The following is a 56,676-nucleotide window of genomic DNA, read 5'->3' as shown; positions in this document are numbered from 1 at the left end:
ACGCCCGACCTGTGACGCGGGCCAAGTGCGCATTCGCGTGGCCGCTGCGGGGCTGAACCGCGCCGACCTGCTGCAGATGAAAGGGTTGTACCCGCCACCACCAGGTGCCAGCCCATACATGGGGCTGGAGTGTTCCGGGGTGGTTGAAGAGGTGGGGGCTGGTGCCGCCTGGCGCGTGGGTGACCGCGTTTGCGCCCTGCTGGCCAGCGGCGCCATGGCCGAGGAAGTGGTGGTCGATGCCCGTCACGTATTGGCGGTACCCGAAGGCCTTGGCCTGCATGAGGCGGCAGCGTTGCCGGAGGTGTATGCCACCGCCTGGCTGAACATCTTCCAGCTCGGTGCAGTGAAGGCTGGCGAGAAGGTGCTGGTGCACGCCGGCGCCAGTGGCGTTGGCTCGGCCGCCATCCAGCTGTGCAAGGCGTTCGGCAGCCCGGTATGGGTCAGCGTCGGTTCGCAGGACCGCCTGGCCTACTGCCAGGCGCTGGGCGCTGCGGGGGGTGTGGTACGTAACGAGAACCTGGACGCGCTGGAAGGTTTCGGCCCGTTCGATGTGATTCTCGACCCGGTCGGCGCCAGCTACGGTGAGCTGAACCTCAAGCTGCTGGCCCGTGACGGGCGCTGGGTGATCATCGGGCTGATGGGCGGACGCAAGTTCGAGCTGGACCTGGCCCAAGTGCTGGGCAAGCGTCTGGAAATTACCGGTTCCACCCTGCGCAACCGTGATGACGGCTTCAAGGCCGAGCTGCTGCGCGAACTGCAGCAGCAAGTATGGCCGCTGTTCGCCGAGGGGCGGTTGTCGCCGCAGCTGGTCGATACCTACCCGGTGGAGTTTGCCCAGGCGGCGTATGCCGAGCTGGAGACCAACCAGGTGTCGGGCAAGCTGGTGATGGTGATCGACCCTAGCCTGGTGTAAGCAGGCCTGGCCCCTTCGCGGGTAAACCCGCTCCTACATCGGGATCGCCATAATTTGCACACTGTGCGATGTAGGAGCGGGTTTACCCGCGAAGGGGCCGGCACAGCCCATAAAAACCTTCAGCTCCAGCTCAGAATCGGCCACCCATTGATCTCGGCATGCTCGCGCAACACCGCATCCGGGTTCACCACATGCGGGTGATCCACTCTCAACAACAACGGCAAGTCATTCCTCGAATCGGAATAGAAACTCGCGCCCTCCAGGTTCTCCTGCTCCTGATCCAGCCATTCCAGCAACCGCGTGATCTTGCCCTCACGATAGGTCAGCACCCCGTGGGTCTTGCCGGTGTACACCCCGTTCACTGCCTCCAGCTCAATGGCCAGGTATTCATCCACGCCCAGTCTCGCGGCAATCGGCCCGACCAGGTGCGTCCCCGAAGCGGAAATGATCAGGATGCGATCCCCACGCTTGCGGTGCTCGGCAATGCAGCGGCAGGCGTCACCGTAGATGATCGGTTCGATCACTTCTTCGACCCACGGTGCCACCAGGTGCTCGACTTCTTCCAGGGTACGCCCGGCAATCGGCTCCAGGCTGAAGGCCATGTAGTCCTCCATCTGCAGGTGGCCCCTGCCATAGGCTTCCATCAGTTCATGGTCGCGGCGCAGGAAATCCTTGCCGTCGACCCAGCCCAGCCGGGCCATCTGCTCGCTCCACAGTGATGCGCAGTCGCCGTGGATCAGGGTTTCATCCAGATCGAAAATTGCCAGTGCCATTGTGTTGAGTCTCCTTAAGCCACTTCCCGCAGCGCAGTGGGGTCGATCGACACGCTTACCCGTTTTCCGTCCGCATGCAAGTCGGCCGGCGAGCGGTTGAGCACATCGACCACCAGCTCCACGTCGCGCACCCGCACCCGGTAGCGGATCACGTTGCCCAGCAGGCTGTGGCTGCGCACCTCGGCGTCCAGCTCGCCGTGCACGCCTAGGGTGATCGACTCTGGGCGGATCGCCAGGCGGCTGGCCACCGGGCGCTGCAGCAGGCGGCTGGCGCTGTCGGCGTCGAGCAGGTTGTAATTGCCGATGAAACCGGCGGCAAACAGGTCCACGGGGGCGGTGTAGAGGGTTTCGGCATCGCCACTCTGGACAATGCGCCCCTGGTTCATCAGGAAGATGCGGTCGGACATGGTCAGCGCTTCCTCCTGATCGTGAGTGACGAATATGGTGGTCAGCCCCAGTTCGCGCTGGATGGCGCGAATCTGCTCGCGCAGGTGCTTGCGGATACGCGCATCCAGCGCCGACAACGGTTCGTCGAGCAGCAGCAGGCGCGGGCGGGTGACCAGTGAGCGTGCCAGGGCCACGCGCTGGCACTGGCCACCGGAAAGCTGGTGCGGGTAGCGCCCGGCGAACGTGCCCAGCTCCACCAACTCCAGCACCTCGCGTACCCGCAGCTGGCTTTCATCGGCCTTGACCTTCTGCATGCGCAGGCCGAAGGCGACATTCTGCTCCACGGTCATGTTAGGGAACAGCGCGTAGCTCTGGAACACCATGCCGATGCCACGCTTTTGCGGGCTTAGCGGCACGATGTCGTGGCCGTCGAGCAGTATCTGCCCGCTGTCCACCGAGGTTAGCCCGGCAATGCAGCGCAGCAGGGTGGACTTGCCGCAGCCGGACGGGCCGAGCAGGGTGACGAATTCGCCGCGTTCGATGTGGCAGTCGATGCGCTCGAACACCGGGCTGCCGGCGTAGCTTTTCTGCAGTTTCTGTACGCTGACGAAGCTCATGTCAGGTCTTGTCCTTGTTCAGGCGGTTGGCGACCCAGGTCAGTACCAGCACGAAGGCGAAGTAGGAGATGACCAGCGCGCTGTTGAAGTGGCCGCTGCTGTTGCGCATGTTGTTCAGGTACACCTGCAGGGTCTCGTAGCGGGTACCGACCAGCAGGTTGGCAAACACGAATTCGCCGAACAGGAACGAGAACGACAGCAGCACTGCCACCATCAGGCCCTGGCGCAGGTTCGGCAGCACCACCAGCAGTGCGGCCTGCCAGGTGCTGGCGCCGAGCAACTGCGCGGCGTCCATCAGGTCGCGCAGGTTGATGGCCTGCAGGTTGTTGGTGATGGCCCGGTACATGAACGGCAGGGCGATGGTGAAGTAGCAGCCGATCAGGATCCACGGTGTGCCGACCATGGCCATCGGCCCGCTGCCATACAGCTGCAGCAGCCCCACCGACGACACCACCGGCGGGACCGCGAATGGCAGCAGGATGAGGATGTTCATCAGCGCGTCGAGCCGCGGGAAGTGGTAATGCACCACGAACAGCAGTGGCAAGATCAGCACCACCGACAGCAGCAGTGCGCCTACGCACACCAGCAGCGACTGGCCGAACGCGGCAAGGAAACGCGGCTCGCTCCACAGCGCCGCATACCACTTCAGGGTCAGGCCACTGGGCAGCAGGCTTGCCGACCAGCTGGTGGCCAGCGAGTAGAGCAGGGTGCCGGCCAGGGGCAGCAGCAGGATCAGGAACAGCAGGTAGACCACGAGGCGGTGGTACCAGCCGCCTGAGCGGATGTCAGCGCGCATGGTAGCTCCTTTTCAGCAGCCATTGATGCACCACCGTGACCAGCGTCATCAGCCCCACCAGCACCATCGCCAGGGCGCTGGCCAGGTTCGGATCGAGGCTGATGTCGCCCGCCACCAGGCCGGCGATGCGGATCGGCAGTACGTTGAAGTTGCCGGTGGTCAGTGCGTACACGGTGGCGTAGGCGCCCAGGGCGTTGGCCAGCAGGATGACGAAGGTGCCCAGCAGTGCCGGGGCCAGCACCGGCAGGCCGATGTGTCGCCAGTACTGCCAGTGGTTGGCGCCCAGCAGCGCGGCTGACTCGCGCCAGTCTTCGCGCAGGGCGTCGAAGGCGGGGTACAGCAGCAATACGCCCAGCGGGATCTGGAAGTAGGTGTACACCAGGATCAACCCGCTTTTGGAATAGATACTGAAGTCTTCCAGCAGGCCGACCTGCTTCAGCAGCAGCGTCAGCGCGCCGTTGAAGCCAAGCAGGATGATGAAGGCAAAGGCCAGCGGTACGCCGGCAAAGTTGCTGGTCATGTTGGCGAAGGCGCTGACGAAGTCGCGCAGCTTCGAGTCCACCTGGCGCAGCGAGTAGGCGCCGAGGGTAGCGATGACGATGCCGAACACGCTCGACCAGAAGCTGATTTCCAGGCTGCGTTGCAACGCCTGCAGGTAGAACTTGGAGGCGAACACCTTGCTGAAGTTGTCGATGCCCCAGCCGGCCTCCGATTGCAGGCTGTTGATCGCCACCCAGGCCAGCGGGGCGACCTGGAAAATGACGAAAAACACGGCGAACGGCAGCAGGCAGAGCAGGGCCAGGTAGCGGCCACGCATGCCGCCATTCACTTCAGCAACTCCCGGCAAACCGTCTTGTCGTGCGCGGCGCCCAGCAGCTCGCAGATGGTGCCGCACAGTTCGGTTTGCAGCGGTTTGGCGGCCGGGTCCAGGCTGAAGGCGTCGCCGAAGACGAACAGCGGCACTTCACGTTCTTCAGCCAGCAGGCCGTTGTGCGAGCGGTCGTTGTTCATGCCGTGGTCGGCGGTGACCAATACCTGATAGCCCTCTTCGAGCCAGCCAGGCAGGTAGTCGGCCAGCAGGATGTCGACGCTGCGCGCAGCGTTGCGATACTGGCTGCTGTCCAGGCCGTGGCGGTGACCCACGTCGTCAACGCTCATCGGGTGCACCAGCAGGAAGTTGGGGGCGTGACGGCGGCGCAGGTACTCGCCATCGGCCAGAAGGTGCGAATCGGGGTAGCGGTCGTCCCAGTAGAACAGCCCGTGCTGGATCGGCAGCTTCGGCGCGTGGGTGTGGCGGTCACGCTGCGGGTCGAAGGGCGAGCGGTTGTACAGCTCGCTCATCCAGTGATAAGCCGCCGCTGCGGTGCCCAGGTTGGCCTCGCGGGCGTAGTGAAACACGCTGCGTTGGTTGGACAAGCGGTTGATGTTGTTGTGCACGATGCCGCTGTCGATCGGTGGCACGCCGGTGAGGATGCATTCATACAGCGGCCGCGACAGCGATGGCAGCTCGCATTCCACGCGGTACAGCGCGGCGCGATCTGCTTCGACGTAGGCGTGCAGGTGGCCCATCGCATGGTGGGCGACCTGGTAGTTGAGGCCGTCAAGCAGGACCAGGATGACGTTGTGTTGCATGTTTTCTCCAGTCATGAACCGCGTTGGCACCTTCGCGGGTAAACCCGCTCCTACAGGTATCGCGTATCCCTGTGTAGGAGCGGGTTTACCCGCGAAAGGGCCGGATCAGGCGCTACAAAGCCCAGCCCCTTACTCCATCTCGATGATCACCTGCTCCTGCCACATCTGCGGCAGTTTCTTCGAGGTGGCTTCCCAGGCTTCGGCATTCTTGATCGGCTGGGCGGCACCGTACTGCTCGTTAGGCAGCAGCTTGGCCTGCACATCTGCCGGCAGCTTCAGGTGCTCGGCCCGGATCGGCCGCGCATGGCCCTTGGCCAGGTTGATCTGCCCGGCGTCGCTGAAGATGTATTCACGGGTCAGCTTGGCCGCGTTGGGGTGCTTGGCGTACTTGTTGATGACCGTGGTATAGCCGGAAATCACCGAGCCGTCCGAGGGGATCAGCACTTCAAAACGTTTTGGGTCGATCTGTTCACGGTAGCTCAGGCCGTTGAAGTCCCACACCACGCCAACTTCCACCTCGCCCTTCTCCAGTGTCTGGATGGTCGGGTTGGCCAGCGACAGGCGCTTCTGCTGCGCCAGCTTGGTGAACAGCTGCAGGCCCGGCGCCACGTTGGTTTCGTCACCCTTGTAGGCGATGGCCGCAGCCAGCACACCGTTGGCGGCCTGGGCGGCGGTGCCGACGTCACCGATGGCGACCTTGTATTTGCCTTTTTCCAGGTCATGCCAGGTTTTCGGCCGTTCCTCTTCCTTGACCAGGTCCTTGTTGATGATGAAAGCGATGGTGCCGGTATAGGCCAGCGCCCAGTGGCCGTCCTTGTCCTTGGCCCATTCCGGCACCTGGTCCCAGGTGCTTGGCTTGTAAGGCTGGCTGACGCCCTTGGTCACCGCGATCGGGCCGAAGGCGGCACCCACGTCACCGATGTCGGCGCTGGCGTTGTCCTTCTCGGCTTCGAACTTGGCCAGTTCCTGGGCCGAGCTCATGTCGGTGTCGCTGTGCTTGAGGCCGTACTTGCTGGCCAGGTCTTCCCAGGTGCCTTTCCAGTTGGCCCAGGCGTCGGGCATGCCCACGCTGTTGACAGTGCCTTCCTTGCGGGCGGCGTCTTCCAGGGCCTTGAGGTCAGTGCCGGCGGCCATGGCCGTGGTGCACAACGCGATGGCCGAACCAAGCAGTGACGCCATGAAGAACTTTTTCATCCGAAGCTCCTTTGGGTGGGTGCCTTTGCGATCGTTGTTCTGGGTAAAGCCGTTGCAAGCCTTTGACTGGCACCTTTGGTCTAGGTCAGCAAACCTTGAGCCAAGGTAGGCCGCTTGCGTGACAGTTTGATGTAGGGAGGGGGCCGGCAAGGGCCCTGAAGCTACAGCGTAGACCAGGTAATCGCCCCGGTTCTGCTGGCTTGGCGCGTTTCTGGCAGTGCCTGGCCCAAGCTTTGTCACAGGATGTTCATCAGCCCTGCCTAGGCTTGCACTATTCTCAACCTGCCCTGTGATGGGGCTGGACTAGTCCAGATAGGTAACCTTTCGATGCAGTCGACGCCCCCGCGTGCGGTAACAGCCATCTGCCATGCCCTGCAGGAGCAGATCGAGCATGGCCTGCTGGCGCCGGGCGGCAAGCTGCCGGCCGAGCGGCGGCTCAGCGAGGTGTTCGACACCACGCGCATTACCCTGCGTGAGGCGTTGGTGCAGCTGGAGGCCCAAGGCTTGATTTACCGCGAAGAGCGCCGAGGCTGGTTCGTTGCGCCGCAGCGCTTGACCTACGACCTCATCGAGCGCAGCCATTTCCATGCCATGGTGCGCGATCAGGGGCGGGTGGCCAGTACCGAACTGCTGTCGGCGAGGCTGCAGCCGGCTTCGGCGGCCATCTGTGCACGCTTGCAGCTGCCGGCGTTGTCCAGCGTGGTGCGCGTCTGCCGGTTACGGCGGATTGACGGGCGGGCGGTGCTGTATGCCGAGCATTACCTGAACCCCCGGTACTTTCCAGGCATTCTCGAACACGACCTGGCGCAGTCACTGACCGAGATTTATGGGCGGGTGTATGGCATCGAGTACGGGCAGGTGTGCTTCGAGATCCTGCCGACAGCGTTGCCGGTGGAGGCGGCAAGCGCTTTGAAAGTGTCGGCGGGCAGCCCGGGGTTGCACATTACCCGGGTCAACAGCGACCAGCATGGGCACTTGATCGACTGTGACCTCGAGTATTGGCGGCATGATGCGATCCGCATTCGGGCCCAGGCTGGATGAGGTGTTGCCTTCTTCGCGGGTAAACCCGCTCCTACGAGCGGGCCTCTGTCATCCCACCCCCACCGGCTGTCACCACCTGCACCGACAACCGCGGCGTCGCCAGGTCCAGCCCGGCTTCATCCAGCTGCCGCTTCAAGGCCAGGTTGAACGCCCGCGACACCTCCCACTGCTTGATCGGTGCGGTCTTGAACCGCGCCCGCAAGATCGCCGACCCTGACTCAAAGCTCTCCACCCCCTGTAGCTCCAGCGGCGACCAGATATTGCGGCGCATCAGTGGGTCATTGCGCAGCTTCTGCCCCACTTCGCGAACCAGCGTGATCGCCTGGTCGATGTTCATGCTGTGCGGGATTGCCACGCGGAAGATCGCGTAGCCGAACTCCCGCGAGTAGTTCTTGATGCTCTTGATTTCGCTGAACGGGATGGTATGCACAATGCCGTCGATGTCGCGCAGGCGCACGGTACGAATGGTCAACCCTTCCACCGTGCCCAGGTGGCCGCCGACATCCACGTAGTCGTCGATGGCCAGCGAATCTTCGATGATGATGAACAGGCCGGTGATCAGGTCGGCCACCAGCGACTGCGCGCCAAAACCGATGGCCAGGCCGATCACACCGGCACCGGCCAGCAGCGGGGTGACGTTCATGCCCATGTTGGCCAGGGCGACGATGACCGCGATGATGAAGATGACCACGAACATCACGTTGCGGATCAACGGCATCATGGTTTGCGCACGGGCGTTGGCCAGCCCCCGGCGCGAGCGCACCAGGGCATGGTGTACGGCGGTGTCGGCAAGGATCCACACCAGCCAGGCCACGATCAGTGTGCCGGCCAGGCCCAGCAGGCGCAGGCTGATGTCATGGCCGTCGCCCTCGGCGAAGCTGATCATCGACACGCCCCACACGCGCAAGCCCAACTCGATGAACACCAGCCAGATGAACAGGTGCACCAGCAGGTAGCCGAAGTTGCGCAGGCGTTCGGTGTACACCGCCTGGCGCTTGCCGGCCCGCTTGGGGTTGGCGGCATGGCGGCGCACCAGGCCGTTGAGCACCATGCACACCACCACCAGCACCGTGCACATCAGCGACTGCCGCAGGGCGGTGCTGGTGTCGCCGGCGGAGACGAAGGTGGCGAACAGCGAAATGGCCACCAGGATCAGCGCCGGAATGAACCAGAAGCTGCCGAGGATCTCGATGGTATCGCTGAGGGTGCGTCGGGTCAGGCGCCGCGACAGTGGCTGGTTGCGGATCAGGTGGGCGATCGGCCGGCGGAAGCGCAGGATGAACAGCCCGGTGCACAGTGCCGCAATCACATTGGCCAGGGTAGCCAGGGCGTGGGCCAGGTGGGTACCGAGGGCAACCAGCATGCGTGGATCGCTCATCGCCTCGCCAAACGCGGCGAAGCTGCCGATCAGCCACAACGGGCGAAACGCCTGGCGCCGCAGGATGTGCAGGGCGCGGTGGCGGTGTGGGCCGTCCAGCAAGGAAAAGGCGATGACGCAAATGGCCGAAAAGCAGGTGCCGACCACCAGTGCGTAGGCCAGCACCATGGCCAGGGATTTGCCCAGCGATGGCGGCAGCACGAAACTCAGGTACACCGTGAACACCAGCGCTACCAGCCAGGGGCCGAGCTTGCGCAAGGCAAAGCGCACCAGGTCCCAGGTACGCGGGTGCTGTGGCAGTTCTTCGCTCAGGCCAAAGCGCAGGCGTACCCGATGGCCGACCCAGTTGAAGGCGTAGGCCAGCACACTCCACACGACAATCACTGCAGCAAAACCGAACAGGATTGGCGGCCACTGGTGCACGGGCACCACCAGCTCGGTCAGTTCGGCCTGGGCTTGTTCGATTTCCGCGGCCCAGCGGTGGAATGGACTGGCATCGCCGCTGAACTGTTTTTCAAAGTCATGCAGGGCACCGCCGATCAGGCCGAGCACGCCCTGTTCAACGCTGGGTTGCGATTGCCGGGTGGCGTCGCGCAGTTTTTTCAGGTCGGCCAGCAGCTTGGCCCGTTGCTGGTCGTTTTCGAGGTTCTTGATCACCTCGTCCAGCGACTTGCCCAGCGGCTCGGTGGCTTCTGGCTGCGCGGGCGCGCTGCCGCCCAGCAGGCCAGGCAAGCCCGCCGCTTGTACCGGGGCGATGAACAGCAAAAGCAACAGGAACAGGTAACGCAGGAGGGCAGGCACTGGCAAATCTACCTCAGGTCAAACGATTGACCGAGTGTAGAGGTTTATGTCGGCAGTTTCTCGAGGATCTTCCAGCAGGTGAGGCCGAAAATACCCAAGGTGCCGACCCACATCATCAGTACACCGATGTTGCGTTCGCGCATGCTGAAGCCGATGGTCAGCAGCATCAGGAACAGGAACACCGGGACGAACAGTGACAGGAACGGGGACATGGACAGCAATCCTTTTGCAGTGGGGCCATGTAACAAGCATAGCGCTTGGCAAGCGAGGCGTGATTGACCTTGAGCATGTGTAAGCAGGCTCGGCCTATTCGCGTCGAACCGCCGCGAATAGGCCGGGCCTGCTTACATCACGGCAGTTCGCGGCTACGGTAGAACGCGGTCAGTACCTTCACCAGGTGCGCCAGGTCATGGCTGCCGCACAGCTCGCGAATGGAGTGCATGGCAAAGGTCGGCAAACCGATATCCACCGTGCGCACACCCAGGTGGCTGGCGGTGATCGGCCCGATGGTCGAGCCACAGCCCATGTCGCTGCGCACCACAAAGCTCTGCACCGGTACTTCCTCGGCCATGCACAAGTGGCGGAAGAACCCGGCCGTCTCGCTGTTGGTGGCGTAGCGCTGGTTGTTGTTCACTTTGATCACGGGCCCGGCGTTGAGCTTCGGCCCGTGGTTGCCGTCATGCTTGTCGGCGTAGTTGGGGTGCACGCCGTGGGCGTTGTCGGCCGATACCATCAGCGAACGCTGGAGGGTGCGCACATAGGTGTCGCCATCGGGCAGCAGGCGCTGCAGGGTCTGCTCCAGCATCGGGCCATCGGCACCGCAGGCCGAGCAACTGCCGACTTCTTCGTGGTCGTTGCACACCAGCACACAGGTTTCGTCGCTGTCGGCGGCCAGCAGGGCCTGCAAACCGGCGTAGCACGACAGCAGGTTGTCCAGGCGGGCGCCAGCGATGAAGTCGCCATTCAGACCTATCAGCGCGGCGTCTTGCGTGTCATAGAAGCTCAGCTCGTAGTCCAGCACCACGTCGGCGATCAGCTCGTGCTCGCGGGCCAGTTGCTCGGTGAGCAGGGCGCGGAAGTCGATGCGTTCGTCACCGGCCACTTGGGCGAGGATGGGGGGCAGTTCGTTCTGCGGGTTGATCGCCCAGCCTTCGTTGGCGGTGCGGTTCAGGTGGATCGCCAGGTTGGGGATGATCGCGATTGGCAGCTTGAAGTCGATCAGCTGGCTTTCGACCTTGCCGTCACGGCGGTAGGTGACGCGGCCGGCCAGCGACAGATCGCGGTCGAACCAGGGGGCCAGCAACGCGCCGCCATACACTTCCACGCCCAGTTGCAGAAAGCCCTGGCGCTGCAGTTCGGGCTGAGGCTTGACCCGCAAGCACGGGCTGTCAGTGTGGGCGCCGACCATGCGGATGCCATTGAGCAGCGGCGACTGCTTGCCCAGTTTGATGGCGATGATTGAAGAATCGTTGCGGGTGACGTAGTAGCGGCCGCCAGTCTCGGGGTCCCAACTGTCGCGCTCGTCCAGGCGCTTGTAGCCGGCCGCCTCAAGGCGCTGGACCAGGCTGGCGGTGGCATGGAAGGGCGTGGGGGAGGCCTTGAGAAATTCGATGAGGCCGGTATTCAGTGCGTCGCGCATAGCTCACTCCAGACAGCAGTGGCGCGAGTTTAACGCAGAATGTCGACAATTTGTGTCTGCATCTTCGCGGCTAGCGCTGCTACCACAGGTATTACACAGCCCCTGAGCGCAGCGCGGTCCTTGTGGGGGCGGCTTCAGCCGCGAAGAGGCCGGTACAGGCCCTGCGAAATCAGAACGGTGCCGGGCACTCGAACTTCAACCGCTGCCCGGACACCGGGTGGGTAAAGCTCAGCATCGAGGCATGCAGGCACAGCCGCTCATGGGCCGCCAGGGCTTGCGGGTTGGCGTACAGCCGATCACCCAGCAGCGGGTGCCCGATCGACAGCATGTGCACCCGCAGCTGGTGCGAACGCCCGGTAATCGGCGTCAGCTCCACCCGACAGTAATCGCCGCAGCGTTCGACGATACGCCAGAAGGTCAGGGCGTGCTTGCCCTGCTCGTGGTCCACCACATGCCGTGGTTTGGTCGGTGGGTCGTAGCGCAGTGGCAGGTCGATGCTGCCGCTGTCCAGCGCCGGCTGGCCCCAGCACAGCGCGGTGTAGGCTTTTTCGGTTTCACGGTCGTGAAACTGGCGCGACAGCTCGCGGTGGCTGTCGGCATCGCGGGCCAGCAGGATGATGCCGGAGGTTTCCCAGTCCAGACGGTGCACGATCAGCGCATCGGGGTAGCCGTTTTCCTGCAGGCGGGTGATCAGGCAGTCCTTGTTGTCCTCGGCACGGCCAGGTACCGACAGCAGCAGGGTCGGTTTGTTGATCACCAGGATGGCGGCGTCTTCGAAGAGGATCTGGACATTCGACAGCGGCATTACAGGTCTCACGAAAATAGCAGTAAACGCTGGGGCCGCTTTGCGGCCCTTCGCGGGCAAGCCCGCTCCTACAAAGGCTATGCATTCCCCTGTAGGAGCGGGCTTGCCCGCGAAGGGCTGCAAGGCAGCCCCAAATTGTCGACTACGCGGATCAGCGATCCGGCAGGGTGATGTTCAGCTCCAGAATCGAGCAGCTGCCCTGGTTTTCCAGCTCGATATGCACATCATCGTTGCCGATGTTCACATATTTGCGGATCACTTCCAGCAGTTCTTTCTGCAGCGCGGGCAGGTAGTCCGGTTCGCTGCGTTGGCCGCGCTCGTGCGCCACGATGATCTGTAGACGCTCTTTCGCTACCGACGCGCTGGTCTGTTTCTGTCTGCCACGAAAGAAGTCAAAAAGGTTCATGGTTTATTTGCTCCCGAAAATGCGCTCGAAGAATCCCTTCTTCTGTACATCGATGAAGCGCATCGGCTTCTCTTTGCCCAGCAGGCGGTCGACCGCATCACTGTAGGCCTGGCCGGCATCGCTCTGGTCATCGAGAATGACCGGGATACCTTGGTTGGACGCCTTGAGGACGGCCTGCGATTCCGGGATCACACCCTTGAGTTTGATCGACAGGATTTCTTCCACGTCGGCCACGCTCAGCATTTCGCCTTTGACGACGCGCTCCGGGTGGTAGCGGGTGATCAGCAAATGCTCCTTGATCGGCTCTTCACCGTTTTCGGAGCGGCGCGACTTGCTCGACAGAATACCCAGCATGCGGTCGGAGTCACGTACCGACGAAACTTCCGGGTTGGTCACCACGATGGCTTCGTCAGCGAAGTACATGGCCAGGTGAGCACCTTTTTCGATACCGGCCGGCGAGTCGCAGATGACGTACTCGAAGTCCTTCTTCAGGTCCATCAGTACCTTTTCCACGCCTTCCTGGGTCAGCGCGTCCTTGTCACGGGTCTGGCTGGCGGCCAGCACGTACAGGTTCTCGAGGCGCTTGTCCTTGATCAGGGCCTGTTGCAGGTTGGCTTCGCCGTTGACCACGTTGACGAAGTCGTACACCACGCGGCGTTCGCAGCCCATGATCAGGTCGAGGTTACGCAGGCCCACGTCGAAGTCGACAATGACGGTCTTGTGGCCGCGCAGTGCGAGGCCGGTACCAATGGCGGCGCTGGTAGTGGTCTTGCCCACACCCCCCTTGCCGGAAGTAACCACGAGAATCTTGGCCAAGGTGTTTCACCCCTAAAAATAGTCGGGACACTTGTCCCTGCAAAAAACTGAAATAGCTAAATAAAGGCAACGGTAAAAAAGTTGCTCTAAAAATGCTGGCAAGTATCCGTTAAAGACGGGTGATGTTCAACACGTCACCAGACAGGCTGACTTGCACGCTGGTCCCCCACAGCGGATCCCGGCGCAGGTCTTCGCAGACTTTGTACTGGCCGGCGATCGAGACCATTTCGGCGGTCATCTGCTGGCAGAAGATACGCGCCTTGGTGTTGCCTTTGATGCCGGCCAGGGCGCGGCCGCGCATGGCGCCGTACACATGGATGTTGCCATCGGCCAGAAGTTCCGCACCTGGGCTGACCGAACCCGTCACCACCAGATCACCGCCCTGAGCATAGATCTGTTGGCCGCCGCGTACTGGCGAAGTAATGATGCGGGTCGGGCGCACCTCGGGTTCAGGGGCAGGCGCTGGCGCCGGGGCAGGGGCCGGTTCGGGCTTTTTGACTACCTCGGGCTCGGGCTCCAACGGCCGTTCGCGGGCCCCCGAGGGCGGCAGCACCGGCAGGTCGATGGCGATGGCGGCGGCGATGTCCTCGATGCGGTTGGCGCGGATGGCCAGGGTACGCAGGCCGTGGTGTCGGCAGATCCGCATCAAGCCGGGCAGGTCGATTGCCCCTTCGTCGGCCGGCAGCTTGTCCAGCGCCAGCACCAGCGGTGTATTGCTGAAGAAGTTCGGGGCCTGGGCGACTTTGGCCGCCAATTGGCGGTCGAGGGCTTCAAGGTCATTGCGCGCCAGTTCCAGTACCGTAATGGCGAGCATGCTGCCCTTGAGCTGGAACACGGAGGCGGTGTCGGGTGTGTGGTTTGGGCTCATGGTCTGCATAGACGGCTTGTTGCGAAAAAAGTGCCCTGACTTATAACGAGAACACCGGTTGCCCGCAACATGCGCTGATCCGTTGTAGAATGCGCGGCCTTTGTCTTTCCGGATGCTTCAATGGAACGCCCGCGTTTTCGTCCCTATTACCTTCACCCCAAGTTCTGGGGCCTGTGGCTGGGCCTGGGCCTGCTGTGGCTGGTGGTCCAGTTGCCGTACCGGGTGCTGCTGAAGATCGGTGCCGCGCTGGGCGCCGTCATGTATTGCTTTGCCGGTGAACGTCGGCGCATCGCCGCGCGCAACCTGGAGCTGTGCTTCCCGGAGCTGTCGATCGACGAACGGCAGCGTTTGCTCAAGGCCAACTTCGCCTCTACCGGCATCGCCTTCTTCGAAATGGCCATGAGCTGGTGGTGGCCCAAGGCCAGGCTGGCGCGCCTGGCTCATATCGAGGGCCTTGAGCACCTGCAGGCCGCCCAGCAGGCGGGGCAGGGCGCGATCCTCATGGCGGTGCACTTCACTACCCTGGAAATCGGCGCCGCGCTGCTCGGCCAGCAGCACACGATCGACGGCATGTACCGCGAACACGGCAATGCACTGTTCGACTTCATCCAGCGCAGCGGCCGCGAGCGTCACAACCTTGATTCGCTGGCGGTGGAGCGCGAGGACGTACGTGGCATGCTCAAGCTGCTGCGTTCGGGCCGGGCGATCTGGTACGCACCGGACCAGGACTACGGCGCCAAACAGAGCATCTTCGTACCGTTGTTTGGCATCCCCGCAGCGACGGTCACCGCTACCACCAAGTTTGCCCGGCTGGGCAAGGCGCAAGTGATTCCGTTCACCCAGAAGCGCCTGGAGGATGGCAGCGGCTATCGTCTGGTCATCCACCCGCCACTGACGGACTTCCCCGGCGAGAGCGAGGAAGCCGACTGCCTGCGCATCAACCAGTGGGTTGAACGTGTGTTGCGCGAGTGCCCCGAGCAATACCTGTGGGCGCACCGGCGGTTCAAGTCGCGGCCCGAAGGGGCGCCGCGGCTGTATGACAAGAAAAAGCGCTGAACCTTGTAAGCAGGCCTGGCCTCTTCGCGGGTAAACCCGCTCCTGCAGGATTACCACGGGTTCTGCATATTGCGGGGCCCTGTGGGAGCGGGTTCACCCGCGAAGAGGCCGGGCATGAAAGCACCTTGACCCCAGGAAGGACGCCATGGCTCCACCCCCGGTAACCGGTCTCATCCTTTCTGGCGGCGGCGCCCGCGCCGCCTACCAGGTCGGCGTGCTGGCGGGCATCGCCGAGTTGCTGCCCGCCGGCGCGCACAACCCGTTCCCGGTCATCGTCGGCACCTCCGCCGGGGCCATCAACGCCGTCACCCTGGCCAGTGGTGCGGTGCACTTCAACGAGGCCGTGCAACGGCTCACTGCCTTCTGGCAGAACTTCCGCAGCCATCTGGTCATCCGCAGCGACTGGCCCGGGGTCGTGCGCCAGGCCAGCCGTTTCGTCGGCCACAGCCTGCTGGGGCTGGGTGGCCAGGCCCCCGTGGCGTTGCTCGACAGCAGCCCTTTGCGCAGCCTGTTGCAAACGCACCTGAACCTGGATGGCATCGGCCACGCCTTGGCCGCCGAGCAATTGCGCGCCGTGGCAGTGACCGCCTTTGGCTACGAGTCTGGCCAGGCGGTGACCTTCTACCAGGGCCGCGGCACTATCGAGGCCTGGCTGCGCCACCGGCGTATCGGCGTACCCGCACCGTTGACCATCGACCACCTACTGGCCAGTGCGGCGATCCCGCTGCTGTTCGCCCCGGTGCAACTGGGCGGCGAGTATTACGGCGACGGTGCAGTGCGCCAGTCGGCGCCGATCAGCCCGGCCTTGCACCTGGGCGCCAGCCGGGTGCTGGTGGTCGGGGTCAGCGGAAACCCGCAGCGGCCAGCGCCACCGGTGCCGCCCCAGCGCGTGTTCAGCGGGCAGCAGCCGAGCCTGGCGCAGATCGGCGGGCACATGCTCAACAGTACGTTCATTGACAGCCTGGAAGGCGATATCGAACTGCTGCAGCGCCTCAACCACTTGAGCGGGCTGTTGCCGGCGCACCTGGATGCCCGGCGCCTGGGGCTGGCACCGATCGACGTGCTGGTGGTGGCGCCCAGCCAGCCGCTGGATGAGATTGCCGCTCGGCACCGCCGCGAGTTGCCGGCGGCGTTACGCCTGTTCTTACGGGGGCCGGGGGCGACGCGCACCAGCGGGGCGGGGGTGTTGAGCTATTTGCTGTTCGAGGCCAGCTATTGCAGTGAACTGATCGAGCTGGGGCGCAAGGATGCCTTGGCCAAGAAGCGCGAGCTTTGCGAATTCCTGGGGATTTGATGTTGCCTGTGCGGGCCCTTTCGCGACAAGGGGTTGCGCCAATACCTGTGTAGGCGCGGGTTCACCCGCGAAAGGGCCGCAGCAGGCTTACTCGGCTATCTGCAACTTGCGCGCCTGGGTATACACATACCGCACCTTTTCATACTCGAACGGCGAATTCAGCTGGCCGTAACGGAAGTTGGTGGTGTAGCGCTTGTCCACCACACGCAGGGCGAAGATTTCCGGGTGATCGGTGCTGGCTTCGGCCACGTTCAGGTAGTTGACCGCCTGCTCTCCCGCATAGTCCACCACCAGCCCGGTGGTATCGCGCAGGTTCGATGGCCCTAGCACCGGCAGCATCAGGTACGGCCCATCCGGCACGCCATAGAAGCCCAGGGTCTGGCCAAAGTCCTCGCTCTGGCGCGGCAGGCCCATGCTGGTCGCCGGGTCCCACAGCCCACCCACGCCGATAATCGTGTTGAACATCAGTCGCGCAGTGATTTCTGCCGAGCGCTTGGCTTTGAGCTGCAACACGCTGTTGAACAGGTTCGGCACATCGCCAAGGTTGTTGAAGAAGTTGCTCACCCCCGTGCGCACGAACTTTGGGGTTACATACTGATAGCCATTCACCAGCGGCAGCAGCACCCATTGGTCCAATCGGTAGTTGAAGTGGTAGATGCGCCGGTTGATCGACTCCAGCGGGTCGTACACGTTGAGCGCCTGCAGGGTTGAGCGCTCGAACTCGCGCTGGTCCAGCCCCGGGTTGAATTTCAGCTCACGCAGCGGGTCGAGGAAGCCATCGGCTTCGGGCGCCAGTGGCGCCGTGCCGATCACCTGCGGGTCGGCCTCGACCACGCTGGCTCTGGGTGCGGTTTCGGCGGCCAGGGTGTGGCCAGCGGCAAGCAGGGCAGTGGCGAAGAGGAGTTTGTTAACCACGGAAGAACTCCAGCATGGCGTCACTGTTGACGCGGTAGTTGAGGTTGCCGCAATGGCCGCCATGGGGGTAGAGGGTCAGCCGTTCACCGAACACCTTGCGCAGGAAGCCAATGTCGCCCGGGCCGAGAATGACGTCGTCGGCGTTGTGCATCACAGCGATCTTGTCACTGCTGCGCAGGTAGTCTTCCAGGGCATACAGGCTGACCTGGTTGACCAACTGCAGGATGCTGTTGCCGTCGGTGCGGGCGCGCCACATCGGAATCACCTGCTCGGTCATGTAGCAGTCGAAGTCGCACTGCAGGGCGCGCTTGAAGAACGGCGTGAGGCTGCTGCCTTCGGTGATTGGGAACTTCGGCGGAATGATCAGGCCACGGCGGTTGATCAGGTCGGAAGTGAAGGCGATGTCGGCTGCCGAGAAGCGGAACGAAGTGCCGATCAGCATGGCCATCTGCTCGTTGGACAGGTGCTGGCGCGACTGCTGGAAGTCGTACAGCAGGGCGTCGTTCAGGTCGATGTAGCCCTTGTCCTGGAAGTAGCGGGTGAGTTTTTCCAGCATCAGCTCGTAGAACGTGGTGCTGCGGTCGATGCCCTTGACCTGGGTCTGCACCAGCTTGTCGAGGTTGTTGATCGAGGTGTAGAGGTTGACCGGTGGGTTGAGCAGCAGCACACGTTTGAAGTTGAAGCTGCGGCGGGTTTCGTCCAGGTGGCTGACGAAGGCGGCGTCGAGCGCACCCAGGCTGTAACCGGTGAGGTAGAAATCACTGACCGGCAGGCGTGGATGCTGGGCGCGCACGGCCTGCATGACCCGGTACATGTCTTCGGCGTCTTCCTGGCTGATGCCGGGGGTAGCAAAGCGCGAGGCTGCACTCATGAAGTCATAGCTGGTGGGCGATGACAGTTGCACCACGTGGAAGCCGGCCTGGTAGAACAGCTTTTTCAGGTATTCATTGATGCTGCTGCTGTAGGGCGCACCGGTGCCGGCGATGATGAAGATCAGCGGCGCTTCGCGATCCTGGCGGGCCAGGCGGTACTTGAGCTTCTTCACTGCCCAGAAGTTGTCGGGCAACGTGAACTCGCGCTCCGGGCGCAAGTTCAGGCTGTAGTCGGACTGAGTGATTTCATCGTCGCTGGGCAGCTCAGGGCGCTTGTCCGGCGGCGTGGTGGCGATGGTGGCCTCGAACGGGTTGGTAAGAGGGTAGCCATAGCTGGCAGCGTCGATATCCCGCGCTGAAGCGGCCACAGCCATGAGCAAGCTGCCGAGCAGGGCAGCGAGGCGCAAAGATCGAAGCATGTAATCCCCCAAAAGAACGCAAGGTCGAGCAGTGTGCAGGCTAGGACCACAGCCAGGCGGGCAAAGTTGCCCGCTGCGGTGGCCTTTGGCGTACTTGCTATCTGCAACATAGCCGCCGGGGTGTGATTTTGCCTTAGAAACGGGCATAAGCGATCATGGATGCTTTCGATTACCGCTATTGGAGAACAGGATGTCTCGTTCGCTGCCGACGGTGCTGCTGGTGCTGTTTCTGGGGCTTTGGCTCGCGGCCAGCTATGGTGTGCGTTACGGCCTGATGGAGGATGGCCAGTGGGTAGGGCTGTGCGCAGTGCCGACGGCGTACTGGCAGTGCGAGGTGCGTTCGCTGCTGGGGTTGGGCATTCACCATCAAGTCATGGCCTGGGGCGGATTGGGCCTGGCGCTTCTGGCCCAGTTCGTTTCCGCGCGTGCCGGCTGGTGGCTGGCAGTGTTGGCACTGGTGTTCGCGGTGCCGGCGCTGGTGCTGTACACCGCCAGCATTGCGGTGTTTGCGCTGGTACTGGCGGGGTTGCGCCTGGTCAGGCAACCCCCATTGTAAGCAGCTGCGCGTGGGAGCGGGCTTGCCCGCGAAGCCAACACCGTGGTGGATGGCACGGGCTTCGCCCGTGTTCGCGGGCAAGCCCGCTCCCACAGGTTGAGCAAGACAGTTGCACCCACAAGGTCCCGCCGGGCTTGAGGAATATGCAGTATCAAGCCTGTCGCATCCGCAAGCTTCGCCACAACGCCGCTGTCATCAGCACACTCACCACCGCCCAGCCCCAGGCCTGCTGGTTCTCCAGCCCTTCGACGAACAACTGCGGCGCCACCCCGGCGCCGACGATGAACGCCAGCAACGCCACCTCCGCCCGTCGCGCCCGCACCGGCCACAGCACATACACCAGCGCCGGCAACGCCAGCGCCGCGCTGGGGAAGCTGCGGTAGCGCGGGTCGAACACCATTGCCAGCATGCTCACCGCCGCAGCGAAGCCCGCCGCCAGCAACAGCCAGCCGGCTCGCACCTGCAGCCAGGCGAACAAGCGCTCACGCCAGCCGGCCCGCCGCGCCAGCGCCAACAGCGCGTGGGCCAGTACCAGCAGGTTCAGCCCGGCCAGCATCAGTGCCCACAACCATTCCCCGGCAAAGCGCGCATGGGTACGCATCAACTCACCCCACAGGCCCAGGCAAGCGGCGCCAAACGCTGCCAGCAGTGGCAGCAGGAAAGCGGCCAACGGTGTAGCGGGGCGCCCGGCCAGCACCAGCATGATCACCATCAGCACGGTGCTGGCCAGCAACCACTGCGGCCAGTCATGCAGGTTGCTCACGGGCCCTTCGAGCACACCCTTGTCCTGCCGGTCCGCGTCGTACAGCCCCCAGTAGCCACCCACTGCGCCCTCATTGGCGCGTTTCCAGGGCTGATCGAAGGCTTCGATCAGGTTGTAGTGCCAGCCATTGCGCTCGGCCATGGCCACGAAGCCACGGATGAAGCGCGCCTCATTGACCCGGCTGGGCTCCGCCGTTTCGCGTTGGCGGCCTTCGCTGGGCCAGCCGGTTTCGCCAATCAGTATGTCCTTGGGCGCGAAGCGTGTGCCGAACACCCGGCGCACATCGGCAACGTGGGCCAAGGCATCGTCGATGCCACGCGGGTCGTCCTCCCAGTAGGGCAGCAGATGGATGGTCAGGAAGTCCACTGCCGGGGCCACCTGCGGGTGCTGCAGCCAGAATTCCCACACATCGGCGTAGGTCACTGGCACCTTGACCTCGCGCTTCACCCGCGCGATCAATTTGGCCAGGTGGGCACCGGTCACCTCCTTGCGCAACAGTGTCTCATTGCCGACGATCACCGCGCTGACCACGTCAGGGTTGGCGTTGGCAGCAGCGATCAGCAGGTTGATTTCCTTCTCGGTGTCGGCCGGGTGGGCGTTCACCCAGGCGCCCAGCATCACCTTCAGCCCGTGCTTGCGTGCCAGCGCCGGGATTGCCTCAAGACCGCTCATGGAATAGGTACGGATGCACTGAAACCGCTCGGCCAGTAACGCCAGGTCGGCGTCCATCCGCGCTGGGCGCAGGCGAAACGGCTGGTCGTAAGGCGACTGGTCTTTGTCAAACGGCGTGTACGAAGCGCATTGCAGCTTGTGTGCAGGGCTGGCCGCATCGGGCAGGTGCACAGGCTTGCCCAGCCCGTACCAGAGCCCCCCCAGCCCGAGCAGGGCCAGCAGGCAGGCAAGCAGGTACAACGGCAATAACAAGCGGCTACAACTGGGCATGTGGCGGTCCATCGTCTGGCACAAAAGGTTAGATAGTAGCCCGGCGCCAAACCTTTGGCATGCAAGGATCGCGCAGGCCGAGGTAGGCCGATGGCGCTAATGGCATAGTGCTGTCGCATATGGGGCGGGTGCAGGTCGCAGCTGGATCAGGTCGACTTGTGTTGCAGGAAGATGATGCAATCTCCAAGACCTGACGAGGGGATGCTTTGATGGCAACTTTGAAGAAAATGCGACGTTTCCTGGGCGTGGGCACCGCCCTGGTAATGGCCATGAGCGCTGCACAGGCTATGGCCAAAGAAGTAAGCATTGGTTACGTGGATGGTTGGGCCGACAGCGTGGCGACCACCAACGTGGCCGCCGAAGTAATCAAGCAAAAACTCGGCTATGACGTGAAGTTGCAGGCCGTGGCCACGGGGATCATGTGGCAGGGTGTGGCAACTGGCAAGCTCGATGCCATGTTGTCGGCCTGGTTGCCGGTGACCCATGGTGAGTACTGGGCCAAGAACAAGGACAACGTGGTCGACTACGGCCCGAACTTCAAGGATGCCAAGATCGGCCTGATCGTCCCCGAGTACGTCAAGGCAGTGAGCATTGCCGACCTCAAGACCGATAACAGCTTCAAGGACAGGATTGTCGGCATCGACGCAGGCTCCGGTGTGATGCTCAAGACCGACCAGGCGATCAAGGACTATGGCCTGACCAGTTACAAGTTGCAGGCCAGCTCGGGTGCGGCGATGACGGCGGAACTGGGCCGTGCCTATGCCAAGCAGCAGTCGATTGCGGTGACCGGTTGGGTTCCGCACTGGATGTTCGCCAAGTGGAAGCTGAAGTTCCTCGAAGACCCGAAAGGCGTATATGGCGCGGCAGAAACCGTGAACAGCATCGGCAGCAAGGAACTGGCCACCAAGGCACCGGAAGTGGCGGAGTTCCTGAAGAAGTTCAACTGGCAGTCCAAGGACGAGATTGGTGAGGTGATGCTGGCGATTCAGGAAGGGGCCAAGCCTGAAGCGGCCGCCAAGGACTGGGTTGCCAAGCACCCTGATCGTGTGAAGGAGTGGACTGGCAAGTAATCACCTTCCAGGGCCAATAGGGTTTCTTCGCGGGTGTACCCGCTCCTACAGGAGCGGGTACACCCGCGAACGGCTCATCACTTTGTTACGCAATCGGTAAAACACCGTTGCATCTAAGACTAAGGTCGTCTGGTTGGCGTCCATCGGCAGCATAAAGTAAGGGTGTGGGTTCCATCCCGTATCTGTGCTGCTAGGACAAAAACAATGAACGACAGCATTTACCTCTCGATACAAAACAGCCCCCGTTTCAAGGAGCTGGTCACCAAACGCGAACGGTTCGCCTGGATTCTCTCGGCGATCATGCTCGGCCTGTACTGCGCCTTCATCCTCCTGATCGCCTACGGTCCTCATTTGCTGGGCGCCAAGCTCAGCCCTGAGTCATCGATTACCTGGGGCATTCCCCTGGGCGTCGGTCTGATCGTTTCGGCATTCGTCCTGACCGCCATCTACGTGCGCCGCGCCAACGGCGAATTCGATGAGCTGAACAAGGAAATCCTGAAGGAGGCGCAACAATGATTCGCCAAGTCAAAGCCCTGGCCGTATTGGCCTGCGGAGCCTTCGCACCCGCCGTGTGGGCCGCCGATGCCCTGACCGGCGAGGTGCAGAAACAACCGCTGAACGTTTCCGCCATCGCCATGTTCGTGGCCTTCGTCGCCTTCACCCTCGGCATCACCTACTGGGCCTCCAAACGCAACAAGTCGGCATCGGACTACTACGCTGCCGGTGGCAAGATCACCGGCTTCCAGAACGGCCTGGCGATTGCTGGCGACTACATGTCGGCCGCCTCGTTCCTGGGTATTTCCGCGCTGGTGTTCACCTCGGGTTATGACGGCCTGATCTACTCGATCGGCTTCCTGGTTGGCTGGCCGATCATTCTTTTCCTGATTGCCGAACGCCTGCGCAACCTGGGCAAGTACACCTTCGCCGACGTGGCCTCGTACCGCCTCGGGCAAAAGGAAATTCGCACCCTGTCGGCCTCCGGTTCGCTGGTGGTGGTGGCGTTCTACCTGATCGCGCAAATGGTCGGCGCCGGCAAGCTGATCGAGCTGCTGTTCGGCCTGGACTACCATGTGGCGGTGATCCTGGTGGGTATCCTGATGTGCCTGTACGTGCTGTTCGGCGGCATGCTGGCCACCACCTGGGTACAGATCATCAAGGCTGTGCTGCTGCTGTCCGGTGCCAGTTTCATGGCGCTGATGGTCATGAAGCACGTGGGCTTTGACTTCAACACGCTGTTCTCCGAAGCCATCAAGGTACACGCCAAGGGCGAGGCGATCATGAGCCCCGGCGGCCTGGTCAAGGACCCGATCTCGGCATTCTCCCTGGGCCTGGCACTGATGTTCGGTACTGCCGGCCTGCCGCACATCCTGATGCGCTTCTTCACCGTCAGTGACGCCAAGGAAGCGCGCAAAAGCGTGCTGTACGCCACCGGCTTCATCGGCTACTTCTACATCCTCACCTTCATCATTGGCTTTGGCGCGATCCTGCTGGTCAGCACCAACCCGGAATTCAAGGACGCCGCAGGCGCTCTGCTGGGTGGCAACAACATGGCTGCGGTGCACCTGGCCAATGCGGTGGGTGGCAGTGTGTTCCTCGGCTTCATCTCGGCGGTGGCCTTTGCCACCATCCTGGCGGTGGTGGCTGGCCTGACCCTGGCCGGTGCCTCGGCGGTGTCCCACGACCTGTACGCCAGCGTCTGGCGCAAGGGCAAAGCCAACGACAAGGACGAGATCCGCGTATCGAAGATCACCACTGTCGCCTTGGGTGTGCTGGCGATCGGCCTGGGGATTCTGTTCGAGAAGCAGAACATCGCCTTCATGGTCGGCCTGGCGTTCTCCATTGCGGCCAGCTGCAACTTCCCGGTACTGCTGCTTTCGATGTACTGGAAGAAGCTGACCACCCGCGGCGCCATGATCGGCGGCTGGCTGGGCCTGGTGAGTGCGGTGACGCTGATGATCCTTGGCCCGACCATCTGGGTACAGATTCTCGGTCACGAGAAACCCATCTACCCGTACGAGTACCCGGCGCTGTTCTCGATGGCCATTGCCTTCGTCAGCATCTGGTTCTTCTCGGTCACCGACAAGTCCAAGGCGGCTGAGGATGAGCGCGCGCTGTTCTTCCCGCAGTTCGTGCGTTCGCAGACTGGCCTGGGTGCCAGCGGGGCGGTCTCGCACTAACGTCAATCCCCTGCATTGAAAAACGCCCCGCCTGTCGGGGCGTTTTTTGTTGTGCGCCAGGCATGGCGCGTTGCGCGTAAGCGCAACCTGCTTGGCTGTGGTGGCCGAGCGGGTGACTTGGAGGTGAAAGTCCTCTACACACCCGGCAAGGGGAAGTGTTAGCCGGAGGCAAGGGTGTCGCGGGCGACTGCGAATCTGAAGGAAGCCCGAGGCAAAATGCTGGCCTGACGAACAGGAAGCGGATCAGGCGGCACAGCGGGGTCAGGCGGCAACAATCGCCAAAGCCCAATACTTGCACGGAGCGCTGTGACGTAAATCCGACAGGTATAAGCAGGAAGGTCGCGCGAATTACCCTGGGAGATCTGCACGCTTGCCATAGTGCTACCGAGCGTCGAGAGGCGACGGGATGAGCGTGCAGAAGTCAGCCGAAGCCGTAGTAAGTGGCGGTTAACCGCGCCACCAAGGGCCGAACAGGTTATGCCGCTAGTAGGCGTCACTGTCTCGTTGGTAGCCGTAATGCAGAAATTTCCTTCAACGGAATCTGTCACTCCGAATCCCGGCCAGAAGCCGAGGGTGATGCCTGACAGTGCAAAGGTGCCGGCGGCGTCAGCGACGTGGACGAACGCGGAGCTGGACACGCTGATGGAGCGGGTGCTTGCACCGGCCAACCTCAGGCGTGCGTATCAACGCGTGGTTAGCAACAAGGGGGCTCCGGGTGCTGATGGCATGACGGTCGCTGACTTGGCGGGCTACGTGAGACAGTATTGGCCAACCCTCAAGGCCAGGTTACTGGCCGGTGAATACCAGCCCCAAGCAGTGCGAGCGGTTGAAATTCCCAAGCCGCAGGGCGGCACACGGCAACTGGGAATCCCCAGCGTCGTGGATCGCCTGATCCAGCAAGCACTGCAGCAGCAGCTCACACCTATCTTCGACCCACTGTTCTCGGACTACAGCTATGGTTTTCGTCCGGGCAGAAGTACGCATCAAGCCATCGAGATGGCTCGTGCTCATGTGACAGCGGGACACCGCTGGTGCGTGGAACTCGATCTGGAGAAGTTTTTCGATCGGGTCAATCACGACATCCTCATGGCCTGCATCGAACGTCGGATCAAAGACAAGTGCGTACTCAGGCTTATCCGCCGCTACCTTGAAGCCGGGATCATGTCGGGCGGTGTCGTCAGCCCACGGCAGGAGGGGACGCCGCAAGGCGGCCCGCTTTCGCCGTTGCTGTCGAATATCCTGCTCGACGAACTCGACCGCGAGCTGGAGCGACGGGGCCATCGCTTCGTACGTTATGCCGATGATGCGAACATCTATGTACGCAGTCCTCGAGCTGGCGAACGGGTACTGGCCAGTGTCGAACGCTTCCTGAATCAACGTTTGAAACTGACGGTGAATCAGAAGAAGAGTCGAGTCGCGAGAGCCTGGAAGTGTGACTACTTGGGCTATGGGATGAGCTGGCATCAGCAGCCAAGGCTGCGGGTGGCAACGACGAGCCTGGGTCGCCTGCGCGACCGGCTCGCAGAGCTGCTACGCGGTGCACGGGGTCGCAAGATGACGAATACCATCGAGCGGATAAACCCTGTCCTGCGAGGCTGGGCGGGTTACTTCAAGCTTAGCCAGAGCAAACGGCCACTTGAGGAACTGGATGGCTGGATCAGGCACAAACTCCGCTGTGCCATCTGGCGCCAATGGAAGCAGCCCTCTACGAGGGCGCGCAACCTGATGCGTCTGGGCTTAAGCGAAGAGCGTGCCTGTAAATCGGTCTGTAACGGCCGAGGCCCGTGGTGGAACTCGGGGGCGCCACATATGAATCAGGCGCTGCCGAAGAAGCTATGGGATCGACTCGGACTGGTCTCGATACTGGATACGATCAACCGGCTTAGCCGCATAGCTTGAACCGCCGTGTACGGAACCGTACGCACGGTGGTGTGAGAGGACGGCGGGTGTGAGCCCGCCTCCTACTCGATTTATGCAGTCAGAAACAGCCTACATACAGAGTGAGGCTCTGCCCATAAAGTTCCCTCGTGTCGTAAGTGCATCTATAGATGCCGGCACATTTGGGGAATATTCAATGAAGTTACGCTGTTTAATCACCTTCGCTCTCCTTGGCGTGGCGGGCGCTGCAGGGGCAAAGGAAATACCGCAGGACATCAGTGTCCAGGCTGTCGTGTCGGCACCTGAATTTCAGGTGAACTCGGTTGGCAATTGGTGGGAAGACGTACTTCAGGCTGAATATGACCCGGACCGGGGCGTCTTCAAGCAAATCGAAAAAGAGGTGTTTGTAAAAAGCACCTACGGCCCGATTTACGCGAAAACAGACCGTTCGGAGTATCGGTTCACACGGGTGGGCGGTGCGGTAGCGCCCCGTCGATACCACATCATGTTGAATCGCAAAAAAATGGGCACGGCGCCGGTTGAAATCATCAGTGCTGCTGAAGCTGCTCAGGGAAAAAACATTCAATTCAGGTTCTATCCGATGGCGGAATCGTCGTCGACTCGCATGCCTGGTACTTACACTACGCAAGCCACCTTGATGTTTGAAACAGGGGCGCCCTGATTCGCAATTTCATTCGGGTGCCCCAGGGTGCCCGCTATTTGATGTGCAACCGTTAAAGGAAGTTTGATGTGAAATCCTATGTATTGGCTGTCCCGTTCCTTGCATTGTTTGCCGGTGCCGCTGTCGCGTCCGCCCCTGAGCCGATCACCCAGAATATTTCAGTAACGGCGATCATTCCCGGGAATGATTTTTCAGTGGCCCCCGTAGGGGACTGGCTGGAGAAAGGCGTGACGCTTGAATATGAGCCGGAGCGCGAAGACTTCAAGGCGGTCAGTGAAAAGTTCTCGGCACAGAGTGATGTCGGCGCTATTCAGGCCCACCTGCTGCACACAGCATCGCTGCAAGACCCACAAACCGACCAGAAGATTGATCTTATCATCACTGTCGGGGATAAAAAGTTGGAGTTGACGCCCGCGGAGGTCATGAGCGCGGAAGATGCTAAAGCTGGCAATGATCTTCCCATTACGTTTAAGGCCATAAAGCCCGACAATGGTTATCTGAAGGGTGAGTATGCCGGGACAGTGAGCGTGTTGTTTGAAACTTCCTCCACCAGCCTTTGATTGAAGCAGTGCCGCCTGCCTCAACTTACTGGATGTTTACCAGTGTAGGGGCAGGTGTTGAAGTGGATTGAATCATGTTCCAGTTTGCTGCACCCGGCCGCGCACTCGCTGTCTGGCTGCTGGGTGCTGCCTGCCTTATGCCGCTCGAAGTGTTGGCCGAGCGCGCGTCCAGTGCCATTGACCTGAATACATTCGGGCGTTTGCCAGAAGACTTCGAGGCGCACTTTTTCGATGTGCCGCTTGCCGTGCGAGTGGAGCTTGATCAACGCTACCTCGGTGATGCCATGGTGGTATTGAGCCGTGATAACCGTGTGCAGTTGCTGGCGTTTACCGACACTGAGCAGAGCGCAGAGCCGGCCACACTCAGGCAGTTATGGCAACAGCGCCTGGAAGGCGGGCGCATGCTGGGCGACTGCCTGCAAAACTGCCCGGACGGGTTGCAGGCTATCCATTACAGCCTGGCCAATTCCCAGTTGTCATTGCTGACGTCCAATGCCGAGAAGCGGGAGCAGGACGCGCTCTTTCACCGCCTCCCGGAGCAGAGTGACGCTGGGTTGCTGCTGCGTAACCAGCTCAACCTGGTCAATGATGGCAACCAGACCACGGGCAGAATCGGCCTGCTCGGTCAGGGCAACCTGCATAACTGGACGACGCTTGCCGATGCACGCGTGGATCGTAGCCCATCTGAGCAAGGCGATATGCGTTACCGCATGAACCAGCTTTACGCGGAGAGCCTGCAGGAAGCGCATTTCTTTCGGCTGGGTTACTTCTCCACTGGCGCACAAGGCCTGGTGCGCCAGCCAGCGCTACTCGGGCGCCGCCCTGATAGCACGCTTGGCTTGATGCTGGGCAGCAGTGACAGCCTGCTGGTCGACAATGGCCAAGCCAGCGCCATCCCGGTCTACGTCACGCCGAACCGCCCGGGTATCGTCGAAATCTATCGCAATGGTTCGCTGATCAACAGTCAGCCGGTACAGCCCGGTTTGCAGGCGATCGACACGCGGGTATTGCCCGGCGGCATCTATGATGTGGAGCTGCGTTTGCTCGAAGACGGCCTGGAGACCTCGCGCAGCGAAGTGTCCATCTACAAGCCCAGCCGGTGGCAGAACATGGATAACCGCTGGCGCTACAACCTGTACGTGGGCCAGCAGGTCGAGCTGCTGAGCAACTCGGATGGCGAACGTGAACAGAGCCCGGTGTTCGGTGCCCTTTCCAACTACCTGATGCATCCTGCTGCGGTGCTGGGGTTGTCAATGCAACAGGTCGATGCTGACCTGCAGTTGGGTACTTCGCTGGACTGGGACGTGCATGAACGGTTCAAGCTTTACGCCAGCCTCAATCAGACCCAGGGCCTGGGCAACGGCGGCGATCTGCAGTTGACCTACACCCACCCATGGGGCTCGTTGTTGCTGAGCCACAACCAGACCTGGCTGGAGCCTGGCAGTAGCGGTCGCGACGATACTTCCCAGCGCCAGGTGCGCAGCCGCACCGCCTTTTCGATCAACCAGCGGGTAACCGCGCGCAGTTCAGCGACGCTGCGCCTGGAACACAGTGCGGGCTCGGCAAGCGGCCTGGGGGCCGACCTGAGCTGGGCGTTCTACGGGAAACTGCGGGGGCATCAGAGCAGTGTTCGCCTGTCACTTTTCGACAGGCCTGGAACGCGCAGCAGCGCCGGTGTCCGTAGCCGCGGCGTCAACGTTGCTGTAAGCATGAAGCTTGAGCGCGATGGCAGGCAGCTTGGGGTCGATGTGGGTAGCCGCGCCTCGCGTGAGGGGGGCAATGACCCCTACGCTTCGCTGTGGTATCGGCAGAACGTCGACCTGGGCCCCGTGCACAGCCTGGGGGGCAGTGCGACGCTCGACAGCTATGGCACCAGCCTGGCGGCCAATGGGCGGTTCCACAGCCAGGCGCTGCAGGGCGATGCCTATGCCCAGAGTTCCTCTTTCAACAATAACCTCAGCGGTGGCCTCAACCTGGAAAGCACCCTGGCGCTGGGCGCCGGGAAGCTGGCCATGGGCGGCAGCAACCTGCCGCTCGAAGCCGGCTTGATCATCGATGTCGAAAGCGATCTGCACGGTGTAAAGCTGCGCGCCAACGATGGCCAGGGCATGAGTGCAGTGCTGCACCCCGGGCGCAATATCGTGCCGGTGACGGCGTTCAAGTCTGGCCATGTGCGCTTCGACTTCGACACGAAGGACGTGCCGCCAGCTCAGATCCAACCCCTCGCTGTGGACTATCACCTCAACCGCGGTGGGGTGGGGTACCACTCAGTGAAGGTCATGCGAACGGTCACCGTGTTTGGTCGGCTGCTCGACGGGCAAGGCCAGCCACTGCACGGCGCGCATGTGGTCAATGACGCCGGGCGCACGGTTGTCGAGGTGGATGGCTATTTCAACGTCGAAATGAGTGAGTCACGGCCCACCCTGGAAATTCGCCATGGCACGGCAGGCAACTGCCTTCTGACATTAACGCCGGACAACTTTGATCGCGAGGATGACCTGCTGATCGTGGGTGATCAGCGGTGTGTGCCCAGTGTGGGCTGAGCCGGCTTTCGGCATGACGCTGTAGAGGGCCCGATTCCCGGGTCGATGGATTGGATGTTGAGTAAACAGAGGTTGAAGATGCACAGGTTCACATTTCACTTGTCACCCTTGTTGTTCGTTGCGCTGATGCTGCCGTGGTTTGCCCAGGCCGGGCCACAGCTGGATGTCGGCGCGCTCTATGACTACCTCGAGCCAGGCAAGGGCACCTATGCCAAACGCATCTACAACCGGGGGGACAGTACTGCGTTCGTCAAGGTCAGCGTGCTGGAGCTGGTCTACGACGGCCAGGCCGAACCCCGTGAGGTGGAAGTCGATGAGCTGCCCTTCGATCAGCGCAGCGTTGTTGCCAGCCCAGCGCGGATGATCATCCCGGCACGCGGCATGCAAGCCGTGCGGTTGCTGTATCGCGGTGAACGGAACCAGGAGCGTTACTACCGGCTGCGCTTCGTCCCGGTGGTGCCGGAACAGGATGACAGCTTCGCACTGGATGAAACGGAGCTTGACGCTTACCGCAAAGAACTCAGTGCCGGTGTGCAGTTTCTGGCCGGCTACGGCACCATTTTGATTATCAAACCTGCTGCCACGCGGTATCAGACCTCGATCGAGCGAGCCGGTGGGAAATGGACCGTGCGCAACGAGGGCAATGCGACAGTGCTGCTCGACAACGTCCAGGTCTGTGTGCTGAACGAGGACGAGTGTGAGCCTCCGGCCAAGCACCATCTTCGTCCTGGACGTACGCGCGAGTTCGTCGAGAAGCCCGGTGTCGAATACCGCTTCGAACAGGTGGAAGGCGATGCACGCAAAGCCATGAACTTCAAGGCAGAGTGAGAGGTAGGGGCATGTTTCGCAAGTGTGCAATGCTGGTACTGCTGTCTGGCGTGCTCGGCTCATCGTGGGCGCAGGCGGCCGACATTACGCTCAAGCTGCGTTACCGCGGCGAGACCCGGCAATTTGAAAACCTGACACCCCGGTCATCCCCTGTCTGTACTCAGTTGCCGCAGCTTTGTGGCGATCCGCTGCAGGATCTGCTGGATGTGGGGGTCGAATACTCGAAAACAGTCGATGGCGAAGGCACCGATGGCCTCTACCTCTCGGCCCCTGTCCAGCCAACTGCGCTACTGATGGTCCGTGACAAGACCGGCGAGCAAGTCAGCATGGACTTTGCCATTACCCACCTGGGCGGTGCGGTAACTTCGGACGATGGGGCACCTACGCTTGCGGCGCGCACTGGCCTGGACTCGAGTGGTTGCCAGGTTGCGTTGGCGAGCGCGGCCCATCGCCTGTTTCTGTGGTCGCCAGCCAGCAACGGGTGCTGGGCCAACCTCAACGCGGCGAATGCGAGCACTTACCATGTGAGTCACCTTACGCTGGGCTACAGGCTGAAGACGCCTTTGCCAGCGAGCTTGAAGTCGGGCGTGTACCGAGGGCGCGTGGTCTATTCGATAGGCCCCGACAGGGATATTGGCCTGGGTTCGAGCCGAACGGTCGCCGGGCTCACGGCCGATTCAGTGGCGATCAACGTCGAACTGGAGGTGGTGCATGACCTTGAGGTGCGTTTTGAGCCGGGTTCCGAGCAGGTGGTACTGGTGCCGCAGCAGGCGCACGGGCATGGGAACCGCGGGCGGGGTGTGGCAGAGAAACTGGAAAAAGACGTGGGTTTCAGCCTGACTGCCAGTGGGCCATTCAACGTCTGGGCGCAGTGCAGCACCGGGCTGGATAGCACGTGCAATCTACGGTCGGCCAAGGGCCATGGCATACCGCTGTACCTGGCCATGACCTTGCCAGGGGTTTCCTACAATGGCCGTTCGCTCTATCGGCAGGCAATGTCCTTTGGCGGAGCTGAGAACGCCATGAGCCTGGAAGTCCCGCCAGAGGGTGTGACCGGCAGCCAAGGGCAATTGCATTTTCATGTATACCCTCGCGGCCACACCCAGAAACAGGACATGTTGCCTGGTATCGAGTATCAGGCCGTCGTGACAATGGTGTTTGATGCGAACCTGTAGAATGGCAACCGGGTGGTGTGACCCGCTTGCCATTCACCTCACGTGACTGTTTGAAGTGGCTATCCGCAGCGCGTCATATCATCCCAAGCAACAGTAATACCAACAGAATCACCAACACCACGCCGATTATGCCGGAAGGGCCATAGCCCCAGCTGCGCGAGTGGGGGAAGACCGGTAAGCCACCGATCAGCAGCAGAATCAGGATGATGATAAGGATCGTGGTCATGTCAAAGTCCTTGCGTGATTAGGGGGCAAGAGCCTGAGAATGCTGGCCTCTCGATAATTCGGACCGGTGCGGGTTGGTAAAGATTCCATCCCCGTGCAGCCGTCTACCCAATCATGCCCGCCCATTCACTGCCCTGATGAATCCTCCCGGATGGCGACGCCTTGATTAGACTCACCGGACTCCCTGTCAAAACAAGGCCTGCGACCATGCAAAAACGCATCATGATCACCGGCGCCGGGTCTGGCCTCGGCCGCGAGATCGCCCTGCGCTGGGCCCGTGAGGGCTGGCGCCTGGCATTGGCCGATGTCAACGAAACCGGCCTGCGCGAAACGCTGGAGCAGGTTCGCCAGGCCGGTGGCGACGGCTTCGTCCAGCGCTGCGATGTGCGCGACTATAGCCAGCTGACGGCCCTGGCCCAGGCCTGCGAAGAGAAGTTCGGTGGGGTCGATGTGATCGTCAACAACGCCGGCGTCGCTTCGGGCGGGTTCTTCGCCGAACTGACGCTGGAAGACTGGGACTGGCAGATCGCGGTCAACCTGATGGGCGTGGTCAAGGGCTGCAAGGCCTTCCTGCCGCTGCTGGAGCGCAGCAAGGGGCGCATTATCAACGTCGCCTCGATGGCCGCACTGATGCAGGGCCCGGGCATGAGCAACTACAACGTGGCCAAGGCCGGTGTGCTGGCCTTGTCGGAAAGCCTGCTGGTGGAGTTGCGTCAGGTAGAGGTGGCAGTGCACGTGGTGTGCCCGTCGTTCTTCCAGACCAACCTGCTGGACTCGTTCCGCGGGCCGAACCCGGCGATGAAGGCGCAGGTGGGCAAGCTGCTCGAAGGTTCGCCGATCAGTGCGGCGGACATTGCCGACTATATCCATCAGCAGGTCGCTGCAGGCGAGTTCCTCATCCTGCCGCATGAGGCAGGGCGCCAGGCCTGGCAACTGAAACGCCAGGCCCCTGAGCGGCTGTATGACGAGATGGCCGAAATGGCGGTGAAAATGCGAGCAAAAGCCCCGTCGCGATGATTGGTCTGTAGGAGAAGTTACTCAAAAGTGTAAGAGGCTTCTGAATCGCAGTGGAACTATTGAGTAGCTGAATGCCTACGGGGCAGGCTCCGGTTTTCCCTTTCGCAGGAGGATCGGAACATGCTGGTAATAGGGCGCGAAGTAGGGGAGGTCATCGTGATTGGCGATGACATCCGGATCATGGTGGTAGAGACCCGGGACGGCGTGGTGCGCTTTGGTGTGGCTGCTCCGCGTGAGGTGCCGGTGCATCGAGCCGAAGTTTACAAGCGCATCAAGGCGTCCAAGCAGAGCAAGGCCTGAAGAGGCCTGACCTGCTATTCGAGCAGCTCGCGGGGCACATCATGCTTGGCCAGCAACTGGCATTGCTGGCTTTCCAGGTCGAACAGGATGAAAGCCTGGCCTTTGGCCAGTGCCTGACGTACCCGCAGCACGCGGGTTTCCAGCGGGGTGTCGTCGCCGTTGTCAGTGCCGTCGCGGGTGACGAAGTCCTCGATCAGGCGGGTCAGGGTTTCGGCTTGCAATTGGTCGTAGGGGATCAGCATGGTCGGGCGGTGTCTGAAATAGGTATGGGCATGCTACGCGAAACAGTCGAGGTGTTGGGGCCGCTTTGCAGCCCCAAGGGCGTTTAGCCTTTGTTTCCGACCAGGCTGTCCACCGCCGGTACCCGTGTGTCGCTCTCCATCTGCGCATCATGCTCCAGCTGGTGGCTGAAGCGCTCGAGCGATGCATTGGCCGGCTGCGAATCACTGGCAAACACAGGCGGGCTCAGCAGGTACGCCGACAACAACCGGCTCAGCGCCGCCAGGCTGTCGATATGCGTGCGTTCGTAACCATGGGTGGCATCGCAACCGAACGCCACCAGCGCGGTACGAATATCGTGCCCGGCAGTCACCGCCGAATGGGCATCGCTGAAGTAGTAGCGGAACAGGTCGCGCCGCACCGGCAAGTCATGGTCGCCGGCCAGTTTCAGCAGGTGTCGGGACAGGTGGTAGTCGTAAGGCCCCGACGAGTCCTGCATGGCCACACTGACCGCATGCTCGCTGGAAGCTTGCCCAGGCGCCACCGGGGCGATGTCGATGCCGACGAACTCGCTGACGTCCCAGGGCAGGGCGCCGGCTGCGCCCGAGCCGGTTTCCTCGGTGATGGTGAACAGCGGGTGGCAGTCGATGAGCGGCTGGCGACCGCTTTCCACCACGGCCTTCAATGCCGCCAGCAATGCGGCTACGCCAGCCTTGTCGTCCAGGTGACGGGCGCTGATGTGGCCGCTTTCGGTGAACTCGGGCAATGGGTCGAAGGCCACGAAGTCACCAATGCTGATACCCAGTGCCTCACAGTCGGCGCGTGTGGCGCAGTAGGCATCCAGACGCACTTCCACATGCTCCCAGCTCACCGGCATCTGATCGATGGCGGTATTGAAGGCATGCCCGCTGGCCATCAGCGGCAGCACGCTGCCACGGAATACGCCGGTGTCGGTGAATACGCTGACCCGGCTACCTTCGGCAAAGCGGCTGGACCAGCAGCCGACGGGCGCCAAGGCCAGGCGGCCATTGTCCTGCAATTGGCGCACGCTGGCGCCGATGGTATCCAGGTGGGCAGAGACGGCGCGGTCGGGCGAGGTCTGCCGGCCCTTCAGCGTGGCGCGGATGGTGCCGCGGCGCGTCAGCTCGAAGGGGATGCCCAACTCATCCAGGCGCTCGGCCACGTAGCGCACGATGGTGTCGGTGAAGCCGGTGGGGCTGGGGATGGCGAGCATTTCCAGCAGCACGCGTTTGAGGTAGTCGAGATCGGGTTCGGGGAGTCGTTCGGACATGTCCAGGCCTCCGGTCGGGTTAAAATTTCGCAGTCCTTGTGGGAGCGGCCTTGTGTCGCGAAAGGGCCGCAAAGCGGCCCCGGCAATATCGGCAGCGAAGCTGAGATCCTAGGGGCGCTTCGCACCCCATTCGCGACACAAGGCCGCTCCCACAAAAAGCCGAGCAGTTGTCAGGCCAACGGCCGGCTATGGGGAAACAGCAGGTCGATAAAGCGCTCGGCCGTGGGCTGCGGTTCATGGTTGGCCAGGCCAGCACGTTCGTTGGCCTCGATGATCACGTACTCCGGCTGCCCGGCATCGCGCACCATGAAGTCCAGCCCAACCACCGGAATTTCCAGTGCCCGTGCCGCACGCACGGCAGCATCGGCCAGCACCGGGTGCAGGCGTTCGGTGACGTCTTCCAGGGTGCCGCCGGTGTGCAGGTTGGCCGTACGCCGCACGGCCAGACGCTGGCCGGCCGGCAACACGTCGTCATAGCCAACGCCCGCTGCGCGCAAGGTGCGCTCGGTTTCGTCGTCCAGCGGAATGCGGCTTTCGCCACCGGTGGCAGCCTGGCGGCGACGGCTCTGGGCTTCGATCAACTGGCGCACGCTGTGCTTACCGTCGCCCAGCACCTGCGCCGGGTGGCGGATGGCGGCGGCCACCACCTCGTAGCCGATCACCACGATGCGCAGGTCGAACCCGGCATGGAAGCTTTCCAGCAGCACGCGGCTGTCGAACTGGCGGGCGTGTGCCACGGCGCGGGTGATGTCGTCGATGCAGGTCAGGTTTACCGCCACGCCTTGGCCTTGCTCGCCATCGACCGGCTTGACCACCACCGCGCCATGCTCTTCGAGAAACGCCAGGTTGTCATCGGCATTGCCCGCCAGCTGTTGCGCGGGCACCTGCAGCCCGGCGTTGTGCAGGGCGTGCTGGGTCAGGCGTTTGTCCTGGCACAGGGTCATGGTCACGGCACTGGTCAGGTCGCTGAGCGATTCCCGGCAGCGAATGCGCCGCCCGCCCAGGCTCAGGGTGAACAGGCCGCCAGCGGCGTCGTCCACCTGCACTTCGATGCCTCGGCGCAGGGCCTCGTCGACGATGATGCGTGCGTAGGGGTTGAGGTCGGCTTGCGGGCCAGGCCCGAGGAACAGCTGCTCGTTGATACCGTTCTTGCGCTTGACTGCGAAGGTGGGCAGGTTGCGAAAACCCAGTTTCTGGTAAAGGCGCTTGGCCTGGCGGTTGTCGTGCAGCACCGACAGGTCCAGGTAGGCCAGGCCACGGCTCATGAAATGTTCGATCAGGTGGCGCACCAGCACTTCACCCACGCCGGGGCGGGTGCAGTGTGGGTCCACCGCCAGGCACCACAGGCTGCTGCCATGCTCGGGGTCATCGAACGCCTTGGTGTGGTTCAGGCCCATGACGCTGCCGATAATCGCGCCGCTGTCTTCGTCCTCTGCCAGCCAATACACCGGGCCACCCAAGTGCCGGGGGGTAAGCAGCTCGGCGTCGACGGGGAGCATCCCGCGCGCCTGGTACAGCGTGTTGATCGCCTGCCAGTCGGCGGGGTTCTGTGCCCGGCGCACGCGGAAGCCGCGAAATACCCGCTGCGCCGGGCGGTAGTCGGTGAACCACAGGCGCAGGGTGTCGGACGGGTCGAGGAACAGCTGCTGGGGGGCCTGGGCCAGCACCTGCTGCGGTGCGGCCACGTACAGGGCGATGTCGCGTTCGCCCGGGTGCTCGTCGAGCAGATCCTCGGCCAGGGAAGCCGGGTCGGGGTAGGTGTGGCCTATCAACAGCCGGCCCCAGCCGCAGTGCACGGCACGCGGTTGGTCGTGGGGCTGGCTGCCGTCGCCGGCCAGGCGCGCCTGCAGGCGCTCGTAGGACGGCGCCTGGCCGCGCAGCAGGCGCTGACCATAAGCGATTTCATGGGCTTTCATCGGTCAGATTCCTTGTTCGCTCAGCCACAGGTTCAGCGCCGCCAGTTGCCACAGCTTGGAGCCGCGCAATGGCGTCAGCTGGCCGTGTGGGTTGCTCAGCAGGCGGTCGAGCATGGCCGGGTTGAACAACCCTCGGTCCTGGCTGGGGTCGGTCAACAGTTCGCGTACCCAGCCCAAGGTGGCACCTTCCAGATGCTTCAGGCCCGGTACCGGGAAGTAACCCTTCTTGCGGTCGATCACCTCATGCGGGATCACCCGTCGCGCTGCCTGCTTGAGCACCTGCTTGCCGCCGTCGGGCAGCTTGAAGCGTGCGGGAATGCGTGCCGACAGTTCCACCAGGCGGTAATCGAGGAACGGCGTCCGCGCCTCCAGGCCCCAGGCCATGGTCATGTTGTCCACCCGCTTGACCGGGTCGTCGACCAGCATCACGGTGCTGTCCAGGCGCAGGGCCTTGTCCACGGCAGCCGGTGCGCCGGGGCGCGCGAAGTGTTCGCGCACGAAGTCGCCGGCAGCGTCGGTTTCCAGCAGCCAGGGGGCCTGCACGGTGTCGCGGTATTCGGCGTGGCTGCGGTCGAAGAAGGCGTCACGGTAGGCCGCATAGGCATCGTCGGCGCCGTCCACCTGCGGGTACCAGTGGTAACCGGCGAACAGCTCATCGGCACCCTGGCCGCTCTGTACGCCTTTGCAGTGTTTGGCCACTTCCCGCGACAGCAGGTAGAAGGCGATGCAGTCGTGGCTGACCATCGGCTCGCTCATGGCGCGGAAGGCGGCCGGCAGTTGGTCGATGATTTCGTGTTCGGCAATGCGCAACTGGTGGTGACGGGTGCCGTAGTGTTTGGCGATCAGGTCCGAATAATGGAACTCGTCTCCGCGCTCGCCGCCGGCATCTTCAAAGCCGATGGAGAAGGTCGACAGGTCGTCAACGCCCACTTCGCGCAGCAAGCCGACCAGCAGGCTGGAATCGACGCCGCCCGACAGCAACACACCCACATCGACGGCTGCCCGCTGGCGGATGGCTACGGCGTCGCGGGTGGCGTCGAGTACGCGGGTGGTCCAGCCTTCCAGATCAAGTTCACGCTCGTCCGGGTTGGGGCCGTACTTCAGCTGCCACCAGGTCTGGCGTTCCACTTCGCCATGGCGGTCGATGCGCATCCAGGTGCCGGGCTCCAGCTTCTGCACGTTGGCCAGCAGGGTGCGCGGTGCCGGTACCACGGCGTGGAAGTTCAGGTAGTGGTTGAGGGCCACCGGGTCGAGCATCGGGTCGATGTCGCCGCCCTTGAGCAGTGCCGGCAGGGTCGAGGCAAAGCGCAGGCGCTCGCCGTTGCGCGACAGGTACAGGGGTTTGACGCCCAGGCGGTCGCGGGCCAGGAACAGGCGCTGGTTGTCGCGCTCCCAGATGGCCAGGGCAAACATGCCGTTGAGCTTGGGCAGCAGCGCCGCGCCCCAGGCGTGGTAGCCCTTGAGCAGCACCTCGGTGTCGCCATCGGACCAGAACTGGTAACCCAGGTCTTGCAGTTCCTGGCGCAGCTCGGGGAAGTTGTAGATGGCGCCGTTGAAGGCCAGCGACAGGCCTAGGGTGTTGTCGACCATCGGCTGCGCCGAGCCGTCGGACAGGTCCATGATCTTCAACCGCCGGTGGCCAAGGGCAATCGGCCCCTGGCTATGGAAGCCCCAGGCATCCGGGCCACGCGGGGCCAGGTGATGGGTAATGCGCTCTACCGCAGCCAGGTCGGCTGGGCGAGGGGCTTGGTCGATGGGGGTGAAACGTAACTCTCCTGCTAATCCGCACATAAGTCCTTACCGGTTTTTCCGTTGGGGAGGTGATGCCCCGGATTAGGGCACCTTAAGGAACTGACCTATGTGCTTTTCGAGAGTTTTAGAATGTTTGGTTATATGACGCCGGGCAGGCAACCCGATGCAATCATTTCCCCCGGATCAACCGGCGCAATCCAAACCGGTTCGGATGGCAAGCCTCCGCCACCGCCCGCGGCAATGGCAGCGGTTCCCCACATACCCAGGCCGCCACCAGCTCGCCACTCAACGGCGCCGTGATCAGCCCGCGTGAGCCATGCCCGCTGTTCACATACAACCCGCCCAGCCAAGGGAAGGGCACATCCGGTACTTGCCGCGCATCCCGGCCCAGTACTGCATAGGCTTCGGTAAACGCCTGCGCGTCGGCAATGGGCCCGACGATCGGCAGGTAATCCGGGCTGGTGCAACGGAACGCAGCACGTCCCTGCAATTGCTCGGGGTCCAGTTCAGCCACAGCCAGCCGTTGCGCCAGATCGACGGAAATTTCGTCCAGCAGCGCCAGGTTGCCCTGGTGCTCGGCCACCGTCGGTGCAAGGTCTTCGCTGTGGAAGTCAAAACTGGCGCCCAGTGTATGTTCACCCTCGCGCGGCGGTGCCACATAGCCCTCCGCGCACACCACGGTGCGCAGTGCCTGGCTGCTGGCGGTGGCCGGCAAGCGGGTGATCTGCCCACGGATGCGCTTGAGTGGTAACTGCGCGCAAGGTTCGAAGCGCAGCACATCCGCCGCACCGGCCAGGACCACCACTGGAGCGCGGGCTAACAGCTGGTCGCCAGCCCAGGCTTGCCAATGCTCATCCACTTTGCGCAGTTCGAGCACGTCCTGGTGGGTCACCACGCGAATACCAGGGTGCTGCAACTGCTGTTGGCACAGCGCTGGCGGGTGCACCCAGCCACCTTCGGGGTAGAACAACCCGCCGCCAGGCAACGCCACGCCGGCGATGGCTTCGGCCTCGGCGCGCGCCAGGCAGTGCAGCAAGCCATGGTCGAAGGCGGCAGCCAGCTTGCCCTGGCGTTCGGCCTCCTTGCTGTCGAAGGCCAGTTGCAGCACCCCGCAGGCATCCCAGTCACGGCCACGCTGCAAGCGCTGCAGCTGACGCCGGGTGTAGCCGAACCCGGACAGGATCATCTGCGACAGCGCGGTGCCATGGGCAGACAGCTTGAGGTACAGCACCCCTTGCGGGTTGCCTGACGCTTCCTGGGCCGGGGCTTCGTGGCGCTCCAGCACGGTTACCTGCCAGCCGCGCCGGGCCAGGCTGGCGGCGCTGCTGCTGCCGGCAAGTCCGGCACCGATCACCAGCGCCTCGCGCGGCCCCTGTGTCACCGCGGGGCGCGCGTACCAAGGCGCGCATGGGCCGGGCAGGGGGCCGACGTAGGCGCCGCTCATCACCTCCCACTTCTTGCCGATGCCTGGCACCTTCTTCATGGCGAAGCCGGCTTCCACCAGGCTGCGGCGTACCCAGCCGGTGGTGGTGAAGGTGCCCAGCACCGTGCCCGGATGCGATAGCCGCGCCAGTTGCGCAAACAGCTCCGGGGTCCACATGTCGGGGTTCTTGGCGGGGGCGAAGCCGTCGAGGAACCACACATCGATCTGCGCGTCGAGTTGCGGCAGCTGTTCCAGCACATCGCCTATCAACAGGGTCAGGGTGACCCTGCCACCGGCGAAGGTGAACTGCTGAAAGCCCGGGTGCACCGCCACGTATTGCTCCAGCAGTGGCTCGGTATAGGCGGCCAGTTCAGGCCACAGGCGCACTGCGCGGGCCATGTCGGCGTGGTCGAGGGGGTACTTTTCGACGCTGACGAAGTGAAGGCGCGCGTCGCTGTGTGCGTGCTGGTCGAACAGTTGCCAGGCGCAGAAAAAATTCATGCCGGTGCCAAAACCGGTTTCGCCGATCACCGTGCAGGCGTGCGGCGCCAGGTTGGCAAAACGTTCGGCCAGGCGGGTCTGGCCGAGGAACACGTGCTTGGTTTCTTCGATGCCTTCGTTGACTGCGAAATAGACGTCGTCATAGTGCCGCGAATGGGGGCGGCCCTGGTCGTCCCAGTCGATCTGGGCGTGCTGGAGGAGGGTGGGCATGGTGGGCTCGGTTGCAGCGGATGGCGGGATTTTATGCCATCCGGCTGAGCTGTGGGAGCGCGTTCATTGGTGAAGAGGTCAATACAGGCCGAAATGAAATCCGCTAGTCTTGCTTATCCATTGAAGGAGCCAGTGCATGTTCGAATCTGCCGAAATCGGCCACAGCATCGACAAGGAGGCTTACGACGCCGAGGTACCCGCTTTACGCGAGGCCCTGCTCGAAGCCCAGTACGAACTCAAGCAGCAGGCGCGGTTTCCGGTGATCGTGCTGATCAACGGCATTGAAGGCGCCGGCAAGGGTGAGACGGTAAAACTGCTCAACGAGTGGATGGACCCGCGCATGATCGATGTGCTCACCTTCGACCAGCAGACCGACGAGGAGCTGGCCCGCCCACCCGCCTGGCGCTATTGGCGGGCCTTGCCACCCAAGGGGCGAATGGGTGTGTTCTTTGGCAACTGGTACAGCCAGATGCTGCAGGGGCGGGTGCACGGGGTGTTCAAGGATGCCGTGCTCGATCAGGCCATTACCGGTGCCGAGCGCCTGGAGCAGATGCTGTGCGATGAAGGTGCGCTGATCATCAAGTTCTGGTTCCACCTGTCCAAGAAGCAGATGAAGGCACGGCTGAAATCGCTCAAGGACGACCCGCTGCACAGCTGGAAGATCAGCCCGCTGGATTGGCAGCAGTCGCAAACCTACGACCGCTTCGTGCGCTTTGGTGAGCGCGTGCTGCGCCGCACCAGCCGCGACTATGCGCCATGGCACATCATCGAAGGGGTAGACCCGAATTACCGCAGCCTGGCGGTGGGGCGCATTCTGCTGGAAAGCCTGCAAGCCGCGCTGGCCAATAATCCCAAGGGCAAGCACCAGGGCAACGTGGCCCCGCTGGGCCACAGCATCGACGACCGCAGCCTGCTTGGCGCCCTGGACATGACCTTGCGCCTGGACAAGGCCGACTATCAGGAACAGTTGATCACCGAACAGGCCCGTCTGGCCGGCCTGCTGCGTGACAAGCGCATGCGCCGGCACGCCCTGGTGGCGGTGTTCGAAGGCAACGACGCCGCCGGCAAGGGGGGCGCCATCCGCCGCGTGGCGGCAGCGCTGGACCCGCGGCAGTACCGTATCGTGCCGATTGCTGCGCCTACCGAAGAAGAGCGCGCCCAGCCGTACCTGTGGCGGTTCTGGCGGCACATCCCGGCACGGGGCAAGTTCACCATCTTCGACCGTTCCTGGTATGGCCGGGTGCTGGTGGAGCGGGTGGAAGGCTTCTGCAGCCCCGCTGACTGGATGCGTGCCTACAGCGAGATCAACGACTTTGAAGAGCAGTTGGTGGATGCTGGCGTGGTGGTGGTCAAGTTCTGGCTGGCGATTGACCAGCAGACCCAACTGGAGCGCTTCGAAGAGCGTGAGCAAATTCCGTTCAAACGCTACAAGATCACCGAGGATGACTGGCGCAACCGCGACAAGTGGGACGAATACTCCCAGGCGGTGGGTGACATGGTCGATCGCACCAGCAGCGAGATTGCCCCTTGGACGCTGGTAGAGGCCAATGACAAGCGCTGGGCGCGGGTGAAGGTGGTGCGCACCATCAACCAGGCGCTGGAAGCGGCGTTTGCCAAGCACAAAAAATAGCCGACGGTGATGTTGCCTGTTCTGGCCCTTTCGCGGGTGAACCCGCTCCTACAGGGGTACGCGATCCCTTGTAGGAGCGGGTTTACCCGCGAAAGGGCCAGAACAGGCAACACCTCCCCCCAGCCATGCCCCAAAAGAATGACCTGATGAATTCTTTTCTCGGCACTCTCCACCGTCCCCGTCCTCCAACCCCGTAGAATTCAACAACCCCCACCACGGGCTTGATCGAGGATTTTATGCACACCACTTCTGGCCGCTGGGGCTATGGGCTGTTCCTGGCACTTCTGACAGCGCTGCTCTGGGGCATCCTGCCGATCAAGCTCAAGCAGGTACTGCAAGTGGTCGATCCGATCACTGTCACCTGGTACCGCCTGCTGGTCTCCGGCGGCCTGCTGTTCGCCTGGCTGGCGGCTCAGCGGCGTTTGCCGTCCATGCGTAAACTGGCGCCCAAGGGCAAGGGCCTGGTGCTGGTGGCCGTGCTCGGCCTGATGGGCAACTACGTGCTCTACCTGATCGGTCTCAAACTGCTTAGCCCAGGCACCGCACAACTGGTGGTACAGATCGGCCCGGTGCTGTTGCTGGTGGCCAGCGTGTTCGTGTTCCGCGAGCGCTTCAGTGTGGGGCAGGGCGTGGGCCTGTTGGTGCTGCTGGCAGGGTTTGGCCTGTTCTTCAACCAGCGCCTGGAAGAGCTGCTGACTTCGCTGGGTACCTACACCACCGGCGTGTTGACCATTTTGCTGGCGACCAGCATCTGGGTGTTCTACGCCCTGAGCCAGAAGCAGTTGCTGACCGTGTGGCACTCGCAGCAGGTGATGATGGTGATCTACCTCAGCTGCGCTGCGCTGCTGACACCTTGGGTGCACCCGCTGGAGGCCTTGCAACTGACCCCGGTGCAAGGCTGGCTGCTGCTGGCCTGTTGCCTGAATACCCTGGTGGCATACGGCGCGTTTGCCGAAGCACTGGCGCACTGGGAGGCCTCACGGGTAAGTGCCACGCTGGCGCTGACCCCGCTGGTGACCTTCGTTGCGGTGGCGCTGGCGGCGTTGGTTTGGCCTGAGTATGTGCATGCCGAGGACATCAATGCCCTGGGCTATGTGGGGGCGGTCACGGTGGTGTTCGGTTCGGCGCTGGTGGCGCTTGGGCCGTCGCTGGTGGCGGGTTGGCGGGCCCGCCGGGCGCGGTTGGCCTAGTGTGGTGTTTCACAAATAACGACCATAACGCGCGGCGCTTTTTGCGCTCATGCGGCGTTGTCGCTCCTCGCCGTAGCTGGGCTACGACTCGTCGCGACGCCTTGCTTGAGCGCAAAAATCGCTCGCGAGTTATTGGCCGTATTTGCAAAACACCACACTAGGTCTGTCGATTGCCTGTACCGGCCCTTTTGCGGGTGAACCCGCTCCTACCATGGATCGCCGCTCGTCGTAGGAGCGGGTTCACCCGCGAAAGGGCCGGTACAGGCTACAGAGCAGTCAGCCCTTGCCGCCCGGCGCCAGCATGTTCTCCGGCCGCACCCACTGGTCGAACTGCTCATTGGTCAGGTACTTCAACGCCAAGGCCGCCTCGCGCAAGGTCTTGCCCTCGCTGTAAGCCTTTTTGGCAATTTCTGCCGCCTTGTCATAGCCAATATGCGGGTTCAGCGCCGTCACCAGCATCAACCCGCGCTCCAGGTGCGCGGCCATCTGCTCGGCATCCGGCTCGATACCCGCCACGCAATGCTGCTGGAAGTTGCGGCAACCATCGGCCAGCAACTCGATGGATTGCAGCAGGTTATGGATGATCACCGGCTTGAACACATTCAGCTGCAAATGCCCCTGGCTGGCGGCAAAGCCGATGGCCGCGTCGTTGCCCAGTACCTGGCAGGCCAGCATCGACAGCGCCTCGCACTGGGTGGGGTTGACCTTGCCCGGCATGATCGAGCTGCCGGGCTCGTTGGCCGGCAGGCGCACCTCGGCCAGGCCGGCGCGCGGGCCGGAACCCAGCAGGCGCAGGTCGTTGGCAATTTTCATCAAGGCCACGGCCAGGGTTTTCAGGGCGCCCGCCAGGCTGGTCAGCGGCTCGTGGCCGGCGAGGGCGGCGAACTTGTTCGGCGCGGTGATGAACGGCAGGCCGGACAGCGCCGCCAGCTCGGCCGCGATGGCCTCGGCAAACCCCTGCGGGGCGTTCAGCCCGGTACCCACGGCAGTGCCGCCCTGGGCCAGTTCGCACACCGCCGGCAGGGTGGCGCGGATGGCGCGCTGGGCGTAATCGAGCTGGGCGACGAAGGCCGACACTTCCTGGCCGAAGGTGATCGGCGTGGCGTCCATCATGTGTGTGCGACCGGTTTTTACCAGTTGGTGGTGACGCATCGACAGCTCGGCCAGCCCTGAAGACAGTTCGGTGACGGCCGGCAGTAGCTTTTCCTGCACCGCCTGGGCTGCCGCAATGTGCATGGCGGTGGGGAAGCAGTCGTTGGAGCTCTGCGAGCGGTTGACGTGGTCATTGGGGTGTACTGGCGCCTTGCCGCCACGGCCTTTGCCGGCCAGTTCGTTGGCGCGTCCGGCAATCACCTCGTTGACGTTCATGTTGCTCTGGGTGCCACTGCCCGTCTGCCAGACGACGAGCGGGAACTGATCGTCGTGCTGGCCAGCCAGCACTTCATCGGCGGCCTGTTCGATCAGCCGGGCGATGTCGGCCGGCAGGTCGCCATTGCGGTCGTTGACGCGCGCCGCGGCCTTCTTGATCAGTGCCAGGGCGTGCAACACCGCGAGGGGCATGCGCTCCTTGCCAATGGCGAAGTTGATCAGCGAACGCTGGGTCTGCGCACCCCAGTAGGCGTCCTCCGGAACTTCGACCGGGCCCAGGCTGTCTGTCTCGATACGGCTCATTCTGTACTCACTCCTGTGTAGTTCGAAATCGCAGTTTAGGCCCTGATTCGACCGAGCGGTTCCGTCGCTCGTCGTGCCACTTGAGCACATCGCCACCACGGCGCAGAATGCTCTACTCTGAGGTGCCCGCCTCCCTCTCTTTGAAGGAAATGCAATGACCCGTCTCCGTGTCCTTTGTGCCGCCGTTGCCCTGGTTTGCGCCAGCGGCCAGGTACTCGCTGCCACCGCCAGCCACAACGCTGCTGCCGAGAAATTCCTGACCCTGGCCAACGCCGACAAGCTGGGCACCCCGGTGTACATGCAAGTGCAGCAGATGTTCGCCCAGCGTTTCGCCCAGACCAAGGCCCCGGCCGCCAAGCAGCCCGTACTCGAAAGCTACCAGGCCAAGGCCAATGCCGCCCTGGACAATGCCATCGGCTGGAACAAGCTGAAGCCGAAGATGGTCGACCTGTACACCCAGACCTTCACCGAGCAGGAGCTGAAAGACCTGGTCAAGTTCTACGAATCGCCGCTGGGCAAGAAAGTGCTGCGTGAAATGCCCAAGGTCACTCAGCAGTCGGCACAGCTGACCCAGCAGAGCCTGGAGCCCGCAGTACCGGTGGTGAACAAGCTGCTGGAAGACATGACCAAAGAGCTGGACCCGAACGCAGGCAAGGCCGCCGCACCCGCGAAGAAGTGAGTACGCCGCAATGACCATGCAACAACGTATCGAACAGCAACTGGCCGCGCTGGCGCCGCAACACCTGCAAGTGCTCAACGAAAGTCACATGCACAGTCGTGGTCAGGAGACCCACTACAAGGCCGTGATCGTCAGCGAGCAGTTTGCCGGGTTGAACAGCGTCAAGCGCCACCAGAAGGTGTACGCCACCATGGGTGAGCTGATGGGCGAGATTCACGCCCTGGCCATCCACACCTACACCACCGAAGAGTGGGCCAAGGTCGGCGTTGCACCGGCCTCGCCGGTGTGCGCCGGCGGCGGGCACTGAAACCTTTCTGTTGTTCTGGTAGAATCCTGCAAAATCCGGGGGCCGCTTTGCGGCCCTTTCGCGACACAAGGCCGCTCCCACAAAAACCGCACTAGCCATCAGGTTACGCGGTCCCCTGTGGGAGCGGCCTTGTGTCGCGAAAGGGGCGCAAAGCGCCCCCATGCTTTTCTATACCGTCAAACCCGGTCCGCCCCTTACGAGGGCAACCACCTGGAGATTCCGTTACATGTCTCAAGCCATCGTCGTCGCGGCGCTGTACAAGTTCGTCACCCTGGAAGACTACGTCGAGCTGCGCGAGCCGCTGCTCAAGACCATGCTCGACAACAACGTCAAAGGCACCCTGCTGCTGGCCCACGAGGGCATCAACGGCACCGTATCGGCCACCCGCGAAGGCATCGATGGCCTGCTGGCCTGGTTGCGCAACGACCCGCGCCTGGTCGATGTCGACCATAAAGAGTCGTATTGCGACGAGCAGCCGTTCTACCGCACCAAGGTCAAGCTCAAGAAAGAGATCGTCACCCTCGGCGTGCCGGGCGTAGACCCCAACCAGGCCGTTGGCACCTATGTCGAGCCCAAGGACTGGAACGCCCTGATCAGCGACCCGGAAGTGCTGCTGATCGACACTCGCAACGACTACGAAGTGGCCATCGGTACGTTCAAGGGCGCCATCGACCCGAAGACCGAAACGTTCCGTGAGTTCCCGGAGTACATCAAGGCCAATTTCGACCCGAGCAAGCACAAGAAGGTCGCCATGTTCTGCACCGGCGGCATCCGTTGCGAAAAGGCCTCCAGCTACATGCTCGGTGAAGGCTTCGAGTCGGTCTATCATCTTAAGGGCGGCATCCTGAAATACTTCGAGGAAGTGCCTCAGGAAGAAAGCCTGTGGGACGGCGACTGCTTCGTCTTCGACAACCGGGTTACGGTGCGCCATGACCTGAGCGAAGGCGAGTACGACCAGTGCCACGCCTGCCGCCATCCGATCAATGCAGAGGAGCGCGCGTCCGAGCACTATTCGCCAGGTGTCAGCTGCCCGCATTGCTGGGACAGCCTGAGCGAGAAGACCCGGCGCAGTGCCATCGACCGGCAGAAGCAGATCGAGCTGGCCAAGGCCCGCAACCTGCCGCACCCGATCGGTTACAACTACAAAGCCGAGGCTTGAAGCATGTCTGCACGCCTGATCTATGTGATGGACCCGATGTGCTCCTGGTGCTGGGGGTTTGCGCCAGTGGCCGCGGCCCTGATCGCCCAGGCGCGTGAGGCAGGCGTGCCTGCCCGCTTGGTAACGGGCGGGCTGCGTACGGGCGGCAGCGCCCTGGACAGCTCCACTCGCAAGTACATCCTGGAACACTGGCAGGCGGTGGCTGATGCTACCGGCCAGCCGTTCCGCTTCGAGGGGGCCATGCCTGACGGCTTCGTCTACGACACCGAGCCGGCCTGTCGCGCCCTGGTCGCGGCCCGCGAGCTGGATGCCGAGCGCGTCTGGCCGCTGCTGGCGTTGATCCAGCGTTCGTTCTACGAGCAGGGTACCGATGTGACCACCGCGCCGCAGCTGGTCGAGCTGGCCTCCCAGAGTGGCTTCGACCGTGCCGCGTTCGCCGAAACCTTCGCCCGTGCCGATACCCGCGCCGCCACCGCGGCCGACTTCGCCTGGGCCCAGGACCTGGGTATTGCCGGTTTCCCGACCTTGCTGGCCGAGCGCAATGGCCAACTGGCCTTGCTGACCAACGGCTACCAGCCACTGGAGCGCCTGCAACCCTTGCTCGGCCGCTGGCTGCAGCAGGCCGCCTGTGCTTGATGTACCAGGGTCACCCGACCCGGTACCGGGCAAGCCATACACTGCGGGCGATCGACTGAGCTGGGCGGAAATCCGCCGCCTGGCCCTGCATCACAAGAAAAACCTCTGGTCCGCCAACCTCATTGCGTTACTGGCGGCGTGTTGCAGTGTGCCCATTCCGCTGCTGCTGCCGCTGTTGGTGGACGAAGTACTGCTCGGCCATGGTGATGCCGCGCTGAAGTGGATGAACCACCTGCTGCCGTCCAACTGGCAGGTAGCAGCCGGCTACATCGGCCTGATGCTGGCGCTCACCCTGTGCCTGCGCCTGGCTGCACTGGCGTTCAACGTGATCCAGTCCAAGCTGTTCGCCGGGCTGGCCAAGGACATCGTCTACCGCCTGCGCATCCGCCTGATCGAGCGCCTCAAGCGTATTTCGCTGAAAGAGTACGAAAGCCTGGGCAGCGGCACGGTGACCACCCACCTGGTCACCGACCTGGACACCCTCGACAAGTTCGTTGGCGAAACCCTCAGCCGCTTCCTGGTGGCCATGCTGACACTGACCGGCACGGCGGCGATCCTGATCTGGATGCACTGGCAGCTGGCCTTGCTGATCTTGCTGTTCAACCCGCTGGTGATCTACTTCACCGTGCAGTTGGGCAAGCGCGTCAAGCACCTGAAAAAGCTCGAAAACGACAGCACCGCGCGCTTTACTCAGGCGCTGGCGGAAACCCTCGATGCCATCCAGGAAATCCGCGCCGGCAACCGCCAGGGCTATTTTCTTGGCCGCCTGGGCTTGCGTGCCCGCGAGGTGCGCGATTACGCCGTGGACTCGCAATGGAAAAGCGATGCCAGTGGCCGTGCCAGTGGCCTGCTGTTCCAGTTCGGCATCGACATCTTCCGCGCGGCGGCCATGCTGACCGTGCTGTTTTCCGACCTGTCGATCGGCCAGATGCTGGCGGTGTTCAGCTACCTGTGGTTCATGATCGGTCCGGTGGAGCAACTGCTTAATCTGCAATATGCCTACTACGCCGCCGGCGGTGCGCTGAGTCGCCTCAACGAGCTGCTGGCGCGTGCCGACGAGCCGCAATACCCGGCCGCCAGCGACCCGTTCGCCGGCCGCGAAACGGTGGGCATTGACGTGCGCGACCTGCGCTTTGCCTATGCCGACGAGCCGGTGCTCGACCACCTCGACCTGTCTATCGCCGCGGGTGAGAAGGTGGCGATTGTCGGTGCCAGCGGCGGCGGCAAGAGCACGCTGGTGCAGCTACTGCTGGGCCTATACAGCGCCCAGGCCGGGACCATCCGCTTTGGCGGGGCCAGCCTGCAGGAAATCGGCCTGGAAACCCTGCGCGAGAATGTCGCGGTGGTGTTGCAGCACCCGTCGCTGTTCAACGACAGCGTGCGTGCCAACCTGACCATGGGCCGCGACTGCAGCGATGATGCGTGCTGGCAGGCGCTGCGCATCGCTCAGCTGGATGCCACCATCGCCGCCTTGCCGCAAGGCCTGGACAGTGTGGTGGGGCGTTCAGGCGTGCGCTTGTCCGGTGGCCAGCGCCAGCGCCTGGCCATTGCCCGCATGGTACTGGCTGAGCCCAAGGTAGTGATCCTCGACGAGGCCACCTCAGCCCTGGATGCCGCCACCGAGTACAACCTGCATCAGGCCTTGGCGTGCTTCCTCAGCGGCCGTACCACGCTGATCATCGCCCATCGCTTGTCGGCGGTGAAACAGGCCGACCGGGTACTGGTGTTCGATGGCGGGCACGTGGCCGAAGACGGCGACCATCAGCAGCTGATTGCCGAGGGTGGGTTATACGCCAAGCTTTATGGGCATCTGCAGCAGAGCTGACTATCTGGCTGCCTTCACCGGGCTTATGGGAGCAACTGTCTTGCTCAATTTCTAAAAGCTGGTGCGATCCCTGTGGGAGCGGGCTTGCCCGCGAACACGGGCGAAGCCCGTGCCATCCACCGCGGTGTCTTCTTCGCGGGTAAACCCGCTCCCACAATGGCCAGCGCATACGCTGTACAAATTCCCCGATTCCTTGTCATAAAAATCCCCTTCACAGCGATGGCAAATGGCCTACGCTGTGCTTGTCTGGGTCGATTTACGCCTTATCTGCTCTGTGACAGGGACTCCATGAAGGGAAATCGCACACTCGAAGCGCCAAAGTTGCTCGGCATCACATGGCCTTTCATCGCCGTCGTGGTCCTTCAGGTGGCGTTGGGCAGCCTTAGCCTTTATACGCTCTCGGCCGTGCGCGCCTATGTCGCGGGCGAAAGCCTGTGGTCCAAGGCGCAGAAAGATGCCATCTATTACCTCAGTCTATACGGCGAGACGCAGGACGACAGCACCTACCAACGCTATCGCCAGGCCATTACCGTACCGCAGGGTGACTATCGTCTGCGCGAAGTGCTCGACCACCCCAGCCCTGATCTGGACGCCGCACGACAGGCGGTTCTGCAAGGTGGCAACCACCCTGACGATGTCGAGCGGATCATCTGGTTCTACCGCAACTTTCGCCATGTCAGCTATATGCAGACAGCCATCGATTACTGGGACATCGGTGACGACTATCTGGCCAAGCTGGATGTACTGGCCGGTGAAATGCGCCAGCGTTTTGCCGATGGCCCGGTGGATGCCGACACCGTCAGCGACTGGAAGGCCCGCATTGTTGCCATCAACGAAGGCGTGACCCCGGCCGCCAAGGCGTTCAGTGATGCCTTGGGCGAAGGCTCGCGCATGTTGCTGCGGGTGCTGCTGATCACCAACCTGCTGACTGCGATGTTCCTGATCACCATTGCCTGGCGCCGCTCCAGCAAGCTGTTGGCCCAGCGCCAGGCCTTTGCCAGCGCCCTGCAGGAAGAAAAAGAGCGTGCGCAGATTACCCTGCAGGCCATCGGTGATGCGGTGATCACCACCGATGTCGAGGGCAGTATCGGCTACATGAACCCGGCCGCCGAGCAATTGACCCACTGGCAATCCGGGCAGGCCCAGGGCCTGCCGCTGTCGGCGCTGTTCAGCCTGGTGGACGAACACGCCGAGGAGGACGGGCGCAGCTTGGTCGAACAGGTGCTCAGCGGCAGCCTCAAGGGCGGCTCCGAGCATGCCCGGCTGATCCAGCGCCTGGACGGCAGTACCGTGTCGATCAACCTGGTCGGCTCGCCGATCGTCAATGATGGCCAGGTCAGTGGCATCGTGCTGGTGCTGCACGATATGACCCAGGAACGCCAGTACATCGCCAATCTGTCCTGGCAGGCAACCCACGACGCCCTGACCGGGCTGGCCAACCGCCGCGAGTTCGAATACCGCCTGGAGCAGGCGCTCAACGACCTGGCGCGCCAGGCCGGGCGGCATTCGCTGATGTTCCTTGACCTCGACCAGTTCAAGCTGGTCAACGACACCTGTGGCCACGCTGCCGGCGATGAGTTGCTGCGGCACATCTGCGCGGTGCTGCAATCTGGTCTGCGTGAGGGCGATACGCTGGCGCGGCTGGGCGGCGATGAATTTGGCGTGCTGCTGGAAAACTGCCCGCCCGACCAGGCCGAGCGCATTGGCGAACAATTGCGCCAGATGGTGCAGAGCCTGCACTTCGTATGGAAAGGGCGGCCGTTCGTGACCACGGTCAGTATTGGCCTGGTGCATATGGCCCAGGCCCCCGGTACCCTGGAGGCCTCGCTGCGCGCCGCCGACATGGCCTGCTACATGGCCAAGGAAAAGGGCCGAAACCGGGTGCAGGTGTACCACGCCGACGACAGCGAGCTGTCCATGCGTTTTGGCGAAATGGCCTGGATCCAGCGCTTGCATGTGGCCCTGGAAGAAAACCGCTTTTGCCTCTATGCCCAGGAAATCGCCCCGCTCAAAACCTTCGAGGGCCCGGGCCATATCGAAATTCTGTTGCGCCTGCACGACGAAAGCGGCCGCACCATCCTGCCCAGCAGCTTTATCCCGGCGGCCGAGCGCTACGGCCTGATGACCGCGCTGGACCGCTGGGTGGTGCGCAATGTGTTCATGGTCATACGCCAGTGCCTGGAAGAGGGGCGTGAAGGGCCGTTGTCGACCTGTGCCATCAACCTGTCGGGGTCCAGCATTGGCGACGACAAGTTCCTTGAATACCTCCAGCGGTTGTTCGTCGAATACGCCATTCCGCCGCGAATGATCTGTTTCGAAATTACCGAAACCAGCGCCATTGCCAACCTGGGCAGCGCCATTCGCTTCATCAACGAGCTGAAAGGGCTGGGTTGCCGTTTCTCGCTCGATGATTTTTGCGCCGGCATGTCCTCGTTCGCCTATCTCAAGCATTTGCCCGTGGACTACCTGAAGATTGACGGGAGTTTCGTCAAGGACATGCTCGACGACCCGGTCAACCGGGCCATGGTCGAGGTCATCAACCATATCGGCCATGTGATGGGTAAGCGCACGATCGCCGAGTTCGTCGAAACACCCTTGATCGAGCAGGCCTTGCAGGAAATAGGCGTGGATTACGCCCAGGGCTACCTGATCGAACGCCCCCAGGTGTTCACCTGTGACAGTCTGCAGCGCCAACGGATCGCCGCCCGGCCTCTGTTGCAGCGAGCACCTGGCACGTTTCGCTAGTTGGAAATCACAAGGATCAAGGAGCTGAAAGTGATTGACGCATTCGTTCGTATCGGGCCTTTGATGGACCCCGCCAGCTACCCCCAATGGGCCCAGCAACTGATTGAGGACTGCCGCGAGAGCAAGCGGCGGGTGGTTGAGCATGAGTTTTATGCACGACTACGCGATGGCCAGCTGAAGCAATCGACCATCCGTCAGTACCTGATCGGTGGCTGGCCGGTGGTGGAGCAGTTTTCGTTGTACATGGCGCATAACCTGACCAAGACCCGCTATGGCCGGCATCAGGGCGAGGACATGGCGCGGCGCTGGCTGATGCGCAACATCCGCGTCGAGCTCAACCATGCCGACTACTGGGTGAACTGGTGCCAGGCGCACGGTGTGCACCTGCACGAGTTGCAGGCGCAAGAGGTGCCGCCCGAGCTGAACGGCCTGAACGACTGGTGCTGGCGGGTGTGCGCCACCGAGAACCTGGCCATTTCCATGGCGGCGACCAACTACGCCATCGAAGGCGCGACCGGTGAATGGTCGGCGGTGGTGTGCTCGACTGATACCTATGCGCAGGGGTTCCCTGAAGAAGGGCGCAAGCGGGCGATGAAGTGGCTGAAGATGCATGCCCAGTATGACGATGCGCACCCGTGGGAGGCGCTGGAAATCATCTGTACCCTGGCCGGTGAGAACCCCACCCTGGGGTTGCGCAACGAACTGCGCAGGGCCATTTGCAAGAGCTACGACTGCATGTTCCTGTTCCTGGAACGCTGCATGCAGCTGGAAGGGCGCCAGCAAGGCCGTATGCGACCGGCGTTGGCTGCGGGTTGATCGCTTTCCTGTATCGGCTTCTTCGCGGGCTTGCCCGCTCCCACAGGTATGGCGCAGTCCTTGAGGGTTGCGGTGATTCTGTGGGAGCGGGCAAGCCCGCGAAGAGGCCGATGCAGGTTTATTGGGCGTTGAACGCCTGCCCGTTCACCCCTGTGCTGTCCGGCCCCATCAGGTACAGGTACACCGGCATGATCTCTTCGGGCAGCGGGTTGTTCTGCGGGTTCTCGCCAGGGTAGGCCTGGGCCCGCATCGCCGTGCGCGTGGCGCCTGGGTTGATGCTGTTGGCGCGCACCGGCGCCACGCCTTCCAGTTCATCGGCCAAGGTCTGCATCAGGCCTTCGGTGGCGAACTTCGACACGCCATAGGCGCCCCAGTAAGCCCGGCCCTTGCGCCCGACGCTGCTGCTGGTGAACACCACCGAAGCGTCCTCCGACAGCTTCAGCAGCGGCAGCAGGGTGCTGGTGAGCATGAAGGTGGCATTGACGTTGATGTGCATCACGCGCATGAAGTTGTCGCCCGACAACTGCTCCAGCGGCGTGCGCGGGCCGATGATCGACGCATTGTTGAGCAGGCCATCGAGGCGGCCGAACTGGCCTTCGATCATGGCCGCCAGCTCGTCGTACTGGTGTGGCAGGGCGGTTTCCAGGTTGAACGGGATGACCACCGGCTGCGGATGGCCGGCGGCTTCGATCTGGTCGTAGACTTCGTTCAGGTTGGCCTCGGTCTTGCCCAGCAGCAGCACGGTGGCACCCAGTGCGGCATAAGCCTTGGCAGCCGCGGCACCAATGCCACGGCCGGCACCGGTAACCAGGATGACCCGGCCTTGCAGCAGGTCGGGGCGGGCGGTGTAGTCGAACATGGTTCTGTCCTTCGAGTTCGTATGGGCGGCCGGGCCTATTGGAGCGGGTTTACCCGCGAATGCGTCCGATCAGGCGCCAGTGTTGTCTGGGCTGGCGCATTCGCGGGTGAACCCGCTCCTACAAAGAGACGGTGCCCGGTCATCGGTCTGGGTTCAGCAGCCGCACAGCGCGCTGTCGATCACTTTGCGCAGTTCCAGTGGGTGGTCCACCACCACGTCGGCACCCCAGTTGTTGGGGTTGTCCTCTGGATGAATATAGCCGTAGCGCACCGCCGCCGTGCGGGTACCTGCGTCGCGGCCAGACTCGATGTCGCGCAGGTCGTCGCCGACGAACAGCACACTGGCCGGGTCCAGGTTCAGCGTCTTGCAGGCCAGGATCAGCGGCTCGGGGTCGGGTTTGCTGTTTTTCACGTGGTCCGGGCAGATCAGCAACGCCGAACGCTCGGCCAGGCCCAGCTGCTGCATGATCGGCTCGGCGAAGCGCACCGGCTTGTTGGTGACGACGCCCCACAGCAGGTTGCCTTTCTCGATGTCGGCCAGCAGCTCGGCCATGCCCTCGAACAGCTTGCTGTGCACCGCGCAGTCGCGCTGGTAACGCTCGAGGAATTCCAGGCGCAGGGCCTCGAAGCCGTCAGCCTCCGGGTCCATGGCGAACGCAGTGGCGACCATGGCGCGGGCGCCACCCGAGATCACGCCACGGATCAGGTTGTCGTCAACGGCCGGCAGCCCGCGGTCGGCGAGCATGGCCTGGCAAATGGCGATGAAGTCCGGCGCCGTGTCCAGCAAGGTGCCGTCCATGTCGAAGAGTACTGCTCGCAAACGCATGCTTATTCCTCGCGCAGGGTCTGGATCATGTAGTTGACGTCGACGTCGCTGTTGAGCTTGTAGTGCTTGGTCAGCGGGTTGTAGGTGAGACCGATGATGTCCTTCACCTGCAGGCCTGCATCGCGGCTCCAGGCGCCCAGCTCGGACGGGCGGATGAATTTCTTGAAGTCATGGGTGCCGCGCGGCAGCATCTTCAGGATGTACTCGGCGCCGACGATGGCCAGCAGGTAGGCCTTGGGGTTGCGGTTGATGGTGGAGAAGAACACCTGGCCGCCCGGCTTGACCATGCGGTAGCAGGCGCGGATCACCGAAGACGGGTCGGGCACGTGCTCGAGCATTTCCAGGCAGGTGACCACGTCGAACTGTTCGGGCATTTCCTCGGCCAGGGCTTCGGCGGTGATCTGCCGGTATTCCACCTGCACGCCGGACTCCAGCTGGTGCAGCTGAGCCACCGCCAGTGGCGCCTCGCCCATGTCGATACCGGTGACCGTGGCGCCGCGCAGGGCCATGGCTTCGCTGAGGATGCCGCCACCGCAACCCACGTCCAGCACTTTCTTGCCGGCCAGGCTGACGCGCTCGTCGATCCAGTTGACGCGCAGCGGGTTGATTTCGTGCAGCGGCTTGAACTCGCTTTCGCGGTCCCACCAGCGGTGGGCCAGCGCTTCGAACTTGGCGATTTCGGCGCGGTCGACGTTGCTCATTGAACAGTCCTCTGAAACTTCGCAAAATTGCGCCGGAGTATACCCGAGCGCTTGGCCGCGAGGGTCGCTATAATCGCCGGTTTTTGATATCCGAATGACGGGGAGAGGCGATGCGCGAGCGACTTTTGGCGGCGGAGAAGGTGACCGCGATCCGCTGGCAGGGCGGCGCCTTGCACCTGCTCGACCAGCGCCTGCTGCCGTCGGAGGAGCGTTGGCTGGCCTGCGACAATGTTGCGCAGGTGGCCGCAGCCATCCGTGACATGGCAGTGCGCGGCGCCTCGGCGATCGGTATTGCCGCAGCTTACGGCCTGGTACTGGCCCTTGAAGAGCGGCTGGCCGAAGGCGGCGATTGGGAAATGGACCTGGAAGACGACTTTCTCACCCTTGCCGAAGCGCGTCCTACCGCCGCCAACTTGTTCTGGGCGCTGAGCCGCATGCGCGAGCGTCTGCTGCGCCTGCGTCCGGAAGAAGACGTTCTGGCGGCGCTGGAGGCCGAAGCGGTGGCCATTCACGAAAGCGACCGTGAGGCCAACCTGACCATGGCCCAGCAGGGTATCGAACTGATCCGTCGTCATCAGGGCAATGCCCAGGCCCTGCTCACCTTCGGCAACGCCGGCGCCCTTGCCAGTGGCGGCTTTGGCACCGCACTGGGGGTGATCCGTGCCGGCTACCTGGAAGGCATGGTCGAGCGGGTTTATGCCGGTGAGACTCGCCCTTGGCTGCAGGGCTCGCGCCTGACGGCCTGGGAGCTGGCCAACGAGGGAATTCCGGTGACCCTGTGCGCCGACTCGGCGCTGGCGCATCTGATGAAGACCAAGGGCATCACCTGGGTGGTGGTGGGCGCGGACTGCATCGCTGCCAATGGCGACGTGGCCAGCAAGATCGGCACCTACCAGTTGGCGGTCAGCGCCATGCACCATGGTGTGCGCTTCATGGTGGTGGCGCCGAGCACCAGCATCGACCTGAACCTGGCAACCGGCGAG

52 protein-coding genes (2 of these 52 running past the window's edge) are annotated in these 56,676 nt (G+C 62.9%); 26 read left to right on the top strand and 26 right to left on the bottom strand.

All coding sequences use genetic code 11. From position 1 onward, the window contains the following. On the top strand, window positions 1-913 hold the 3' portion of the coding sequence (locus REH59_RS21930) for an NAD(P)H-quinone oxidoreductase (RefSeq protein ID WP_014860246.1). 50 nt of this gene lie to the left of the window's left edge; only the last 913 of its 963 coding nucleotides appear in the window; its start codon lies off the left edge, out of view; its stop codon occupies window positions 911-913. Window positions 914-1,032: 119 nt separating this feature from the next. Here REH59_RS21930 and REH59_RS21925 read toward each other — a convergent pair whose 3' ends face one another. The 6 genes from REH59_RS21925 to REH59_RS21900 all read right to left on the bottom strand — a co-directional run bounded on the left by REH59_RS21925 (window position 1,033) and on the right by REH59_RS21900 (window position 6,312). Beyond that, the gene (locus tag REH59_RS21925; RefSeq protein WP_003252546.1) at window positions 1,033-1,686 is read right to left on the bottom strand and encodes an HAD family hydrolase; all 654 of its coding nucleotides are present in this window, start codon (window positions 1,684-1,686) and stop codon (window positions 1,033-1,035) included. Window positions 1,687-1,700: 14 nt separating this feature from the next. Further along, the gene (locus REH59_RS21920; protein ID WP_014860247.1) at window positions 1,701-2,690 is read right to left on the bottom strand and encodes an ABC transporter ATP-binding protein; all 990 of its coding nucleotides are present in this window, start codon (window positions 2,688-2,690) and stop codon (window positions 1,701-1,703) included. A gap of 1 nt (window position 2,691) precedes the next feature. Further along, window positions 2,692-3,486: an ABC transporter permease gene (locus REH59_RS21915; RefSeq protein WP_003252553.1), complete on the bottom strand. Its 795-nt coding sequence runs from the start codon at window positions 3,484-3,486 to the stop codon at window positions 2,692-2,694. After that, entirely contained in the window at window positions 3,476-4,303 is an 828-nt protein-coding gene (locus REH59_RS21910) for an ABC transporter permease (protein WP_012053417.1), read from the bottom strand. The genes REH59_RS21915 and REH59_RS21910 overlap by 11 nt, the downstream gene beginning before the upstream one ends. An 8-nt stretch (window positions 4,304-4,311) precedes the next feature. Further along, window positions 4,312-5,118, bottom strand: a complete 807-nt coding sequence (locus tag REH59_RS21905; protein WP_003252558.1) for an alkaline phosphatase family protein — start codon at window positions 5,116-5,118, stop codon at window positions 4,312-4,314. A 129-nt stretch (window positions 5,119-5,247) separates the two neighbouring features. Next, entirely contained in the window at window positions 5,248-6,312 is a 1,065-nt protein-coding gene (locus REH59_RS21900; protein ID WP_014860248.1) for an ABC transporter substrate-binding protein, read from the bottom strand. Between the two features lie 327 nt (window positions 6,313-6,639). Here REH59_RS21900 and REH59_RS21895 point away from each other — a divergent pair, with 327 nt between their 5' ends. After that, the gene (locus REH59_RS21895; RefSeq protein ID WP_003252562.1) at window positions 6,640-7,353 is read left to right on the top strand and encodes a UTRA domain-containing protein; all 714 of its coding nucleotides are present in this window, start codon (window positions 6,640-6,642) and stop codon (window positions 7,351-7,353) included. 31 nt (window positions 7,354-7,384) lie between these two features. Here the strand turns inward: REH59_RS21895 and REH59_RS21890 are convergent, their stop codons facing one another. The 7 genes from REH59_RS21890 to minC all read right to left on the bottom strand — a co-directional run bounded on the left by REH59_RS21890 (window position 7,385) and on the right by minC (window position 14,075). Continuing rightward, window positions 7,385-9,532 (bottom strand): mechanosensitive ion channel family protein, encoded by a 2,148-nt coding sequence (locus REH59_RS21890; RefSeq protein WP_014860249.1) that lies wholly within the window; start codon window positions 9,530-9,532, stop codon window positions 7,385-7,387. A gap of 44 nt (window positions 9,533-9,576) precedes the next feature. Further along, window positions 9,577-9,744 (bottom strand): hypothetical protein, encoded by a 168-nt coding sequence (locus REH59_RS21885; RefSeq protein ID WP_003252566.1) that lies wholly within the window; start codon window positions 9,742-9,744, stop codon window positions 9,577-9,579. A 137-nt stretch (window positions 9,745-9,881) separates the two neighbouring features. Continuing rightward, the gene (locus REH59_RS21880; protein ID WP_012053413.1) at window positions 9,882-11,171 is read right to left on the bottom strand and encodes a M18 family aminopeptidase; all 1,290 of its coding nucleotides are present in this window, start codon (window positions 11,169-11,171) and stop codon (window positions 9,882-9,884) included. Window positions 11,172-11,340: 169 nt separating this feature from the next. Then, entirely contained in the window at window positions 11,341-11,976 is a 636-nt protein-coding gene (locus REH59_RS21875; protein WP_003252569.1) for an RluA family pseudouridine synthase, read from the bottom strand. A gap of 151 nt (window positions 11,977-12,127) precedes the next feature. Continuing rightward, entirely contained in the window at window positions 12,128-12,382 is a 255-nt protein-coding gene (minE, locus tag REH59_RS21870; RefSeq protein ID WP_003252572.1) for a cell division topological specificity factor MinE, read from the bottom strand. 3 nt (window positions 12,383-12,385) lie between these two features. Then, window positions 12,386-13,198 carry a septum site-determining protein MinD gene (gene minD, locus REH59_RS21865; RefSeq protein ID WP_003252574.1) on the bottom strand — a complete coding sequence of 271 codons (813 nt, stop codon included), beginning with the start codon at window positions 13,196-13,198 and terminating at the stop codon, window positions 12,386-12,388. Window positions 13,199-13,307: 109 nt separating this feature from the next. Further along, on the bottom strand, window positions 13,308-14,075 hold the full coding sequence (gene minC, locus REH59_RS21860; RefSeq protein WP_012053412.1) for a septum site-determining protein MinC: 768 nt from the start codon (window positions 14,073-14,075) through the stop codon (window positions 13,308-13,310). 111 nt (window positions 14,076-14,186) lie between these two features. Between minC and REH59_RS21855 the strand changes: the two genes are divergently transcribed. Both REH59_RS21855 and REH59_RS21850 read left to right on the top strand, forming a co-directional pair. Then, window positions 14,187-15,122, top strand: coding sequence for a lipid A biosynthesis lauroyl acyltransferase (locus REH59_RS21855; RefSeq protein ID WP_003252578.1), 936 nt, complete (start codon window positions 14,187-14,189; stop codon window positions 15,120-15,122). Window positions 15,123-15,267: 145 nt separating this feature from the next. Then, window positions 15,268-16,416: a patatin-like phospholipase family protein gene (locus REH59_RS21850; RefSeq protein WP_014860250.1), complete on the top strand. Its 1,149-nt coding sequence runs from the start codon at window positions 15,268-15,270 to the stop codon at window positions 16,414-16,416. 87 nt (window positions 16,417-16,503) lie between these two features. On the opposite strand, the gene REH59_RS21845 is transcribed toward REH59_RS21850, so the two are convergent. Next, window positions 16,504-17,250, bottom strand: a complete 747-nt coding sequence (locus REH59_RS21845) for a VacJ family lipoprotein (RefSeq protein WP_042162639.1) — start codon at window positions 17,248-17,250, stop codon at window positions 16,504-16,506. 73 nt (window positions 17,251-17,323) lie between these two features. After that, window positions 17,324-18,622, bottom strand: coding sequence for a serine/threonine protein kinase (locus REH59_RS21840; RefSeq protein ID WP_121783926.1), 1,299 nt, complete (start codon window positions 18,620-18,622; stop codon window positions 17,324-17,326). 190 nt (window positions 18,623-18,812) lie between these two features. Here REH59_RS21840 and REH59_RS21835 point away from each other — a divergent pair, with 190 nt between their 5' ends. Then, window positions 18,813-19,178, top strand: coding sequence for a hypothetical protein (locus REH59_RS21835; protein ID WP_014860252.1), 366 nt, complete (start codon window positions 18,813-18,815; stop codon window positions 19,176-19,178). Between the two features lie 151 nt (window positions 19,179-19,329). Here REH59_RS21835 and REH59_RS21830 read toward each other — a convergent pair whose 3' ends face one another. After that, a complete protein-coding gene (locus REH59_RS21830; protein WP_128573659.1) occupies window positions 19,330-20,895 on the bottom strand; it encodes a beta (1-6) glucans synthase in 1,566 nt (521 codons plus the stop codon). 197 nt (window positions 20,896-21,092) lie between these two features. On the opposite strand from REH59_RS21830, the gene REH59_RS21825 reads away from it, so the two are divergent. From REH59_RS21825 to REH59_RS21785, 9 genes are all read left to right on the top strand, one after another. Further along, entirely contained in the window at window positions 21,093-21,953 is an 861-nt protein-coding gene (locus tag REH59_RS21825) for a glycine betaine ABC transporter substrate-binding protein (RefSeq protein WP_003252589.1), read from the top strand. Window positions 21,954-22,157: 204 nt separating this feature from the next. Continuing rightward, entirely contained in the window at window positions 22,158-22,469 is a 312-nt protein-coding gene (locus REH59_RS21820) for a DUF485 domain-containing protein (RefSeq protein ID WP_003252591.1), read from the top strand. Next, window positions 22,466-24,130 carry a cation acetate symporter gene (locus REH59_RS21815; protein WP_010952787.1) on the top strand — a complete coding sequence of 555 codons (1,665 nt, stop codon included), beginning with the start codon at window positions 22,466-22,468 and terminating at the stop codon, window positions 24,128-24,130. Before REH59_RS21820 ends, REH59_RS21815 begins: the two co-directional genes overlap by 4 nt. A gap of 477 nt (window positions 24,131-24,607) precedes the next feature. Beyond that, window positions 24,608-26,029 (top strand): group II intron reverse transcriptase/maturase, encoded by a 1,422-nt coding sequence (gene ltrA, locus REH59_RS21810; RefSeq protein ID WP_265536532.1) that lies wholly within the window; start codon window positions 24,608-24,610, stop codon window positions 26,027-26,029. A 175-nt stretch (window positions 26,030-26,204) separates the two neighbouring features. Next, window positions 26,205-26,690: a hypothetical protein gene (locus REH59_RS21805; protein ID WP_014861130.1), complete on the top strand. Its 486-nt coding sequence runs from the start codon at window positions 26,205-26,207 to the stop codon at window positions 26,688-26,690. A 68-nt stretch (window positions 26,691-26,758) separates the two neighbouring features. Continuing rightward, window positions 26,759-27,250 carry a CS1 type fimbrial major subunit gene (locus REH59_RS21800; protein ID WP_014861131.1) on the top strand — a complete coding sequence of 164 codons (492 nt, stop codon included), beginning with the start codon at window positions 26,759-26,761 and terminating at the stop codon, window positions 27,248-27,250. 74 nt (window positions 27,251-27,324) lie between these two features. Then, on the top strand, window positions 27,325-29,793 hold the full coding sequence (locus tag REH59_RS21795; protein ID WP_014861132.1) for a TcfC E-set like domain-containing protein: 2,469 nt from the start codon (window positions 27,325-27,327) through the stop codon (window positions 29,791-29,793). Between the two features lie 54 nt (window positions 29,794-29,847). After that, window positions 29,848-30,621, top strand: coding sequence for a hypothetical protein (locus REH59_RS21790; protein ID WP_014861133.1), 774 nt, complete (start codon window positions 29,848-29,850; stop codon window positions 30,619-30,621). A gap of 11 nt (window positions 30,622-30,632) precedes the next feature. Further along, complete coding sequence (locus REH59_RS21785) at window positions 30,633-31,796, top strand: hypothetical protein (RefSeq protein WP_014861134.1); 1,164 nt, start codon at window positions 30,633-30,635, stop codon at window positions 31,794-31,796. Between the two features lie 73 nt (window positions 31,797-31,869). Here the strand turns inward: REH59_RS21785 and REH59_RS21780 are convergent, their stop codons facing one another. Continuing rightward, window positions 31,870-32,022, bottom strand: coding sequence for a DUF3309 family protein (locus REH59_RS21780; RefSeq protein WP_003252624.1), 153 nt, complete (start codon window positions 32,020-32,022; stop codon window positions 31,870-31,872). Window positions 32,023-32,228: 206 nt separating this feature from the next. Between REH59_RS21780 and REH59_RS21775 the strand changes: the two genes are divergently transcribed. Both REH59_RS21775 and csrA read left to right on the top strand, forming a co-directional pair. Beyond that, entirely contained in the window at window positions 32,229-33,038 is an 810-nt protein-coding gene (locus tag REH59_RS21775; protein WP_014861135.1) for an SDR family oxidoreductase, read from the top strand. Between the two features lie 120 nt (window positions 33,039-33,158). Continuing rightward, entirely contained in the window at window positions 33,159-33,338 is a 180-nt protein-coding gene (csrA, locus tag REH59_RS21770) for a carbon storage regulator CsrA (RefSeq protein WP_004575804.1), read from the top strand. Between the two features lie 14 nt (window positions 33,339-33,352). Here csrA and REH59_RS21765 read toward each other — a convergent pair whose 3' ends face one another. The 5 genes from REH59_RS21765 to mnmC form a co-directional block, all read right to left on the bottom strand. Next, window positions 33,353-33,580 carry a YheU family protein gene (locus tag REH59_RS21765; RefSeq protein WP_004575803.1) on the bottom strand — a complete coding sequence of 76 codons (228 nt, stop codon included), beginning with the start codon at window positions 33,578-33,580 and terminating at the stop codon, window positions 33,353-33,355. An 83-nt stretch (window positions 33,581-33,663) separates the two neighbouring features. Beyond that, entirely contained in the window at window positions 33,664-34,848 is a 1,185-nt protein-coding gene (locus REH59_RS21760; protein WP_003252630.1) for an osmoprotectant NAGGN system M42 family peptidase, read from the bottom strand. 170 nt (window positions 34,849-35,018) lie between these two features. Beyond that, window positions 35,019-36,764, bottom strand: coding sequence for an N-acetylglutaminylglutamine synthetase (gene ngg, locus REH59_RS21755; RefSeq protein ID WP_003252632.1), 1,746 nt, complete (start codon window positions 36,762-36,764; stop codon window positions 35,019-35,021). A gap of 3 nt (window positions 36,765-36,767) precedes the next feature. Continuing rightward, window positions 36,768-38,555: an N-acetylglutaminylglutamine amidotransferase gene (locus REH59_RS21750; protein WP_014859983.1), complete on the bottom strand. Its 1,788-nt coding sequence runs from the start codon at window positions 38,553-38,555 to the stop codon at window positions 36,768-36,770. A 130-nt stretch (window positions 38,556-38,685) separates the two neighbouring features. Next, complete coding sequence (gene mnmC / locus REH59_RS21745; RefSeq protein ID WP_320450356.1) at window positions 38,686-40,650, bottom strand: bifunctional tRNA (5-methylaminomethyl-2-thiouridine)(34)-methyltransferase MnmD/FAD-dependent 5-carboxymethylaminomethyl-2-thiouridine(34) oxidoreductase MnmC; 1,965 nt, start codon at window positions 40,648-40,650, stop codon at window positions 38,686-38,688. 136 nt (window positions 40,651-40,786) lie between these two features. On the opposite strand from mnmC, the gene pap reads away from it, so the two are divergent. Both pap and REH59_RS21735 read left to right on the top strand, forming a co-directional pair. Further along, complete coding sequence (pap, locus tag REH59_RS21740; RefSeq protein WP_003252637.1) at window positions 40,787-42,280, top strand: polyphosphate:AMP phosphotransferase; 1,494 nt, start codon at window positions 40,787-40,789, stop codon at window positions 42,278-42,280. A 236-nt stretch (window positions 42,281-42,516) separates the two neighbouring features. Next, complete coding sequence (locus tag REH59_RS21735; RefSeq protein WP_014860618.1) at window positions 42,517-43,470, top strand: DMT family transporter; 954 nt, start codon at window positions 42,517-42,519, stop codon at window positions 43,468-43,470. 276 nt (window positions 43,471-43,746) lie between these two features. On the opposite strand, the gene REH59_RS21730 is transcribed toward REH59_RS21735, so the two are convergent. Further along, on the bottom strand, window positions 43,747-45,141 hold the full coding sequence (locus tag REH59_RS21730; protein ID WP_014860619.1) for a class II fumarate hydratase: 1,395 nt from the start codon (window positions 45,139-45,141) through the stop codon (window positions 43,747-43,749). Between the two features lie 154 nt (window positions 45,142-45,295). Between REH59_RS21730 and REH59_RS21725 the strand changes: the two genes are divergently transcribed. The 7 genes from REH59_RS21725 to REH59_RS21695 all read left to right on the top strand — a co-directional run bounded on the left by REH59_RS21725 (window position 45,296) and on the right by REH59_RS21695 (window position 53,308). After that, on the top strand, window positions 45,296-45,820 hold the full coding sequence (locus REH59_RS21725; protein ID WP_003252642.1) for a DUF2059 domain-containing protein: 525 nt from the start codon (window positions 45,296-45,298) through the stop codon (window positions 45,818-45,820). Between the two features lie 10 nt (window positions 45,821-45,830). Then, window positions 45,831-46,127 (top strand): BolA family protein, encoded by a 297-nt coding sequence (locus REH59_RS21720; protein WP_014860620.1) that lies wholly within the window; start codon window positions 45,831-45,833, stop codon window positions 46,125-46,127. A gap of 226 nt (window positions 46,128-46,353) precedes the next feature. Continuing rightward, window positions 46,354-47,286: a rhodanese-related sulfurtransferase gene (locus tag REH59_RS21715; RefSeq protein ID WP_003252646.1), complete on the top strand. Its 933-nt coding sequence runs from the start codon at window positions 46,354-46,356 to the stop codon at window positions 47,284-47,286. Between the two features lie 3 nt (window positions 47,287-47,289). Continuing rightward, on the top strand, window positions 47,290-47,922 hold the full coding sequence (locus REH59_RS21710) for a DsbA family protein (protein ID WP_003252648.1): 633 nt from the start codon (window positions 47,290-47,292) through the stop codon (window positions 47,920-47,922). Then, entirely contained in the window at window positions 47,915-49,747 is a 1,833-nt protein-coding gene (locus tag REH59_RS21705) for an ABC transporter ATP-binding protein (protein WP_003252650.1), read from the top strand. The genes REH59_RS21710 and REH59_RS21705 overlap by 8 nt, the downstream gene beginning before the upstream one ends. Window positions 49,748-50,035: 288 nt before the next feature. Then, window positions 50,036-52,492 (top strand): EAL domain-containing protein, encoded by a 2,457-nt coding sequence (locus REH59_RS21700; protein ID WP_014860622.1) that lies wholly within the window; start codon window positions 50,036-50,038, stop codon window positions 52,490-52,492. A gap of 30 nt (window positions 52,493-52,522) precedes the next feature. Next, window positions 52,523-53,308, top strand: a complete 786-nt coding sequence (locus REH59_RS21695; RefSeq protein WP_003252654.1) for a TenA family transcriptional regulator — start codon at window positions 52,523-52,525, stop codon at window positions 53,306-53,308. 118 nt (window positions 53,309-53,426) lie between these two features. Here REH59_RS21695 and REH59_RS21690 read toward each other — a convergent pair whose 3' ends face one another. From REH59_RS21690 to ubiG, 3 genes are all read right to left on the bottom strand, one after another. Then, window positions 53,427-54,167 (bottom strand): YciK family oxidoreductase, encoded by a 741-nt coding sequence (locus tag REH59_RS21690; protein ID WP_003252656.1) that lies wholly within the window; start codon window positions 54,165-54,167, stop codon window positions 53,427-53,429. A gap of 153 nt (window positions 54,168-54,320) precedes the next feature. Continuing rightward, window positions 54,321-54,992, bottom strand: a complete 672-nt coding sequence (gene mupP, locus REH59_RS21685; RefSeq protein WP_003252659.1) for an N-acetylmuramic acid 6-phosphate phosphatase MupP — start codon at window positions 54,990-54,992, stop codon at window positions 54,321-54,323. Between the two features lie 2 nt (window positions 54,993-54,994). Continuing rightward, a complete protein-coding gene (gene ubiG / locus REH59_RS21680) occupies window positions 54,995-55,693 on the bottom strand; it encodes a bifunctional 2-polyprenyl-6-hydroxyphenol methylase/3-demethylubiquinol 3-O-methyltransferase UbiG (protein ID WP_003252662.1) in 699 nt (232 codons plus the stop codon). 110 nt (window positions 55,694-55,803) lie between these two features. Here ubiG and mtnA point away from each other — a divergent pair, with 110 nt between their 5' ends. Then, window positions 55,804-56,676: the 5' portion of an S-methyl-5-thioribose-1-phosphate isomerase gene (gene mtnA, locus REH59_RS21675; protein WP_014860623.1), read on the top strand. It continues 204 nt past the right edge of the window; only the first 873 of its 1,077 coding nucleotides appear in the window; it begins with the start codon at window positions 55,804-55,806; its stop codon lies beyond the right edge, outside the window.

This window comes from Pseudomonas sp. BO3-4 (genome assembly GCF_034044115.1).
GTDB lineage: Bacteria > Pseudomonadota > Gammaproteobacteria > Pseudomonadales > Pseudomonadaceae > Aquipseudomonas > Aquipseudomonas alloputida.
The sequence above is the reverse complement of the archived record's forward strand: the minus strand, read 5'-3'. Positions and strand labels throughout refer to the sequence as shown.

Excerpts from the sequence above, each read along its gene's own strand:
- REH59_RS21925 (WP_003252546.1), bottom strand. The coding sequence starts at position 1,686 with ATGGCACTGGCAATTTTCGATCTGGATGAAACCCTGATCCACGGCGAC.
- REH59_RS21920 (WP_014860247.1), bottom strand. The coding sequence starts at position 2,690 with ATGAGCTTCGTCAGCGTACAGAAACTGCAGAAAAGCTACGCCGGCAGC.
- REH59_RS21915 (WP_003252553.1), bottom strand. The coding sequence starts at position 3,486 with ATGCGCGCTGACATCCGCTCAGGCGGCTGGTACCACCGCCTCGTGGTC.
- REH59_RS21910 (WP_012053417.1), bottom strand. The coding sequence starts at position 4,303 with ATGCGTGGCCGCTACCTGGCCCTGCTCTGCCTGCTGCCGTTCGCCGTG.
- REH59_RS21905 (WP_003252558.1), bottom strand. The coding sequence starts at position 5,118 with ATGCAACACAACGTCATCCTGGTCCTGCTTGACGGCCTCAACTACCAG.
- REH59_RS21900 (WP_014860248.1), bottom strand. The coding sequence starts at position 6,312 with ATGAAAAAGTTCTTCATGGCGTCACTGCTTGGTTCGGCCATCGCGTTG.
- REH59_RS21895 (WP_003252562.1), top strand. The coding sequence starts at position 6,640 with ATGCAGTCGACGCCCCCGCGTGCGGTAACAGCCATCTGCCATGCCCTG.
- REH59_RS21885 (WP_003252566.1), bottom strand. The coding sequence starts at position 9,744 with ATGTCCCCGTTCCTGTCACTGTTCGTCCCGGTGTTCCTGTTCCTGATG.
- REH59_RS21880 (WP_012053413.1), bottom strand. The coding sequence starts at position 11,171 with ATGCGCGACGCACTGAATACCGGCCTCATCGAATTTCTCAAGGCCTCC.
- REH59_RS21875 (WP_003252569.1), bottom strand. The coding sequence starts at position 11,976 with ATGCCGCTGTCGAATGTCCAGATCCTCTTCGAAGACGCCGCCATCCTG.
- minE (WP_003252572.1), bottom strand. The coding sequence starts at position 12,382 with ATGAACCTTTTTGACTTCTTTCGTGGCAGACAGAAACAGACCAGCGCG.
- minC (WP_012053412.1), bottom strand. The coding sequence starts at position 14,075 with ATGCAGACCATGAGCCCAAACCACACACCCGACACCGCCTCCGTGTTC.
- REH59_RS21855 (WP_003252578.1), top strand. The coding sequence starts at position 14,187 with ATGGAACGCCCGCGTTTTCGTCCCTATTACCTTCACCCCAAGTTCTGG.
- REH59_RS21850 (WP_014860250.1), top strand. The coding sequence starts at position 15,268 with ATGGCTCCACCCCCGGTAACCGGTCTCATCCTTTCTGGCGGCGGCGCC.
- REH59_RS21840 (WP_121783926.1), bottom strand. The coding sequence starts at position 18,622 with ATGCTTCGATCTTTGCGCCTCGCTGCCCTGCTCGGCAGCTTGCTCATG.
- REH59_RS21835 (WP_014860252.1), top strand. The coding sequence starts at position 18,813 with ATGTCTCGTTCGCTGCCGACGGTGCTGCTGGTGCTGTTTCTGGGGCTT.
- REH59_RS21830 (WP_128573659.1), bottom strand. The coding sequence starts at position 20,895 with ATGGACCGCCACATGCCCAGTTGTAGCCGCTTGTTATTGCCGTTGTAC.
- REH59_RS21825 (WP_003252589.1), top strand. The coding sequence starts at position 21,093 with ATGGCAACTTTGAAGAAAATGCGACGTTTCCTGGGCGTGGGCACCGCC.
- REH59_RS21820 (WP_003252591.1), top strand. The coding sequence starts at position 22,158 with ATGAACGACAGCATTTACCTCTCGATACAAAACAGCCCCCGTTTCAAG.
- REH59_RS21815 (WP_010952787.1), top strand. The coding sequence starts at position 22,466 with ATGATTCGCCAAGTCAAAGCCCTGGCCGTATTGGCCTGCGGAGCCTTC.
- ltrA (WP_265536532.1), top strand. The coding sequence starts at position 24,608 with ATGCCGCTAGTAGGCGTCACTGTCTCGTTGGTAGCCGTAATGCAGAAA.
- REH59_RS21805 (WP_014861130.1), top strand. The coding sequence starts at position 26,205 with ATGAAGTTACGCTGTTTAATCACCTTCGCTCTCCTTGGCGTGGCGGGC.
- REH59_RS21795 (WP_014861132.1), top strand. The coding sequence starts at position 27,325 with ATGTTCCAGTTTGCTGCACCCGGCCGCGCACTCGCTGTCTGGCTGCTG.
- REH59_RS21790 (WP_014861133.1), top strand. The coding sequence starts at position 29,848 with ATGTTGAGTAAACAGAGGTTGAAGATGCACAGGTTCACATTTCACTTG.
- REH59_RS21785 (WP_014861134.1), top strand. The coding sequence starts at position 30,633 with ATGTTTCGCAAGTGTGCAATGCTGGTACTGCTGTCTGGCGTGCTCGGC.
- REH59_RS21780 (WP_003252624.1), bottom strand. The coding sequence starts at position 32,022 with ATGACCACGATCCTTATCATCATCCTGATTCTGCTGCTGATCGGTGGC.
- REH59_RS21775 (WP_014861135.1), top strand. The coding sequence starts at position 32,229 with ATGCAAAAACGCATCATGATCACCGGCGCCGGGTCTGGCCTCGGCCGC.
- csrA (WP_004575804.1), top strand. The coding sequence starts at position 33,159 with ATGCTGGTAATAGGGCGCGAAGTAGGGGAGGTCATCGTGATTGGCGAT.
- REH59_RS21765 (WP_004575803.1), bottom strand. The coding sequence starts at position 33,580 with ATGCTGATCCCCTACGACCAATTGCAAGCCGAAACCCTGACCCGCCTG.
- REH59_RS21760 (WP_003252630.1), bottom strand. The coding sequence starts at position 34,848 with ATGTCCGAACGACTCCCCGAACCCGATCTCGACTACCTCAAACGCGTG.
- ngg (WP_003252632.1), bottom strand. The coding sequence starts at position 36,764 with ATGAAAGCCCATGAAATCGCTTATGGTCAGCGCCTGCTGCGCGGCCAG.
- REH59_RS21750 (WP_014859983.1), bottom strand. The coding sequence starts at position 38,555 with ATGTGCGGATTAGCAGGAGAGTTACGTTTCACCCCCATCGACCAAGCC.
- mnmC (WP_320450356.1), bottom strand. The coding sequence starts at position 40,650 with ATGCCCACCCTCCTCCAGCACGCCCAGATCGACTGGGACGACCAGGGC.
- pap (WP_003252637.1), top strand. The coding sequence starts at position 40,787 with ATGTTCGAATCTGCCGAAATCGGCCACAGCATCGACAAGGAGGCTTAC.
- REH59_RS21735 (WP_014860618.1), top strand. The coding sequence starts at position 42,517 with ATGCACACCACTTCTGGCCGCTGGGGCTATGGGCTGTTCCTGGCACTT.
- REH59_RS21730 (WP_014860619.1), bottom strand. The coding sequence starts at position 45,141 with ATGAGCCGTATCGAGACAGACAGCCTGGGCCCGGTCGAAGTTCCGGAG.
- REH59_RS21725 (WP_003252642.1), top strand. The coding sequence starts at position 45,296 with ATGACCCGTCTCCGTGTCCTTTGTGCCGCCGTTGCCCTGGTTTGCGCC.
- REH59_RS21720 (WP_014860620.1), top strand. The coding sequence starts at position 45,831 with ATGACCATGCAACAACGTATCGAACAGCAACTGGCCGCGCTGGCGCCG.
- REH59_RS21715 (WP_003252646.1), top strand. The coding sequence starts at position 46,354 with ATGTCTCAAGCCATCGTCGTCGCGGCGCTGTACAAGTTCGTCACCCTG.
- REH59_RS21710 (WP_003252648.1), top strand. The coding sequence starts at position 47,290 with ATGTCTGCACGCCTGATCTATGTGATGGACCCGATGTGCTCCTGGTGC.
- REH59_RS21700 (WP_014860622.1), top strand. The coding sequence starts at position 50,036 with ATGAAGGGAAATCGCACACTCGAAGCGCCAAAGTTGCTCGGCATCACA.
- REH59_RS21690 (WP_003252656.1), bottom strand. The coding sequence starts at position 54,167 with ATGTTCGACTACACCGCCCGCCCCGACCTGCTGCAAGGCCGGGTCATC.
- mupP (WP_003252659.1), bottom strand. The coding sequence starts at position 54,992 with ATGCGTTTGCGAGCAGTACTCTTCGACATGGACGGCACCTTGCTGGAC.
- ubiG (WP_003252662.1), bottom strand. The coding sequence starts at position 55,693 with ATGAGCAACGTCGACCGCGCCGAAATCGCCAAGTTCGAAGCGCTGGCC.